Source organism: Burkholderia ambifaria AMMD, assembly GCF_000203915.1.
Lineage (GTDB): Bacteria > Pseudomonadota > Gammaproteobacteria > Burkholderiales > Burkholderiaceae > Burkholderia > Burkholderia ambifaria.
The window spans coordinates 2,835,435-2,890,817 of sequence record NC_008390.1 but is presented as its reverse complement, the minus strand read 5'-3'; the positions used below and the strand labels follow the sequence as shown (position 1 = coordinate 2,890,817).

General features: G+C 68.7%; 55 protein-coding genes (1 of these 55 cut by a window edge). 22 read left to right on the top strand and 33 right to left on the bottom strand.

The features are described 5' to 3' along the window. Nucleotides 1-119, top strand: partial view of an MFS transporter gene (locus BAMB_RS13275; RefSeq protein WP_011657772.1) — the end only. Its footprint begins 1,279 nt before the window's first position; 119 of the gene's 1,398 nt are visible here — the last part of the coding sequence; the start codon falls outside the window, past its left edge; it ends in the stop codon at nt 117-119. 21 nt (nt 120-140) lie between these two features. On the opposite strand, the gene kynA is transcribed toward BAMB_RS13275, so the two are convergent. The 3 genes from kynA to kynB form a co-directional block, all read right to left on the bottom strand. Further along, the gene (kynA, locus tag BAMB_RS13270; RefSeq protein WP_041491259.1) at nt 141-1,067 is read right to left on the bottom strand and encodes a tryptophan 2,3-dioxygenase; all 927 of its coding nucleotides are present in this window, start codon (nt 1,065-1,067) and stop codon (nt 141-143) included. A gap of 80 nt (nt 1,068-1,147) precedes the next feature. After that, on the bottom strand, nt 1,148-2,401 hold the full coding sequence (gene kynU, locus BAMB_RS13265; protein WP_011657770.1) for a kynureninase: 1,254 nt from the start codon (nt 2,399-2,401) through the stop codon (nt 1,148-1,150). A gap of 25 nt (nt 2,402-2,426) precedes the next feature. Then, nucleotides 2,427-3,068 (bottom strand): arylformamidase, encoded by a 642-nt coding sequence (gene kynB, locus BAMB_RS13260; protein ID WP_011657769.1) that lies wholly within the window; start codon nt 3,066-3,068, stop codon nt 2,427-2,429. A gap of 130 nt (nt 3,069-3,198) precedes the next feature. On the opposite strand from kynB, the gene BAMB_RS13255 reads away from it, so the two are divergent. After that, complete coding sequence (locus BAMB_RS13255; protein ID WP_006477992.1) at nt 3,199-3,699, top strand: Lrp/AsnC family transcriptional regulator; 501 nt, start codon at nt 3,199-3,201, stop codon at nt 3,697-3,699. Here BAMB_RS13255 and BAMB_RS13250 read toward each other — a convergent pair. The 3 genes from BAMB_RS13250 to BAMB_RS13240 all read right to left on the bottom strand — a co-directional run bounded on the left by BAMB_RS13250 (nt 3,686) and on the right by BAMB_RS13240 (nt 6,548). After that, on the bottom strand, nt 3,686-4,195 hold the full coding sequence (locus BAMB_RS13250) for a flavin reductase family protein (RefSeq protein ID WP_011657768.1): 510 nt from the start codon (nt 4,193-4,195) through the stop codon (nt 3,686-3,688). The two genes, BAMB_RS13255 and BAMB_RS13250, sit on opposite strands and share 14 nt — an antisense overlap. Nucleotides 4,196-4,479: 284 nt before the next feature. Then, on the bottom strand, nt 4,480-5,145 hold the full coding sequence (locus BAMB_RS13245) for a hypothetical protein (RefSeq protein WP_011657767.1): 666 nt from the start codon (nt 5,143-5,145) through the stop codon (nt 4,480-4,482). After that, nucleotides 5,142-6,548: a selenium-binding protein SBP56-related protein gene (locus BAMB_RS13240; RefSeq protein WP_011657766.1), complete on the bottom strand. Its 1,407-nt coding sequence runs from the start codon at nt 6,546-6,548 to the stop codon at nt 5,142-5,144. Before BAMB_RS13240 ends, BAMB_RS13245 begins: the two co-directional genes overlap by 4 nt. 571 nt (nt 6,549-7,119) lie before the next feature. Here BAMB_RS13240 and msrA point away from each other — a divergent pair. Then, nucleotides 7,120-7,680, top strand: coding sequence for a peptide-methionine (S)-S-oxide reductase MsrA (gene msrA, locus BAMB_RS13235; RefSeq protein ID WP_011657764.1), 561 nt, complete (start codon nt 7,120-7,122; stop codon nt 7,678-7,680). Nucleotides 7,681-7,728: 48 nt separating this feature from the next. On the opposite strand, the gene BAMB_RS13230 is transcribed toward msrA, so the two are convergent. The 3 genes from BAMB_RS13230 to pdxH form a co-directional block, all read right to left on the bottom strand. Next, nucleotides 7,729-9,051, bottom strand: coding sequence for a DUF72 domain-containing protein (locus tag BAMB_RS13230; RefSeq protein ID WP_011657763.1), 1,323 nt, complete (start codon nt 9,049-9,051; stop codon nt 7,729-7,731). 23 nt (nt 9,052-9,074) lie between these two features. Continuing rightward, a complete protein-coding gene (locus BAMB_RS13225) occupies nt 9,075-10,295 on the bottom strand; it encodes an SAM-dependent methyltransferase (RefSeq protein ID WP_011657762.1) in 1,221 nt (406 codons plus the stop codon). 127 nt (nt 10,296-10,422) lie between these two features. Then, the gene (pdxH, locus tag BAMB_RS13220) at nt 10,423-11,067 is read right to left on the bottom strand and encodes a pyridoxamine 5'-phosphate oxidase (RefSeq protein ID WP_011657761.1); all 645 of its coding nucleotides are present in this window, start codon (nt 11,065-11,067) and stop codon (nt 10,423-10,425) included. 127 nt (nt 11,068-11,194) lie between these two features. Between pdxH and tcdA the strand changes: the two genes are divergently transcribed. Then, nucleotides 11,195-12,052, top strand: a complete 858-nt coding sequence (tcdA, locus tag BAMB_RS13215) for a tRNA cyclic N6-threonylcarbamoyladenosine(37) synthase TcdA (protein WP_011657760.1) — start codon at nt 11,195-11,197, stop codon at nt 12,050-12,052. A gap of 108 nt (nt 12,053-12,160) precedes the next feature. On the opposite strand, the gene trxA is transcribed toward tcdA, so the two are convergent. After that, the gene (trxA, locus tag BAMB_RS13210) at nt 12,161-13,009 is read right to left on the bottom strand and encodes a thioredoxin (protein ID WP_006750955.1); all 849 of its coding nucleotides are present in this window, start codon (nt 13,007-13,009) and stop codon (nt 12,161-12,163) included. 52 nt (nt 13,010-13,061) lie between these two features. Further along, on the bottom strand, nt 13,062-13,943 hold the full coding sequence (locus BAMB_RS13205) for a pirin family protein (RefSeq protein WP_011657759.1): 882 nt from the start codon (nt 13,941-13,943) through the stop codon (nt 13,062-13,064). Between the two features lie 253 nt (nt 13,944-14,196). On the opposite strand from BAMB_RS13205, the gene BAMB_RS13200 reads away from it, so the two are divergent. After that, the gene (locus BAMB_RS13200) at nt 14,197-15,075 is read left to right on the top strand and encodes an EamA family transporter (RefSeq protein WP_175675264.1); all 879 of its coding nucleotides are present in this window, start codon (nt 14,197-14,199) and stop codon (nt 15,073-15,075) included. 51 nt (nt 15,076-15,126) lie between these two features. Here the strand turns inward: BAMB_RS13200 and BAMB_RS13195 are convergent, their stop codons facing one another. Both BAMB_RS13195 and tsaE read right to left on the bottom strand, forming a co-directional pair. Continuing rightward, nucleotides 15,127-16,656: an N-acetylmuramoyl-L-alanine amidase gene (locus tag BAMB_RS13195; protein ID WP_041491257.1), complete on the bottom strand. Its 1,530-nt coding sequence runs from the start codon at nt 16,654-16,656 to the stop codon at nt 15,127-15,129. Next, nucleotides 16,638-17,189: a tRNA (adenosine(37)-N6)-threonylcarbamoyltransferase complex ATPase subunit type 1 TsaE gene (tsaE, locus tag BAMB_RS13190; RefSeq protein WP_041491256.1), complete on the bottom strand. Its 552-nt coding sequence runs from the start codon at nt 17,187-17,189 to the stop codon at nt 16,638-16,640. Before tsaE ends, BAMB_RS13195 begins: the two co-directional genes overlap by 19 nt. A 17-nt stretch (nt 17,190-17,206) precedes the next feature. On the opposite strand from tsaE, the gene queG reads away from it, so the two are divergent. The 3 genes from queG (at nt 17,207) to xerD (ending at nt 19,941) form a co-directional block, all read left to right on the top strand. Beyond that, nucleotides 17,207-18,442 (top strand): tRNA epoxyqueuosine(34) reductase QueG, encoded by a 1,236-nt coding sequence (queG, locus tag BAMB_RS13185; RefSeq protein ID WP_041491255.1) that lies wholly within the window; start codon nt 17,207-17,209, stop codon nt 18,440-18,442. Between the two features lie 63 nt (nt 18,443-18,505). Further along, nucleotides 18,506-18,976, top strand: a complete 471-nt coding sequence (locus tag BAMB_RS13180; protein WP_011657754.1) for a methylated-DNA--[protein]-cysteine S-methyltransferase — start codon at nt 18,506-18,508, stop codon at nt 18,974-18,976. Further along, the gene (gene xerD, locus BAMB_RS13175; RefSeq protein ID WP_011657753.1) at nt 18,973-19,941 is read left to right on the top strand and encodes a site-specific tyrosine recombinase XerD; all 969 of its coding nucleotides are present in this window, start codon (nt 18,973-18,975) and stop codon (nt 19,939-19,941) included. The genes BAMB_RS13180 and xerD overlap by 4 nt, the downstream gene beginning before the upstream one ends. 55 nt (nt 19,942-19,996) lie before the next feature. Here xerD and BAMB_RS13170 read toward each other — a convergent pair whose 3' ends face one another. Further along, complete coding sequence (locus BAMB_RS13170; RefSeq protein ID WP_011657752.1) at nt 19,997-21,559, bottom strand: class I adenylate-forming enzyme family protein; 1,563 nt, start codon at nt 21,557-21,559, stop codon at nt 19,997-19,999. A gap of 264 nt (nt 21,560-21,823) precedes the next feature. On the opposite strand from BAMB_RS13170, the gene ybaK reads away from it, so the two are divergent. Then, nucleotides 21,824-22,315, top strand: coding sequence for a Cys-tRNA(Pro) deacylase (gene ybaK / locus BAMB_RS13165; RefSeq protein ID WP_011657751.1), 492 nt, complete (start codon nt 21,824-21,826; stop codon nt 22,313-22,315). Nucleotides 22,316-22,479: 164 nt separating this feature from the next. Then, nucleotides 22,480-23,118 (top strand): glycerol-3-phosphate 1-O-acyltransferase PlsY, encoded by a 639-nt coding sequence (gene plsY, locus BAMB_RS13160; protein ID WP_011657750.1) that lies wholly within the window; start codon nt 22,480-22,482, stop codon nt 23,116-23,118. An 84-nt stretch (nt 23,119-23,202) separates the two neighbouring features. Here the strand turns inward: plsY and BAMB_RS13155 are convergent, their stop codons facing one another. Then, the gene (locus tag BAMB_RS13155) at nt 23,203-23,688 is read right to left on the bottom strand and encodes a YajQ family cyclic di-GMP-binding protein (protein WP_011657749.1); all 486 of its coding nucleotides are present in this window, start codon (nt 23,686-23,688) and stop codon (nt 23,203-23,205) included. A gap of 136 nt (nt 23,689-23,824) precedes the next feature. Between BAMB_RS13155 and murB the strand changes: the two genes are divergently transcribed. Next, nucleotides 23,825-24,874: a UDP-N-acetylmuramate dehydrogenase gene (gene murB, locus BAMB_RS13150; protein WP_011657748.1), complete on the top strand. Its 1,050-nt coding sequence runs from the start codon at nt 23,825-23,827 to the stop codon at nt 24,872-24,874. Nucleotides 24,875-24,993: 119 nt separating this feature from the next. Here the strand turns inward: murB and argF are convergent, their stop codons facing one another. After that, nucleotides 24,994-25,923, bottom strand: coding sequence for an ornithine carbamoyltransferase (gene argF, locus BAMB_RS13145; RefSeq protein WP_041491254.1), 930 nt, complete (start codon nt 25,921-25,923; stop codon nt 24,994-24,996). Nucleotides 25,924-26,334: 411 nt separating this feature from the next. On the opposite strand from argF, the gene BAMB_RS13140 reads away from it, so the two are divergent. Then, a complete protein-coding gene (locus BAMB_RS13140; RefSeq protein ID WP_041491253.1) occupies nt 26,335-26,655 on the top strand; it encodes a DUF3579 domain-containing protein in 321 nt (106 codons plus the stop codon). Between the two features lie 144 nt (nt 26,656-26,799). On the opposite strand, the gene rpsT is transcribed toward BAMB_RS13140, so the two are convergent. Next, nucleotides 26,800-27,072, bottom strand: coding sequence for a 30S ribosomal protein S20 (gene rpsT / locus BAMB_RS13135; RefSeq protein ID WP_006482211.1), 273 nt, complete (start codon nt 27,070-27,072; stop codon nt 26,800-26,802). Nucleotides 27,073-27,331: 259 nt separating this feature from the next. On the opposite strand from rpsT, the gene murJ reads away from it, so the two are divergent. Beyond that, on the top strand, nt 27,332-28,927 hold the full coding sequence (murJ, locus tag BAMB_RS13130) for a murein biosynthesis integral membrane protein MurJ (protein ID WP_408580316.1): 1,596 nt from the start codon (nt 27,332-27,334) through the stop codon (nt 28,925-28,927). Between the two features lie 8 nt (nt 28,928-28,935). Beyond that, a complete protein-coding gene (locus BAMB_RS13125) occupies nt 28,936-29,778 on the top strand; it encodes a SirB1 family protein (protein WP_011657745.1) in 843 nt (280 codons plus the stop codon). A gap of 82 nt (nt 29,779-29,860) precedes the next feature. Here the strand turns inward: BAMB_RS13125 and BAMB_RS13120 are convergent, their stop codons facing one another. The 5 genes from BAMB_RS13120 to lpxK all read right to left on the bottom strand — a co-directional run bounded on the left by BAMB_RS13120 (nt 29,861) and on the right by lpxK (nt 33,792). After that, complete coding sequence (locus tag BAMB_RS13120) at nt 29,861-30,619, bottom strand: SDR family NAD(P)-dependent oxidoreductase (RefSeq protein WP_011657744.1); 759 nt, start codon at nt 30,617-30,619, stop codon at nt 29,861-29,863. A 177-nt stretch (nt 30,620-30,796) separates the two neighbouring features. After that, nucleotides 30,797-31,459, bottom strand: a complete 663-nt coding sequence (gene adk / locus BAMB_RS13115) for an adenylate kinase (protein ID WP_006750937.1) — start codon at nt 31,457-31,459, stop codon at nt 30,797-30,799. 207 nt (nt 31,460-31,666) lie between these two features. Next, nucleotides 31,667-32,458 carry a 3-deoxy-manno-octulosonate cytidylyltransferase gene (gene kdsB / locus BAMB_RS13110; protein WP_011657743.1) on the bottom strand — a complete coding sequence of 264 codons (792 nt, stop codon included), beginning with the start codon at nt 32,456-32,458 and terminating at the stop codon, nt 31,667-31,669. A gap of 121 nt (nt 32,459-32,579) precedes the next feature. Further along, nucleotides 32,580-32,783, bottom strand: coding sequence for a Trm112 family protein (locus BAMB_RS13105; protein ID WP_006750935.1), 204 nt, complete (start codon nt 32,781-32,783; stop codon nt 32,580-32,582). After that, complete coding sequence (gene lpxK, locus BAMB_RS13100) at nt 32,764-33,792, bottom strand: tetraacyldisaccharide 4'-kinase (RefSeq protein WP_011657742.1); 1,029 nt, start codon at nt 33,790-33,792, stop codon at nt 32,764-32,766. Before lpxK ends, BAMB_RS13105 begins: the two co-directional genes overlap by 20 nt. A 450-nt stretch (nt 33,793-34,242) precedes the next feature. Between lpxK and xseA the strand changes: the two genes are divergently transcribed. Together xseA and sodB are read left to right on the top strand one after the other, a co-directional pair. Beyond that, nucleotides 34,243-35,625 (top strand): exodeoxyribonuclease VII large subunit, encoded by a 1,383-nt coding sequence (xseA, locus tag BAMB_RS13095; protein ID WP_011657741.1) that lies wholly within the window; start codon nt 34,243-34,245, stop codon nt 35,623-35,625. 242 nt (nt 35,626-35,867) lie between these two features. Then, nucleotides 35,868-36,446 (top strand): superoxide dismutase [Fe], encoded by a 579-nt coding sequence (sodB, locus tag BAMB_RS13090; protein WP_011657740.1) that lies wholly within the window; start codon nt 35,868-35,870, stop codon nt 36,444-36,446. A gap of 110 nt (nt 36,447-36,556) precedes the next feature. On the opposite strand, the gene chrA is transcribed toward sodB, so the two are convergent. Both chrA and BAMB_RS13080 read right to left on the bottom strand, forming a co-directional pair. Further along, nucleotides 36,557-37,768, bottom strand: coding sequence for a chromate efflux transporter (gene chrA, locus BAMB_RS13085; protein ID WP_041491252.1), 1,212 nt, complete (start codon nt 37,766-37,768; stop codon nt 36,557-36,559). 117 nt (nt 37,769-37,885) lie between these two features. After that, nucleotides 37,886-38,593, bottom strand: a complete 708-nt coding sequence (locus BAMB_RS13080) for a Crp/Fnr family transcriptional regulator (protein ID WP_011657738.1) — start codon at nt 38,591-38,593, stop codon at nt 37,886-37,888. A gap of 81 nt (nt 38,594-38,674) precedes the next feature. Between BAMB_RS13080 and BAMB_RS13075 the strand changes: the two genes are divergently transcribed. From BAMB_RS13075 to BAMB_RS13065, 3 genes are all read left to right on the top strand, one after another. Further along, the gene (locus BAMB_RS13075) at nt 38,675-39,199 is read left to right on the top strand and encodes an Mpo1 family 2-hydroxy fatty acid dioxygenase (RefSeq protein ID WP_011657737.1); all 525 of its coding nucleotides are present in this window, start codon (nt 38,675-38,677) and stop codon (nt 39,197-39,199) included. Further along, a complete protein-coding gene (locus BAMB_RS13070) occupies nt 39,192-40,247 on the top strand; it encodes a 2-dehydropantoate 2-reductase (RefSeq protein WP_011657736.1) in 1,056 nt (351 codons plus the stop codon). Before BAMB_RS13075 ends, BAMB_RS13070 begins: the two co-directional genes overlap by 8 nt. Nucleotides 40,248-40,339: 92 nt before the next feature. Then, entirely contained in the window at nt 40,340-40,954 is a 615-nt protein-coding gene (locus BAMB_RS13065) for a class I SAM-dependent methyltransferase (protein ID WP_011657735.1), read from the top strand. 15 nt (nt 40,955-40,969) lie between these two features. Here the strand turns inward: BAMB_RS13065 and BAMB_RS13060 are convergent, their stop codons facing one another. After that, the gene (locus BAMB_RS13060) at nt 40,970-42,244 is read right to left on the bottom strand and encodes an EAL domain-containing protein (RefSeq protein ID WP_011657734.1); all 1,275 of its coding nucleotides are present in this window, start codon (nt 42,242-42,244) and stop codon (nt 40,970-40,972) included. A 189-nt stretch (nt 42,245-42,433) separates the two neighbouring features. Beyond that, nucleotides 42,434-43,870: a multidrug transporter subunit MdtD gene (mdtD, locus tag BAMB_RS13055; RefSeq protein WP_041491251.1), complete on the bottom strand. Its 1,437-nt coding sequence runs from the start codon at nt 43,868-43,870 to the stop codon at nt 42,434-42,436. A gap of 297 nt (nt 43,871-44,167) precedes the next feature. Between mdtD and BAMB_RS13050 the strand changes: the two genes are divergently transcribed. Then, complete coding sequence (locus BAMB_RS13050; protein ID WP_011657732.1) at nt 44,168-44,491, top strand: DUF2917 domain-containing protein; 324 nt, start codon at nt 44,168-44,170, stop codon at nt 44,489-44,491. Here BAMB_RS13050 and BAMB_RS13045 read toward each other — a convergent pair. Next, nucleotides 44,464-45,696, bottom strand: a complete 1,233-nt coding sequence (locus tag BAMB_RS13045; protein WP_011657731.1) for a citrate/2-methylcitrate synthase — start codon at nt 45,694-45,696, stop codon at nt 44,464-44,466. The genes BAMB_RS13050 and BAMB_RS13045 overlap by 28 nt on opposite strands. Before the next feature lie 139 nt (nt 45,697-45,835). Between BAMB_RS13045 and BAMB_RS13040 the strand changes: the two genes are divergently transcribed. Beyond that, nucleotides 45,836-47,227, top strand: a complete 1,392-nt coding sequence (locus BAMB_RS13040) for a CoA transferase (protein ID WP_011657730.1) — start codon at nt 45,836-45,838, stop codon at nt 47,225-47,227. A gap of 21 nt (nt 47,228-47,248) precedes the next feature. Here the strand turns inward: BAMB_RS13040 and BAMB_RS13035 are convergent, their stop codons facing one another. Continuing rightward, nucleotides 47,249-47,995, bottom strand: coding sequence for a GntR family transcriptional regulator (locus BAMB_RS13035; RefSeq protein ID WP_034177022.1), 747 nt, complete (start codon nt 47,993-47,995; stop codon nt 47,249-47,251). 166 nt (nt 47,996-48,161) lie between these two features. Here BAMB_RS13035 and BAMB_RS13030 point away from each other — a divergent pair, with 166 nt between their 5' ends. Further along, entirely contained in the window at nt 48,162-49,007 is an 846-nt protein-coding gene (locus BAMB_RS13030; protein WP_011657729.1) for an aldo/keto reductase, read from the top strand. A gap of 25 nt (nt 49,008-49,032) precedes the next feature. Here BAMB_RS13030 and BAMB_RS36310 read toward each other — a convergent pair whose 3' ends face one another. The 5 genes from BAMB_RS36310 to BAMB_RS33775 all read right to left on the bottom strand — a co-directional run bounded on the left by BAMB_RS36310 (nt 49,033) and on the right by BAMB_RS33775 (nt 55,291). Beyond that, the gene (locus BAMB_RS36310; protein WP_041491390.1) at nt 49,033-50,619 is read right to left on the bottom strand and encodes a hypothetical protein; all 1,587 of its coding nucleotides are present in this window, start codon (nt 50,617-50,619) and stop codon (nt 49,033-49,035) included. Nucleotides 50,620-50,908: 289 nt separating this feature from the next. Further along, on the bottom strand, nt 50,909-51,919 hold the full coding sequence (locus BAMB_RS13020) for a HoxN/HupN/NixA family nickel/cobalt transporter (RefSeq protein ID WP_041491250.1): 1,011 nt from the start codon (nt 51,917-51,919) through the stop codon (nt 50,909-50,911). A gap of 172 nt (nt 51,920-52,091) precedes the next feature. Next, a complete protein-coding gene (gene fusA, locus BAMB_RS13015) occupies nt 52,092-54,203 on the bottom strand; it encodes an elongation factor G (protein WP_011657726.1) in 2,112 nt (703 codons plus the stop codon). Nucleotides 54,204-54,418: 215 nt separating this feature from the next. Further along, nucleotides 54,419-54,919 (bottom strand): DUF192 domain-containing protein, encoded by a 501-nt coding sequence (locus BAMB_RS13010; RefSeq protein ID WP_011657725.1) that lies wholly within the window; start codon nt 54,917-54,919, stop codon nt 54,419-54,421. 159 nt (nt 54,920-55,078) lie between these two features. Beyond that, nucleotides 55,079-55,291 carry a hypothetical protein gene (locus tag BAMB_RS33775; protein ID WP_082089614.1) on the bottom strand — a complete coding sequence of 71 codons (213 nt, stop codon included), beginning with the start codon at nt 55,289-55,291 and terminating at the stop codon, nt 55,079-55,081. Between the last annotated feature and the right edge of the window lie 92 nt (nt 55,292-55,383).

Sequence of the window (55,383 nt, the reverse complement as noted above, 5' to 3'; positions counted from 1 at the left end):
CCGCCGCGATGGGCGTGGTGTGCGTCGCACTGCTCGCGATGCGGCGCCACATTCCGCGGTTCGCGCGCGAACGGGCGTTGCCGCGCGAAGGAGAGGAGCTGGCCCGCACGTCGTCGTGACGCGCGGGCGCATGCCGTGCGTTACAGCGTGGTGCGCACGTGCCAGAGCTCGGGGAACAGCACGACGTCGAGCATCTTGCGCAGATACGGCGCGCCGCTCGTGCCGCCCGTGCCCTGCTTGAAGCCGATGATGCGCTCGACGGTCGTCACGTGGCGGAAGCGCCACTGGCGGAACGCATCCTCGAGATCGACGAGTTCCTCGGCCATCTCGTACAGCTCCCAGTGCTGCTGCGGGTGACGGTAGACCTCGAGCCACGCGGCCTCGACCGTTTCGTCGTGACGCATCGGCTGCGTCCAGTCGCGCTCGAGCCGCTCGGGCGCGATCGGGAAACCGCGCCGCGCGAGCAGGCGCACGACCTCGTCGTAGAACGACGGCGCCTCGAGCGTCGCGCGCACCTGCTCGAGGATGTCGGGCCGGTGCGCATGCGGCTGCAGCATCTGCACGTTCTTGTTGCCGAGCAGGAATTCGAGCTGCCGGTACTGGTACGACTGGAAGCCCGACGACTGGCCGAGATACGGGCGCATCGCCGAATACTCGGACGGCGTCATCGTCGACAGCACGTTCCACGCCTGCACGAGCTGCTCGAGGATCCGTGACACCCGCGCGAGCATCTTGAACGCGGGCGGCAGCGCGTCGCCGCGCACCGCGTCGAGCGCGCCGCGCAGCTCGAACAGCGCGAGCTTCATCCACAGCTCGCTCGTCTGATGCTGGATGATGAACAGCATCTCGTTGTGATCGGGCGACAGCGGATGTTGCGCGTCGAGGATCGAATTCAGCGACAGATAGTCGCCGTAGCTCATCGACTTCGAGAAATCGAGCTGCGCGTCGTGCCAGCCGGCTTCGCCTGCCGCGTCGCCCGGCACGTGCGGCGCTTCATGCGCGGGTTGGGCCGCGTGTGCGCCCGAGAACGGGCAGCCCGCCGGCGCATTGTCGCCGGGTGGCTGCATATGACCAGAATTCACGACTCTCTCCAGATTTGAATGACGGGGGGCGCGGCGCGCGGCCTGCGCGCGCCGGTCGACGCCGATCAGGTCACCGCGCCGCGCTCGGCGAATTCGGGTGCCTTCCACGCATCGGTGGCCAGGATGTCGCGCAGCGTCTCGACGGCATCCCACACGTCGACGAAGCGCGTATAGAGCGGCGTGAAGCCGAAGCGCAGCACGTACGGCTCGCGGTAGTCGCCGATCACGCCACGCGCGATCAGCGCCTGCATCACCTCGTAGCCGTGCGGATGCTCGAAGCTCGCCTGCGAGCCGCGCTGGTGATGCGCGCGCGGCGTGACGAGCTTCAGCGACAGGCCCGCGCAGCGCGCTTCGACGAGTGCGATGAACGCATCGGTGAGCGCGAGCGACTTGCGGCGGATCGCGTGCATGTCGGTCTGCAGGAACACGTCGAGCCCGCATTCGACCATCGACATCGACACGATCGGCTGCGTGCCGCACAGGAAGCGCGCGATGCCCGGATCGGGCGCGAAGCCCGGCTGCATCGCGAACGGTGCGCGGTGGCCCCACCAGCCCGACAGCGGCTGCGAGAAATGCGCGTGATGGCGCTGCGGCACCCACACGAACGCCGGCGAACCGGGGCCGCCGTTCAGATACTTGTACGTGCAACCGACCGCGCCGTCCGCATGCGCGCCGTTCAGGTCGACCGGCACCGCGCCGGCCGAGTGCGCGAGATCCCACAGCATCAGCGCGCCCGCGTCGTGCACGAGTTGCGTGACGGCCGGCATGTCGTGCATGTAGCCGGTGCGGTAGTTCACGTGCGTGATCATCGCGACGGCCGTGTCCGCGCCGAGCGCGTCGGGCAGGTCGGCCGGATCGTCGATCAGGCGCAGCTCGTAGCCGCCGCCGAGCTGCTCGATCAGCCCTTGCGCGATGTACAGGTCGGTCGGGAAGTTCGAGCGCTCCGACACGATCACGCGGCGCTCCGGCGCGCGCGCGGCCTGGTGACGCAGCATCGCCGACAGCAGCTTGAACAGGTTGATCGAGATGGTGTCGGTCACGACGGTCTCCCCCGGTGCGCCGCCTATCAGCGTCGCGAGCTTGTCGCCGAGGCGGCGCGGCAGCGCGAACCAGCCGGCGGTGTTCCAGCTGCGGATCAGGCCTTCGCCCCATTCGGCGCCGATCACCTGTTGCGCGCGGGCGGCCGACGCGCGCGGCTGGGCGCCGAGCGAGTTGCCGTCGAGATAGATCACGCCGTCGGGCAGCGCGAACTGGTCGCGCAGCGCGGCGAGCGGGTCGTCGCGGTCGAGGGCGAGCGCGTCTTCACGGGTCTTGATCATGATGTCGGGTCAGTGGGTCGGGTAATCAGGAGGAGTGGCCGGGCAGCGCGCGCAGCACCGCACGCACGGGGCTTGCGTCGAGCGTCGCGAACTTCAGCGGCAGCGCGATCAGCTCGTAGTCGCCGGGCGGCACGTCGTCGAGCACGATCCCTTCGAGGATCGCCATCCGGTGTGCGCGCACGCGATGATGCGCATCCATGGTCTTCGATTCCTGCGGGTCGAGCGACGGCGTGTCGATGCCGATCAGCTTCACGCCGTGCGCGGCGAGCAGGTCGACGGTCTCGGGCGCGACCGCGCAGAAGCCGCTGTCCCATTGCTCGACGCTGGCGCGTGCATAGGTGCGCAGCAGCACGCGCGGCGGCACGCCGTCGAGCGCGGCCTCGATGTCGGCCGGGCGCACGACCGGCGCTGCGCCGATGCAGTGGATCACGCGGCACGGGCCGAGATAGGTATCGAGCGGCACCGCGCCGATCGGCGCGCCGTCGGCGTCATAGTGGAGCGGCGCGTCGCAGTGCGCGCCCGTATGCGGCGACAGCGTCAGCCGCGCGACGTTGACCGGCGAGCCGGCCTCCATCCGCCACACGCGTTCGACGGAAACGGGCGTATCGCCCGGCCACACGGGGGTGGCGGGGCTGACGGGCGGCGAGATGTCCCAGAGTGTGTCCATGGCATGACGAATCGGTGAATCGATCCTTCGAATGATAGGTGGACGCTCGCAGAAAGTGCTTGCGAAATAAACATGGACAATCCGCCGAATTGGCAGATAATTCGAATGAGAGGGAAAAGGGGGACCAAAAATGCATGCGATCACGCTCGATGCCACCGACTGCAGGATTCTGGCGGTACTGCAGGAGGAGGGCAGAATCAGCAATCTCGACCTGGCCGAACGCATCTCGCTTTCGCCGTCGGCCTGCTTACGCCGGATGCGCCTGCTCGAGGAGCAGGGCGTCATCGAACACTATCGCGCGTGCCTGAGCCGCGAGAAGCTCGGCTTCGAGCTCGAGGCGTTCGTGCAGGTGTCGATGCGCAACGAAGAGAATCAATGGCACGAGCGCTTCGCGGAAGCGCTGCGCGAATGGCCGGAGGTGGTCGGCGCGTTCGTCGTGACGGGCGAGAGCCACTATCTGCTGCGCGTGCTCGCGCACAACCTCAAGCACTATTCGGATTTCGTGCTGAACCGGCTCTACAAGGCGCCGGGCGTGATGGACATCCGTTCGAACATCGTGCTGCAGACGCTGAAGGACGAAGCGGGCGCGCCGGTCGGATTGGCGCGCACCGGGGCGATCAAAGCGGTGTGAGCCCGTGGAAGCCGCCGCCGTGGAACACGAGCGGCGGCGCGGCATCCGATACCGCGCGCACGCCGCAGCGTTCCACTTCGCCGACGAAGATCACGTGATCGCCTTCGTCGTAGCGGCTGCGGTTGTGGCATTCGAACCACGCGAGCGCACCGTCGAGCACCGGCATGCCCGAGTTGCCGGCCACGTGCGCGATCCCTTCGAAGCGGTCGCCCTTGTAGGTCGAGAAGCGCTTGCACAGGTCGATCTGCGAGGCCGCGAGCACGTTCACCACGTAATGGCTGTTGCTGCGGAACACCGGCGTCGACGCCGATTTGTGCGCGAGGCTCCACAGCACGAGCGGCGGATCGAGCGACACCGAGTTGAACGAGCTTGCGGTGATGCCGATCAACTGCCCGGACGGCGCCTGCGTCGTGATGACGGTGACGCCCGTCGCGAACTGGCCGAGCGCCTGGCGGAATGCGGCCGAATCGAAGTCCGGCGGGTTGGCATGGTTCATCGGGCGGCCATCCGGAACGAAACGGACGGGCGCGGCGCGCGGCGGATGCAACGGGCGCGGCGGACGAAAGGCGACAAGGCCGGGGCGATCGGTTGGGAAGGGGTGCGCATGGTCGGATTTTAGCGGAATCGCGACCGCCGGGCCCGTGCGCGCGGCGCATTGCGGCGTGAGCGTGAGGTGAACGTGAGGTAGCGAACACTGTCGCGTGGCGCCGCGATCGACGCGCAACGGCCGTTCTGTCGCGTTTTACCGCGCGTGATCTGCGGCCGCGCCGTGCGGCGGTGCTAGCGCGCCGCCGCCAGCCCGAGCGACAGCGCGCCCGTCAGGATCAGGCTCGACGCCCACACCGCGTCGAGGTTGAACCAGCTCCGCGCGACGAACTTCAGCCCGAGATAGCGGTACACGAGCCACGCGAGCACGCCGCCCGCGCCGATCATCGCGGCCGCGTGCACGGCTGCGACCACGAGGGCCATCCCGAGATGCGCGTCGACGAGCGTGGCCGCCGCGCGATGGCCGGCGTCCCGGTCGAGCCCGCAGAGCCCGAGATAGATCGGCACCAGCATCAGTCCCGCGCCATGTGCCAACGCGATCGCGAACGACCATAGCCCGAGCCGCGCGGGCGCGATCCGCGCAAGCACGCGCGGGTGGCGACGCCGGATCAGCAGCACCGCGCCGAAGCCGATCACGAGCGCGCTCGCGCCGATCCGGATCGCCGACTGCCACGCGAGCAACGCGGCGAGCAGCCCGAACGGCAGCATCACCATGAAGACAGCGAGCGCATGGCCGAGCGCGAGATAGCCGAGCGCCGCGAGCAGCGCGCCGCCGCGGCGCGTCATCAGTGCGTTCGACACCGCGAGCGGCCAGCCCATCGCCGGATTGAGTCCGTGATAGACACCGCTCGCGAGCACGGCCGCCCACAGCGCGAGCGGCGCGGAGAGACCGATGCTCAACGCTTGACCGACGGATAGCAGAACGAGTCCGTCGAGCAGTCGCCGCCCTCGAGCCGGATCTGGTGCGCGCGATAGCCGTCGGGGAACTCGACCCAGTAGTCGTCGGCGAGCGTCAGTCCGCCCTCCGGCCCCACATGCGCGAGCACTTGCGCGGCCGGCACGCCGTCCGGATAGAACTGATCGTCCCACGTCGAGTAGAGCGAGTTGGTCCAGTACACGCGCCGGCCGTCACGGCTGATTTCGACCATCTGCGGGCCGCCCGCGAACGCGCGGCCGTTCGTATGCGGCGCGCGGCGCACGATGCCGCCGATGCGCACCGACCCCGCGAGCACCGGGTGATGCGGATCCGACACGTCGTACTGGCGCATTTCGCCCGTGCCCCAGCACGACACGTACAGGAAGCGGTCGTCGAGCGACAGGTCGATGTCGGTCACGAGCGGCGGCACCGCGCCGAACCCTTGCAGCAGCGGCGGCAGCTCGTCCGCCGCGGCCGGCTCGGGCGGGATGGTCGCGGTCTTCTTCACATGGAACTGGCCGTCCTCGCGCCACCAGGTCCAGATCGACCCTTCCAGGTTGGTCGTATCGACCACGACGCCGACGAACCCGTATTCGCGCACCGGATCGTGCGCGGGCCGCACCTCGAGCGCCATCTGGTGCTGCGCGCCGAGATCGATCGTCTGCACGTTGCGCCGCGCGCGCAGGTCCCAGAAATGCAGCCGGTGGCCGTAGCGGTTCGCGAGCAGGTCTTCCGGCACGATGCCGTTCTCGAACTGCGGCGGCAGCGCCCATTCGCTCGACACCATGTAGTCGCGCGGCAGGTTCCACCAGAAGTCGTAATGCTTGTCCTGCGGGCCGCGGTCGATTTCCCAGCGGCCGAGCACGTCGAAGGTCTCGCAGTCCATGATGAAGATGCCGGGCGCGCCGTCGGTGCCGTCCTTGCCCGCGCCGCCGAGCGTGCTCACGTAGATGCCCTCGGGGCCGCAGTGGACCGTATGCGGCCGCGAATAGCCGGTCTTCGCGAAGATCTCGTCGGGTTCGATGATCTTGTGGATGCGCGCCTGCGTCGGGTGCGGCTTCGTGTCGATCACGTAGATCCGCGACGAGCGCAGGCCGGGGATGATCAGGAAGCGGCGCTCGAGAAATGTGTGGCCGGTCAGCGGCGACAGCGACGACGAACACGCATTCCAGCCGAAGTGGTGAAACTCGTCGCCGGTGTTCGGCATCGTCACCGTGTGCACGATCTTGCCGTAGGTCGAGGAACCGGGCTTCACGTCGATCACGGCGAGCGCGTCGGGTCTGGAAAAATCGGGGCTCAGCAACAATGTATAGGCGAACTCTTCTGCCGGCGCCTGCATCGCGAGTTCCGGCGAAGCGTGAAATGTCGGGTCAGGCCGCATGCTCATCGTAATGCCTCTCTCGGTTGTATCGGATCACGGGCGCACGGCCGTTCGTTGCGGACGTGCGGGTCGAACGGTTGCGTGATGCGCATGCACCGGCGGCCGCCCGCATGGCAGGACGCGCGGTGTGGTGCATCAGATCGGGACAGCGGGGAAACGCGATGCACCGGCTCGCCGCGCAGGCGGCGCAACGGACGCGACGGATGCATGGCGGCGCAATGGTGCGATGGAAGTGCCGGCGCGCGGGGCGCCGGTGGTCGGAGCTGCAATCCGGACGACTTCTGTCGGGGCGTGCATAGCGATGTTCCGGCGGATGATGTTGGCATCGGGGCGGGCATGCATCGGACGCTGCGTGCAGCCGGGACGGTGTGCCGTCGCGGGCAAGCGTGCCTAAGTGTAGTCGAGAAACGCACCGCCGGTGGTGCGTGATACGCGCGCGTTTCTGCCTGATTCGCGCACGAGTGAGATACTTGAACGCGTGCCGCTTCGCGCCGGGCAACCGGGCAGCGGCGATACGGACCGGCGGCGCCGGCGCGCGCATGCGTGCGGTCGCCGTCATCAACGAGGTGATGATTTCATGGTGAACGAGATGCTTGAAACCGCGACCGTGGGTGGTGGGTGCTTCTGGTGCACGGAGGCCGTGTTTCTCGATGTCGACGGCGTGACGGCCGTCCAGTCGGGCTATGCGGGCGGCCATATGCGCAATCCCGGCTATCGCGACGTGTGCGAAGGCGACACCGGTCACGCGGAGGTCGTGAACGTGACGTTCGATCCGGCGCGCATCGGTTATCGCGAGATCCTCGAGATCTTCTTCGCGACGCACGATCCGACCCAGCTGAACCGGCAGGGCAACGACGTCGGCACGCAGTACCGTTCGGTCGTGTTCACGCATTCGGACGAGCAGCGCGACATCGCGCTGGACGTGATCCGCGAACTGGAGCGCGAGCAGGTGTTCGGGCAGCCGATCGTCACGCAGGTCGTGCCGCTCGACGACAACTACTGGCCGGCCGAGGACTATCACCAGAACTATTACGCGCGCAATCCGGGGCAGGGCTACTGCTCGGTCGTGATCGGGCCGAAGCTCGCGAAATTCCGCCAGAAGTTCTCGCACCGGCTGAAGTCGCTGCGCGGCGCGTAATCGGCCGGCAAGCGCTAGGCGGCGCCGCGAGACGCCCGCCGCCGAACCCTACGCCGCCTCGCTGCGCCACTGCGCGCACGCGGCGGCGATCTCGCGCGCGAGCGCGACGCACGACAGCGGCGCGGAGCCTTCCGCCTTGTTGTTGATCGTGATGATCACCGGCTGTCCGGCCAGCGCGTAGCGCGCGGCCAGCTCGGCGAGCGCCGAGCGCGTGGCCGGATCTTCGTCGACGAGCTTGTCGAACGGCTCGTACTTCGCCTTCGCCTGTTCGTACTTGAATCCGCCGTGCAGGCTCCACCGCACGATCAGCGGGCCCGGCGCGTCGCCGTCGAGCAGCGCGAGCGCGGCCGCCTGGCGCAGCGGGTCGGGCATCCGCGCATGCAGGCCGACGCAGTAGCGCACGCCCAGCGCCGCGAGCGCGCGGATGAAGCGCGGCGTGAGCAGGCACGCGTCGCGGATCTCGATCGCGTAGCGCGTGCCGTCGGCGTCTAGCGGCAGCGGCGGCAGCGCCGCGAAGAACGCCGACAGCCGGTCGATCAGCGCGGCCGGTTCGACGAGCAGTTGATCGGGCATCGGCGAAAACTGGAACACCAGCACGCCGGCCTTCTTGCCGAGCCCTTCGATGCACGGCTGCACGAATTCCCGGATGGCGAGCTGCGCGTCGAGAAAGGTCGGGTTCGGGCCCGACGGCTCGCCGCGCCGGCCGCGCACGACCGCGTCGGTGACGGACGCCGGCGCCTTCACGACGAAGCGGAAGTCGTCCGGCACCTGTTGTGCGTAGCGCAGGTAGTCGGCCACCGACAGCGGGCCGTAGAACGAGCGGTCGAGGCTTACGCTCTTCAGCAGCGGATGCGCGCCGTACGCTTCGAGCCCCTCGCGCGACAGTTTCGTCTGCGCGAAATCGCCGTCGTAGACGATGCCGTCCCAGCCGGGGAAATACCACGACGACGTGCCGAGCCGCACATTCGGCGGCAGGGCGGCCGCCACGTCGGCGACTTCCGCGGAAACCGGTGCGGGCGGCACGCCGCGCTGGCGCCTGCTCTTCTTCGGCGGCGTGGCAGGCGGCAACGGGTCGTCCCACAGCAGCCCTGAGGCGGCGGGCGGTTCCGGTTCCTGATCGGAGGAAGGGCGGGGCGACGCACGGCCCGCGCGCGCAGGCGACTTTGCCAGTTGCGCGGCATCGTGCTTGCCAGGCGTCACGCGTTCGCCGGCACCGGCTGGGTGGTCATCGTCGAAGGGCGCAGCCGCCGCGCGTGCGTCGTCGGGCGGCGCGCCGAACAGGTCGAACTGCCCGTCGGCGTGCGACCCGTCCGCTTCGTCGCGCTGCTGTCGTTGCGTCGGCGTGTTGCGCCGCGTCCTGCCGTCACCCATGCGTGCCCAGCGTGAAGTGCCGCCTAGCGCGGCAGCGTGTGTTCGTACATATAGCGCCGCGACCACGGCAGCGTTTTCGCGCTGCGTCCGGCCTTGCGGCACACGATCTGGAAGATCGACACGTCGTCGTGCTCGAATGCATACGCACAACCGGCGAGGTACACGCGCCAGATACGGAATTTTTCGTCGTCGACGAGCGCGCGCGCCTGTTCCGCCTTCGTCTCGAAATTCTCGGTCCAGATCTCGAGCGTGCGCGCATAGTGCCGCCGCAGGCTTTCGACGTCAACCGCCTCGAGCCCGCCGCGCTGCGCCGCTTCGAGCGCGAGGCTGATGTGCGGCAGCTCGCCGTCCGGGAACACGTAGCGGTCGATGAATTCGCCGCCGCCGAGCGCCGTCTCGCCGCTTTCGGCGTCGGTCGACGTGATCCCGTGGTTCATCGCGATGCCGTCGTCGGTCAGCAGGTCATGCACGCGCGAGAAATAGAGCGGCAGATTCTTGCGGCCGACGTGCTCGAACATCCCGACGCTCGTGATGCGGTCGAACTGCCCGTCGATCTCGCGGTAGTCCTGCAGGCGGATCTCGATCTTGTCCTCGAGCCCGGCGGCCTTCACGCGCGCGGTCGCGAGATCGAACTGGTTCTGCGACAGCGTCACGCCCAGACAGGTCGCGCCGAACTTCTGCGCGGCACGCAGCACGAGCGCGCCCCAGCCGCAGCCGATGTCGAGCAGGCGCTGGCCGGGCTCGAGCTGGATCTTGGTCAGGATATGGTCGATCTTCTTGATCTGCGCGGTGGCGAGATCCTCGTCACCGTTCTCGAAGTACGCGCACGAGTACACCATGTTCTCGTCGAGCCACAGCTGGTAGAACTCGTTCGAGACGTCGTAGTGATACTGGATCGCCTTCCTGTCGCTGTTCTTCGTATGATTGAAGTAGCGCTTCACGCGCGCGAGCTTGCTCGCGCTGGTGACTGTGCTGCGCGCGAGCGAGTAGCTGATGTTGATGATGTCCGACAGCCTGCCCTCGATGTCGATCTTGCCCTTCACGTACGCCTCGCCGAGATTGTCGAGGCTTGGTTCGAGCAGTAGCGGCAACGCGGACGCGCTGTTGACCTTCAGCGTGACCTGCGGTGCGCTGAAGGTGCCGAAATCGAGTTGATCGCCGTTCCACAGCACGAGGCGCGCCGGTATGTTCGCCTTCGCCCGTACTTCGTCCGCCCACTGTGCCAGCTTCTTTTCCCAGAACATTTGGATTCTCCGTTTGTTCGTTGAATCGAATACAGCCAAGTATCTTGACCGGCGCCCGCTCCCCGCGAGGCGGGCGCCCTCATGCAACACGAGATACGACCGGCAGGCACCGGCGCCGCTGCCTTGCTTACGGCGACAGGCGCGAGATGGTCCAGTCCGGCGCCGCCGCGGCGTCGCGCGTGTAGAGCAGGCGATCGTGCAGCCGCGACGGGCGGCCCTGCCAGAATTCGATCGCGTCGGGCACGACGCGATAGCCGCCCCACTGCGGCGGGCGCGGCGGATTCTCGCCGTAGCGTTCGGCCACGGCCTTCTCGCGCGCTTCGAGCGTCGCACGGCTGTCGATCACGGCGCTCTGCTCGGACGCCCACGCACCGATGCGCGAGCCGAGCGGGCGCGACGCGAAATAGCGGTCGCTTTCGTCGGTGCTGGTTTTCTCGATCCGGCCTTCGATGCGCACCTGGCGCTCGAGCTCGATCCAGTAGAACAGCAGCGCCGCGTACGGATGGGCGGCGAGATCGCGCCCCTTGCGGCTTTCGTAATTGGTAAAGAAGACAAACCCGCGTTCGTCGACACCCTTGATGAGCACGATTCGGGCCGACGGCCGGCCGTTCTCGCCGACGGTGGCGAGCGTCATCGTGTTCGGCTCGGGAAGCTTGGCGGCGAGCGCCTCCTTGAACCAGCGATCGAACTGGGCGAAAGGGTCGGGGGCGACATCGGCTTCATCGAGCGAAGCACGCGAATAGTTGATGCGAAGATCGGCGAGAGTTGTCATGTTATGCAAACGCTTCAATCCGGGGCCAGTATAGCGAACGCGCGAGAATCGTGCGTGCACAGTGGCGCGTGTAGGCGGTGAGTTCAGGCAAAATAGAGGGCTGTACGCTTACGTTTTCCTTGCTGCCATGTCCGCCCCCGACGCTGCCCCGCCTAGTTCTTCTGATCTTACCCCGAGCCCGACAATCCAGCTTGACGTGGATCGCGAACGCCGTTTCGGCGGCATCGCGCGGTTGTACGGCGCCCCCGCGCTCGCCGCGTTCGAGCGCGCGCACGTCGCCGTGATCGGCATCGGCGGCGTCGGTTCGTGGACGGCCGAGGCGCTCGCGCGCAGCGCGATCGGCACGCTGACGCTGATCGATCTCGACAACGTTGCGGAAAGCAACACGAACCGGCAGATCCACGCACTCGACGGCAATTACGGCAAGCCGAAGGTCGATGCGATGGCCGAGCGGATCGCGCTGATCGATCCCGCGTGCCGCGTGAACCGGATCGAGGATTTCGTGGAACCCGACAACTTCGACGCGCTGCTCGGCGGCGGCTTCGACTACGTGATCGATGCGATCGACAGCGTGCGGACGAAGGTCGCGCTGATCGCGTGGTGCGTCGCGAAAGGGCAGCCGCTCGTCACGGTCGGCGGCGCGGGCGGGCAGCTCGACCCGACGCGCATCCGGATCGACGATCTCGCGTTGACGATCCAGGATCCGCTGCTGTCGAAGGTGCGCGCGCAGTTGCGCAAGCAGCACGGCTTTCCGCGCGGGCCGAAGGCGCGCTTCAAGGTCAGCGCCGTGTATTCGGACGAGCCGCTGATCTATCCGGAAGCGGCCGCTTGCGACATCGAGGATGGCGCGGAGCCGTCCACGGCCGCGCACGTCGCGGGGCTCAACTGTGCGGGATTCGGTTCCAGCGTGTGCGTGACCGCGAGCTTCGGTTTCGCGGCCGCAGCGCATGCGCTGCGCGCGCTCGCGGCGCGGGCCGCGGGCTGATCGGGAAAGCGATCGACGCGCAGCAGCGCGCTGCGATGCCGCGGCGCGGCAGATCCGGCGCGCGCGATGGCGCGGCAGCCGGGCCATTGCGGCCCGACCGCCCGTTCGTCAGTTGAGCGCCATGCTCAGCTTGCGCCGCCACGCGGCGACGAGCTCGGGGCTGTCGCCCGCCATCTCGAACACCGACAGCATCGTGCGGCGGCCGAGGTCGTCGCCATACGCGCGGTCGCGCAACACGATTTCCAGCAGCTGCTCGAGCGCGCCTTCGTACGCGCGTCGCGCGATCAGGCTCTGCGCGAGGTCGAACCGTGCGTCGAGATCGGCGGGGTTCGCCGCGATACGCGCTTCGAGCGCGTCGGTCGGCGGCAGGTCGGCGGTGGCGTCGAGCGCATCGAAACGGGTCTTGATCGCCTGGTAGCGCGGGTCGGCGCCCTGCACGGTCTGCGGCGACAGGCGCTCGGCCTCGGTGCGCGCGGCATCGACCTGGTTGTTTGCGAGCAGCAGTTCGATCAGGTCGAGCCGTGCATCGTCGAAACCGGGGTTCAGTGCGAGCGCCGCCTCGAGGTGGGTGAGCGCATCGTCGTAGCGTGACTCGGCGATCGCGTATTGCGCGGCGCGGCGTTCGGCTTCCTCGGGCGCCGGCAGCAGCCGGTCGAGGAACGCGCGCAACTGGCCTTCCGGCAGCACGCCGATGAACTGGTCGACCGGGCGCCCGTCGGCGAACGCGATCACGTGCGGGATGCTGCGCGTCTGGAAGTGCGCGGCGAGCTCCTGGTTCTCGTCGACGTTCACCTTCACGAGCTTCCAGCGGCCCTGATAGTCGGCTTCGAGCTTTTCGAGCAGCGGACCGAGCGTCTTGCAGGGGCCGCACCACGGCGCCCAGAAGTCGACCAGCACGGGGGCGTCCAGCGACGCCTCGATGACGTCTTTCTCGAAAGTGGCAAGCGTGGTGTCCATGTCGTTCGCTTCCAGTCGAATGTCGTGAGGATGGGGGCGGTGCGCGCCTTTTTCAACGCGGCTTCGCTGCGGGCAGCGGAATCCATTCGGTTTCGCCGGGCACCTTGCCCATTTCCTGGTTCGTCCACGCTGCTTTCGCGCGCTCGATCGCGTCGCGGCTGCTGGCGACGAAATTCCATTCGATGAAGCGCTCGCCGTCGATCTTGTCGCCGCCCAGCAACATCGCGCGCGCGCCGTTGCCGCTCGCGAGCGTGACGGTCGCGCCCGGCGTGAGCACGGCCATCTGCTCGGCCGGCACCGGCGTGCCGTCGATCGTCAGGTCGCCGTCGACCACGTAGACCGCGCGCTCCTCGTGCGACGCGTCGAGCTCGAGGCGGCTGCCGGCCGCGAATTCGGCGGCGACGTACAGCGTGCGCGAGAACGTCGTGACGGGCGAGCGCAAGCCGAACGCGTCGCCGGCGATCACCGTCAGCGTCACGCCGTTTTCGGTGCGCCTGGGCAGCGTGTCGGCCGCATGGTGCTCGAACGACGGCTCGGTGGTTTCGTGGGCGACGGGCAGCGCGACCCAGGTCTGGATCCCGTGCACCGTATGGCCGCTCGCGCGCTGCGCGTCGGGCGTGCGCTCCGAGTGGACGATGCCGCGGCCGGCCGTCATCCAGTTCACGTCGCCCGGCACGATCTCCTGCCGCGAGCCGAGGCTGTCGCGGTGCAGGATCGCGCCGTCGAACAGGTAGGTGACGGTGGCGAGCCCGATATGCGGGTGCGGGCGCACGTCGAGCCCGGTGCCGGCCGGCAGCGCCGCGGGCCCCATGTGATCGAAGAAGATGAACGGGCCGACGAGGCGTGCGGCGAGCGCGGGCAGTGTGCGGCGCACCTGCAGGTTGCCGATGTCGCGAATGTGCGGCTTCAGCAAGGCTTTGATCGGTTCGGTCATGACAGGCCTCGTGGCGAACGGCGGGGATGCCGGTCATTGTACTGGCGGCGTGGCCCCGACGCGCGCACCGGGCGTGGCGCTGCGCCGGCCGGCGGTGCGGGCGGCAGCGGGCACGCGCGATGCGGTTGTCTGTGGATGCGCGGCTGCGCCCACGGGCGATTCCATGCGCGCTGCGCGGGTATCGGGCCGTGCGGCGAAACCCGGTAGACTGAGCCGCTTCGGAACCACCATTCAAAACGAGGAGACGCCGATGATGGCCCCGAAGGACTTGCTGCTCGCGCTGGTCGTGATCCTGGCGTGGGGCGTGAACTTCGTCGTGATCAAGGTCGGGCTGCACGGCATGCCGCCGATGCTGCTCGGCGCGCTGCGCTTCACGCTCGCGGCCGTGCCCGCGGTGTTCTTCGTCCGCCGGCCGCAGATTCCGTGGCGCATGCTGATCCTGTACGGCGCGACGATCCAGCTCGGCCAGTTCGTGTTCCTGTTCACCGGCATGTACGTCGGCATGCCGGCCGGTCTCGCGTCGCTCGTGCTCCAGTCGCAGGCGTTCTTCACGCTCGTGTTCGCGATGCTGTTCCTCGGCGAGCGGCTGCGCATGGAGAACCTGATCGGGCTCGCGATCGCCGCGGCCGGGCTCGCCGTGATCGCCGCGCAGGGCGGCCGCGCGATGACGCTCGCCGGCTTCCTGCTGACCATCTGCTCGGCCGCGATGTGGGCGATCGGCAATATCGTCACGAAGAAGGTCGGCCGTGCGAACCTCGTGTCGCTGGTCGTGTGGGCGAGCCTCGTGCCGCCCGTGCCGTTCTTCCTGCTGTCGCTGTGGTTCGAGGGGCCGCAGCGGATCGGGGCCGCGCTGGCCGGGCTGGACGGCGCGTCGATCTTCGCGGTCGTCTATCTCGCGTTCGTCGCGACGCTGCTCGGCTACGGCTTGTGGAGCCGCCTGATGTCGCGCTATCCGGCCGCGCAAGTCGCGCAGTTCTCGCTGCTGGTGCCGATCGTCGGGCTCGCGTCGTCGGCGCTGCTGCTCGACGAACACCTGACGCGCGCGCAGCTGGCTGGCGCCGCGCTCGTGATGGGCGGGCTCGCGGTGAACGTATTCGGCGGGAAGCTGGTGCGCCGCTTCGCGGCGTCGTGACGCGCCGGCACGCAGCGCGTGCCGGCGGCGGGGAAGACGAGGGGCCGTGCGTCAGGCCATCCGGTTCTTCGCGAGCGGTGGGTTCGCGGCGAAGTAACGCTTGATGCCGCGGAAGATCGCGTCGGCCATCTGGTCGCGATAGCTTTCGTCGTTCAGCCGGCTCTCTTCTTCCGGGTTGCTGATGAACGCGGTCTCGACGAGGATCGACGGAATGTCGGGTGCCTTCAGCACCGCGAATCCGGCCTGCTCGACCGAACCCTTGTGCAGCTTGTTGATGCCGCCGACTTCCTTCAGCACGTAGCCGCCGTAGCGCAGCGAATCGCGGATCTGCGCGGTCGTCGACATGTCGAACAGCGCGCGGCTCACGGCCGCGTCCTGCGTCTTGATGTTGATGCCGCCGATCAGGTCCGACGAGTTTTCCTTGTTCGCCATCCAGCGTGCCGCGGCGCTCGTCGCGCCGTGGTCGGACAGCGCGAACACCGACGAGCCGCGCGCGGAAGGCGTCGTGAACGCATCCGCGTGGATCGACACGAACAGGTCGGCGCCGACGCGGCGCGCCTTCTGCACGCGCACGTTCAGCGGCACGAAGAAGTCGGCGTCGCGCGTCATCATCGCGCGCATGTTCGGCGCGCCGTCGATCTTCGCGCGCAGCTTCTTCGCGATGTCGAGCGCGATGTGCTTCTCGTACGTGCCGCCGCCGCCGATCGCGCCCGGATCCTCGCCGCCGTGGCCCGGATCGATCGCGACCGTCAGCAGGCGCATGGTGCCGCCCTTGCCGGATTTCGGTGCGGTGAACTTGTAGGTGTCGCCGTCGTCGTCGCTGTCGTCGCGGCGCGCGATGACGGGCGGCGGCTTGACGGCCGGCTTCGCGGGCGTGGAAGGCGTCGCGGCGGCCGGCGGCGTGCGCGGCGTGGCCGGCGTGTTCTGCGCGAAGCGCTGGAAGAACGCGTCGGTGTTGTCGCCCGCGGCGGGTGCCGACGGCGCGGCCGGCCCCGCGAGCGAGGTCGGCGGCTGCATTTGCTGCGCGCGCGCGGTGTCGTTGAGCGCCTGTTCCTTGCGTTCCGTCTGCGCGATCAGGTCGGACAGCGGATCGGGCGCGACGGCCGGATACAGGTCGAACACGAGCCGGTACTTGTAGGTGCCCACCGGCGGCAGCGTGAACACCTGCGGCTTCACCGAGCCTTTCAGGTCGAACACCATCCGCACGACGTGCGGCTGGTACTGGCCGACGCGCACCGACTGGATCTGCGGATCGTTCGGCGCGATCTTCGACACGAGGTCGCGCAGGGCCTGATCGAGATCGAGCCCGCTCAGGTCGACGACGAGCCGGTCGGGGCCCTGCAACAGCTGTTGGCTATTCTGCAGCGGCTGGTCCGATTCGATCGTGACGCGCGTGTAATCGCGCGCGGGCCACACGCGCACGCCGAGCACCGACGACGCGTGCGCGAGCCGCGGTGCGGCGAGACCGAGCACCAGCGTCGACGCGCCCGCGCGCAGGATCTGGCGGCGCCGCCAGTTGTGCGTCGCGGTGGCCGCCGATTCGATCGAGCGGAACGGTTTGATCAACATCTTTCGAGACATGCCTTTCCTGAAGCGCTGAACGCCCTGACGGTGAGGGCGCGACCGTCGCCGTCCACGTCGAGCGAGAAAACCAGATCGGGCACGCCGAGCAGGGTGCCCGCCTGTTGGGGCCATTCGACGAGGCAGATCGCGCTGGAATTGAAATATTCGCGAAACCCCGCGTCGGACCATTCGGCCGGATCGTTGAATCGATACAGATCGAAGTGATAGACCTCAAGTTCCCCATCGTCGCGTGCGAATGCATACGGCTCGACGAGCGTATAGGTCGGGCTGCGCACGCGTCCCGGGTGGCCGAGGCCGCGCAGGATCGCGCGCACGAGGGTCGTCTTGCCCGCGCCGAGGTCGCCGATCAGCTGGATCTGCAGCCCGTCGAACGCGTGCGCGCGGGCGAGTTCGCCGCGCGCCGCGTCGAGCGCGTGCGCGAAGCGGGTGCCGAAAGCCTCGGTCGCCGCTTCGTCGGCGAGTGCGATCACGCGCTCCGCGAGCGGGGCGGGCAGCGTGTCTGCATGAGGCGTATGGGACGTGGCTGGCATTCTCGTAAAATAGTGCGATGAACCGCTTACCGGAACTCGCCGCATCCGACAAGCCTTCGACTCGTACCGAAGGCGCGGCGCCGTGCGCGCTCGATGATGCGACGTTGACTGCGCTCGCCACTCGCATCAAGGCGTGGGGGCGCGAATTGGGTTTCGGGGCGATTGGCATCAGCGATACCGATCTCTCGGATGCCGAAGCAGGCCTCGCCGCCTGGCTGGAAGCCGGGTACCACGGCGAAATGGATTATATGGCGAAACACGGGACGAAACGCGCGCGGCCGGCCGAACTTGTGGCCGGTACGCGACGCGTGATCTCCGCGCGGCTCGCCTATCTGCCGGCTCAGACGCTCGCGCCCGACGCGCCCGATGCCTCCTCCGGCGCACTCGTGCCGCACGACTGGCGCGCCCGCGAGCGCGCGCGCCTGGACGATCCGCAGGCGGCCGTCGTGTCGATCTACGCACGCGGGCGCGACTATCACAAGGTGCTGCGCAACCGGCTGCAGACGCTCGCGGAGCGCATCGAGCACGAGATCGGCGCGTTCGGCTACCGCGTGTTCACCGATTCTGCGCCGGTGCTCGAGGTCGAGCTCGCGCAGAAGGCCGGGGTCGGCTGGCGCGGCAAGCACACGCTGTTGCTGCAGCGCGACGCGGGTTCGCTGTTCTTCCTCGGCGAAATCTACGTCGACATTCCGCTGCCGACCGACGCGCAAACGGCGCCCGACGTCGCGCCCGAGACGCCCGGCGCGCACTGCGGCAGCTGCACGCGCTGCATCGATGCATGCCCGACCGGCGCGATCGTCGAGCCGTATCGCGTCGACGCGCGCCGCTGCATCTCGTACCTGACGATCGAACTGAAAGGCAGCATCCCGGAGCCGCTGAGGCCGATGATCGGCAACCGCGTGTACGGCTGCGACGACTGCCAGCTCGTGTGTCCGTGGAACAAGTTCGCGCAGGCCGCGCCCGTCGCCGATTTCGACGTGCGGCACGGGCTCGACCGCGCGACGCTCGTCGAGCTGTTCGGCTGGGATGCCGACACGTTCGATACGCGGATGCAGGGCAGCGCGATCCGGCGTATCGGCCATGAAAGCTGGCTGCGCAATCTCGCGGTCGGGCTCGGCAACGCATTGCGCGCGCCGGCCGACCGGCTCGCGCCCGAAGCGCGCGAAGCGATCGTCGCCGCGTTGCGCGCGCGCGCCGACGATCCGTCGCCGATCGTGCGCGAGCATGTCGAATGGGCGCTGCGTGCCGCATGAACGCGGCGTAAAGTAGCGTCGGCGCGCGGCGGCGGCGCGCGTTTCACCGGTGAGGAGAAGCTCATGTTCAACGCAGTCATCGACGCACCGTTCGGCAAGGTCGGCATCCGCACCGACGCCGCGGTGGTGCGCGAGATCGTCTATCTGCCCGAGTCGGTCAAGTCGGTCGAGCCGGACTCGCCGCTCGCGCGGCGCGCGGTCGAGCAGATCGAACGCTATTTCGAGCGTGCATCGGCGCGCTTCGACCTGCCGCTCGCCGACGTCGGCAGCGCATTCCAGCATCGCGTGTGGGACGTGATCAGCGACATCGCGCCCGGCACGGTGCTGACCTACGGCCAGGTCGCGAAGCGGATCGGCAGCGCGCCGCGCGCGGTCGGCCAGGCCTGCGGCGCGAACTATTTCCCGCTCGTGATTCCGTGCCATCGCGTCGTCGCGGCGGGCGGCCTCGGCGGCTTCGCGAACCACGACGACAATGGCTATTACCAGAAAGTAAAGCGCTGGCTGCTGGCGCACGAGGGCGTGCCGTACCGATGAGTGAACCGTTGCTTTCCCCCGACTCCGCGTCCGACACCGATACCGCTAGCGACGCGGCCGCCGCATCGCCGGCGCTGCTCGCGAGCCGCGCGTCGATCGACGTGTTCTGCGATGCGCTGTGGCTCGAGCACGGGCTCGCGCGCAATACGCTCGATGCGTACCGGCGCGATCTGGTGCTGTTTTCGCAATGGCTGGCCGCGACGCACGACGTGCCGCTCGACTCGGCCGACGAAGCGATGTTGATCGGCTACATCGCCGCGCGCAGCGACGGCAAGGCGACATCGTCGAACCGGCGCTTGTCGGTGTTCCGTCGCTATTACGGCTGGGCCGTGCGCGAGCACCACGCGAGCGCGGACCCGACGCTGCGGATCACGTCGGCGAAGCAGGCCGCGCGGTTTCCGTCGACGCTGTCCGAGGCACAGGTCGAGGCACTGCTCGGTGCGCCCGACATCGGCACGCCGCTTGGCCTGCGCGATCGCACGATGCTCGAGCTGATGTATGCGAGCGGGCTGCGCGTGAGCGAGCTCGTCACGCTGAAGACCGTCGAGGTCGGGCTCAACGAGGGCGTCGTGCGCGTGATGGGCAAGGGCTCGAAGGAACGGCTCGTGCCGTTCGGCGAAGTCGCGCACGGCTGGATCGAGCGCTACCTGCGCGACGCGCGGCCGGCGCTGCTCGGCGCACGCGCGGCCGACGCGCTGTTCGTGACCGCGCGCGGCGACGGGATGACGCGCCAGCAGTTCTGGAACATCATCAAGCGCCACGCGCAGCAGGCTGACGTGCGCGCGCACCTGTCGCCGCATACGCTGCGGCACGCGTTCGCGACGCACCTGCTGAACCACGGCGCCGACCTGCGCGTCGTGCAGCTGCTGCTCGGTCACAGCGATATCTCCACCACGCAGATCTACACGCACGTCGCACGCGAGCGGCTCAAGACGCTGCACGCGACGCACCATCCGCGCGGCTAGCGCGGTGCGCGCGCCGGCCCACGCGCGGCATGCGGCCGGCGCCGCGCGTCATGCGTCACGCGAGTTCGCGCAGCTTGTGCTTCAGCACCTTGCCCGTCGACGCGGCCGGCAGCGCATCGAGCACGCGAATCCGCGCAGGGCGCTTGTAAGGCGCGAGCCGTTGCGCGCACCACGCCTGCAGCGCGGCCTCGGTCGCGCTCGCGCCGGGCACCAGCTCGACGAACGCGAGCACTTCCTCGTTGCCTTCGACCGCGCGGCCCACGACGGCCGCCTGCACGACGTCCGGGTGCGCGTTCAGCACCTGTTCGACCTCGACCGGATACACGTTGAAGCCCGAGCGGATGATCAATTCCTTGCTGCGGCCCGCGATCGTCACCGAGCCGTCCGCTTCCTGGCGCGCGAGATCGCCGGTGCCGAGCCAGCCGTCGGGCGACACGGCCGCGCGCGTTGCATCCGCGTCGCGGTAGTAGCCGAGCATCACGTTCGGCCCGCGCACGCGGATTTCGCCCACTTCGCCCTGCGGCACGTCGGTGCCGTCCGGTGCGACGATCCGCATTTCCACCCCCGGGATCGGCACGCCGACCGAGCAGTCGGTACGCGGTGCGTCGAGCGGCGTCTGCGTGATCGTCGGGCTGCTCTCGGTCATTCCGTAGCCGTTGTGCAGCGGCACGCCGTACACGCGCTCGACGCGCGCTTTCAGGTCGGCGTCGAGCGGCGAGCCGCCGGAATACGCGAAGCGCAGCCGCGGCGCGCGCCACGCGTGCGCGTGCGTGTGCAGATGTTCGAGCAGCTTCGCGTGCATCGCGGGCACGCCCTGGAAGATCGTCACGCCTTCGTCGGCGAGCGCGACGCGCACGGCCTCCGGCGAGAAGCGCGGCGCGAGCCGCAGCGTCGCGCCCGCGTACAGGCTGCCGAGGCAGACCGACGCGAGCCCGTACACGTGCGACACGGGCAGCACCGTATAGACGACGTCGTCGGGCGACACGCGGCGCAGCGTGCTCGACATCGCGGCGATGAACAGCAGGTTGCGATGCGACAGCATCACGCCTTTCGGCGTGCCCGTCGTGCCGGTCGTGTAGATCAGCGCCGCGCATTGGGCGGCGCCGTCGGCCGCCACCGGTTCGTCGGGCGCACTCGGGTCGACGCGGTACGACCACGCGCCGATGTCGACCGGCAGCGCGTCGGCGGGCGTCGCGTCGTGGCGCGCCGCGTGTGCGCGCGCGTCGGGGGACGCTTCCGTGGCGAACGCGATCAGCTTCGGGCGCGCGTGCGCGGCGATCGCATCGAGTTCGCTGGCCGACAGCCGCGCGTTCGACACGAGCGCCCATGCGTCGACGCGCGCGACCGCGAACAGCAGCACGATCTGCGCGACGCTGTTTTCCGCGACGATCATCACGCGATCGCCGCCGCGCACGCCCAGGCGTGCGAGCCGCTCGGCGGCAGCCTCGACGGCTTGCGCCAGCTCGCCGTACGACAGGCGGCGCGCGTCCTCGATCAGCGCCGGATGCGCGGGCGCCTGCGCGGCCCAGCGGGCAGGCACGTCGGCGATGCGGGCCGGCAACGCGGCGAGCAGTGCCGCGACGTCGGGCGGCGCGGATGAGCGGGCAGGCGAGGACATGGCGTCTCCAGAAGAAGGGCCGGGCGGTGGCGCGGCGAGTTTTGCGAACGATCGTGCCATGACGGCGGGCGCGCCACAATCGGCCATTCGGGCAATGGCGCTTCGCGAAGTCCGCAATGATGATGGAGGGGCGCGCCCGTCCGGGACTGCCCGTCCGGGACAAAAGGGGCCGCGAGTATACCGCCGGCGCGCGGCAACCCGCCGCGAACCGGCCAAGGGGGCGATGGCGCGCGCGCGCTGGTCGTTCGCCATTAAAATGCCGCGATGAGCAAATCCAGACACGTGTCCGAGACACCCGCGACCCAGCTGCTGCGCCGCCACGGCGTCGCATTCGGCGAGCATCCGTACGATTACGTCGAGCACGGCGGCACCGGCGAGTCGGCGCGCCAGCTCGGCGTCGACGAACACAGCGTCGTGAAGACGCTCGTGATGGAGGACGAGCATGCAAAGCCGCTGATCGTGCTGATGCACGGCGACCGCACGGTATCGACCAAGAACCTCGCGCGGCAGATCGGCGCGAAGCGCGTCGAGCCGTGCAAGCCCGACGTCGCGAACCGCCATTCGGGCTACCTGGTCGGCGGCACGTCGCCGTTCGGCACGCGCAAGCCGATGCCCGTGTACGTCGAGTCGACCATCCTCGAATTGCCGACGATCTACCTGAACGGCGGCCGCCGCGGTTATCTCGTCAGCCTCGCACCCACGGTGCTCACGACGCTGCTCGGCGCGACGCCCGTGCAGTGCGCAAGCGTCGACTGAGGGTTTCACCTTCGTGGCAGGCCGTGCGCGTTCGGTAGAATGGGCGCCGTTTCGGCCGGTCGGCCCGCACGGCCGGCCGCCATGGCCTGCCGGCGGTTCGCCGCGACGGCGCCTGCCGCGCCCGGCCGCCCCTTCACCGATACGTTGAAAGAAGAGTTCTCCGCATGCAGATCCTGCTCGCCGCACTTGTTGCCTACCTGATCGGTTCGGTGTCGTTCGCCGTCGTCGTCAGCGCCGCGATGGGCCTGGCCGATCCCCGTTCGTACGGGTCGAAGAATCCCGGCGCGACCAACGTGCTGCGCAGCGGCAACAAGAAGGCCGCGATCCTGACGCTCGTCGGCGACGCGTTCAAGGGCTGGCTCGCCGTCTGGCTCGCGCGCCACTTCGGGCTGCCCGACGTCGCCGTGGCGTGCGTCGCGATCGCCGTGTTCCTTGGCCACCTGTATCCGGTGTTCTTCCGCTTCCAGGGCGGCAAGGGTGTGGCGACCGCGGCCGGCGTGCTGCTCGCGGTGCACCCGGTGCTCGGGCTCGCAACCGCGCTGACCTGGCTGATCGTCGCGTTCTTCTTCCGCTATTCGTCGCTCGCCGCGCTGGTGGCGGCCGTGTTCGCGCCGCTGTTCGACGTGTTCCTGTTCGGCACGAGCCACAACCCGGTCGCGTGGGCCGTGCTCGCGATGAGCGTGCTGCTCGTGTGGCGTCACCGCGGCAACATCTCGAAGCTGCTGGCAGGGCAGGAAAGCCGGATCGGCGACAAGAAGAAGGCGGCGGCCGACGGCGGCGCGCAGGACGGCGGGAAGCTCTGAGGAAGGGGTTGCTGCTGTCGCCGCCCGCCGGGGCGTCCCGCATGCGGGGCCCGGCGGCGCGGAGTGACCGGTCGACGGCGTCGATCAGTCGCGGAAGTTGTTGAAGTCGAGCGGGGTGTCGGTCACCTCCTTGCGCAGCATCGCGATCACGCTCTGCAGATCGTCGCGCTTCGTGCCGGTCACGCGCACCGCGTCGCCCTGGATGCTCGCCTGCACCTTGATCTTGCTGTCTTTCACGAGCCTGACGATCTTCTTCGCGAGGTCGCCCGTCACGCCCTTCTTCACGGTGACGATCTGCTTGACCTTGTCGCCGCCGATCTTCTCGACCTTGCCGTAGTCGAGGAAGCGCACGTCGACGTTGCGCTTCGCGAGCTTGTTGATCAGCACGTCCTTGACCTGGCCGAGCTTGAAATCGTCGTCGGCGAATAGCGTCAGCTCGCGCTCCTTCTGCTCGACGCGCGCGTCGGAGCCCTTGAAGTCGAAGCGCGTCGAAATTTCCTTGTTCGACTGCTCGATGGCGTTCTTCACTTCGATCATGTTCGCTTCGGAAACGACGTCGAACGATGGCATGGCATTCTCCCTTGAGATGCAAGCGCCCGGCTTGCGCGCGGGCACTCGCTATAATTGCGGACTGTTTGCCATTTTACCGATGCCCCTGCGTTTGCCCAAGGTCGGCCTTATGCCGCCCCGGCGGACGTGACCGCGAATGCCGATGCCACCTGACGATTCCGCCCTGTCGCTGCTCCCCGACCATCCGCTCGCCGCGCACAACACGTTCGGCATCGACGCGACCGCGCGCTTTGCCGCCCGCATCACGCATGCGGCGCAGTTCGCGGCGCTGCATCGCGATCCGCGCGTCGCGCACCTGCCGCAACTCGTGCTCGGCGGCGGCAGCAACGTCGTGTTCACGCGCGATTTCGACGGCATCGTGCTGCTCGACGAGATCGCCGGGCGCCGCGTCGTGCGCGAGGACGACGACGCATGGTACGTCGAGGCCGGCGGCGGCGAGACCTGGCACGCGTTCGTCGCGTGGACGCTCGAGCACGGTATGCCGGGCCTCGAGAATCTGGCGCTGATTCCTGGCACCGTCGGCGCCGCGCCGATCCAGAACATCGGCGCGTACGGCCTCGAGATGAAGACGTATTTCGACTCGCTCGTGGCCGTCGAACTCGCGACGGGGCGCAGCGAGCGCTTCGATGCCGCGCGCTGCGCGTTCGGCTATCGCGACAGCTTCTTCAAGCGGGAAGGGCGCGGCCGCTTCGCGATCGTCGCGGTGACGTTCAGGCTGCCCAAGCGCTGGACGCCGAGGCTCGGCTACGCGGATGTCACGCGCGAGCTCGATGCGCGCGGCATCGCGCCCGAAGCGGCGACGCCGCGCGACGTGTTCGACGCGGTCGTCGCGATCCGCCGCGCAAAGCTGCCCGATCCGCTCGAACTCGGCAACGCGGGAAGTTTCTTCAAGAATCCGGTGATCGACGCCGCGCGGTTCGATGCGCTGCGCGCGCGCGTGCCGGACGTCGTGTCGTATCCGCAGCCGGGCGGCCAGGTGAAACTCGCGGCCGGCTGGCTGATCGACCGCTGCGGCTGGAAAGGGCGCGCGCTCGGCGCGGCGGCCGTGCACGACCGTCAGGCGCTCGTGCTGGTCAATCGCGGCGGTGCGACGGGCGCCGACGTGCTCGCACTGGCGCGCGCGATCCAGGACGACGTGCGCAAGCAGTTCGGCGTCGAGCTCGAACCCGAGCCGGTGTGCGTGTAACGCGGGCGTTCGACCCGCACCTTTCATGCGCTTTCGCCCGCGCAAACAAAAAGCGCCGATCATCGATCGGCGCTTTTCTTTGCATGCCGCCGGATTCAGGCGGCGCGCGAGTGCTGCGTTCAGTGCTTCAGGCGGCCGAGCAGCAGGAACTCCATCAGCGCCTTCTGCACGTGCAGGCGGTTTTCCGCCTCGTCCCACACGACGCTCTGCGGGCCGTCGATCACGCCGGCCGTCACTTCCTCGCCGCGGTGCGCGGGCAGGCAGTGCATGAAGAGCGCGTCCGCGTTCGCGTGGCCCATCATTTCCTCGTCGACGCACCAGTCGGCAAACGCCTGCATGCGCGCTTCGTTCTCGGCCTCGAAGCCCATGCTCGTCCACACGTCGGTCGTCACGAGATCGGCGCCCTTGCACGCTTCGTTCGGATCGTCGAACACTTCGTAGAACGGCGCGCTGTCCGGCGACACGAGCTTCATGTCGAGCGCATAGCCCGGCGGCGTCGACAGGCGCAACTTGAAGCCGAGGATCTGCGCGGCTTCGATCCACGTGTACAGCATGTTGTTCGCATCACCGACCCATGCGACGGTCTTGCCGGCGATCGGGCCGCGGTGCTCGTAGTACGTGAAGATGTCGGCGAGCACCTGGCACGGGTGGTAATCGTTGGTCAGGCCGTTGATCACCGGCACGCGGGAGTTCTGCGCGAAGCGCGTGATCACGTCCTGCTCGAACGTGCGGATCATGATGATGTCGACCATTCGCGAGATGACCTGCGCGGAATCCTCGACGGGCTCGCCGCGGCCGAGCTGCGTGTCGCGCGTGCTCATGAACACCGCGTGGCCGCCCAGCTGGAAGATGCCGGCTTCGAACGACAGCCGCGTGCGCGTCGAGCTCTTCTCGAAGATCATCGCGAGCGTGCGGTCGTGCAGCGGGTGATAGGTCTCGTAGTTCTTGAACTTGCGCTTCAGGATACCCGTGCGTTCGAGCACGTACTCGTAGTCTTCCAGCGAGAAATCCTTGAACTGCAGGTAGTGACGAATGGTTTTGGCGGTCATGAAACGAAATACGGCGGGTTGGAGCCGGCTGCGGAGCCGGACGCGGCAGCCGTCGGGTGTGGATAACTGCAAAGCAGCATAAAGGATTTTCTGTGCTTTGACGAGCCGCGCCACAAACCGGGGCGGCATCGTCGCGCACGCTGGAGCACGCCGGGAGAGGGGTGGCGAGACGACGCGCGATGGCGCGCTGCGGTATAATCCAAAAGTTTTCTCCAGCCCGGCAGGCAAGGCTTTTCGCGCTCTGCCGGACACAAGCCATGCGCTGCACACATCCGGTGCGGCGCGCCGGCGGCACGCATCGACGGCCTGTTTTCGGGATATCGAAGCGCGTGTGTCGTCCACTCCAGCTTTGTGTTCGCGTATCCAGGCGCCGTCGCCTGGACATCGCCGGGCCGTCACTTGGGTAACCACATGGCTGAAACCCCTCCGACCGAATTCTTCATCCAGGGCATCACGAAAGACGGGAAAAAGTTTCGCCCGAGCGACTGGTCGGAGCGTCTGGCCGGCGTGATGGCCTGCTTCGGGCCCGGCGCGAGCGGCCCGAACGCGCGCCTGAAATATTCGCTGTACGTGCGCCCGACGATGCTCGGCGAGCTGAAATGCGTGATCCTCGATTCCCGGCTGCGCGACATCGAGCCGATGGCATTCGATTTCGTGCTGAATTTCGCGAAGGACAACAACCTCGTCGTCACCGAGGCGTGCGAGCTGCCGGACTACAACGAGAAGAAGTGAGATCGACGGACGAGCGCGCATGCCGCGCTCGCGTCTGGTGGTCGTCCGGTGCGATGCGCGGACGACACGCAAAAAAGCCCGCCTAGGCGGGCTTTTTTGCGATCGCAGGAAACAGGAACGCCCGCCGAAGCGGGCGCACCAGATTTACGCTGCTGCCTGCAGGCCCTTGACGGCCGCGGCGAGGCGGCTCTTGCTGCGAGCGGCCTTGTTCTTGTGAACGATCTTCTTGTCGGCGATCGTGTCGATCGTCTTCACGGCAGCCTTGAACAGCTCGGCAGCCTTTGCCTGGTCGCCGGCTTCAACAGCCTTGCGAACCGACTTGATCGCGGTACGGAATTTCGAGCGCAGCGCCGAGTTGTGCGAATTTGCCTTCGCGGCTTGGCGGGCGCGCTTGCGTGCTTGTGCGGAGTTAGCCATGACGGTTCCTTATCCTGTCCTGTTTCCAGAGCTTGGAGCCTGACGGCCAAGCGCTGCTTTTCGATCCGTCCCCTGAGAACGATTGCCCAGGGGCGCATAAAAAACGGTGAGTTTAACCGAGGCCGAGACATGAAAACGACAGCTGCCGTGCATGTAACAGGCTCAGAAACCGGCAATTATAGCAACAAAATCAAGCGCGTGGCAAGTTCAACGTGACGCCCGCCGGGCGGGGCCGCCGGCGACGCAGGTCCTTTTCGGCATCCGTCCGTGCCGGGACACGCAACGTCCGTATAATAAGCGCCCCATGAATCTATTCCGAGCCCTGCTGACGGTCAGCGGCTTCACGCTGCTGTCGCGCGTGACCGGACTGGCCCGCGAGACGCTGATCGCCCGTGCGTTCGGCGCCAGTCAATACACCGACGCGTTCTACGTCGCCTTCCGTATTCCGAACCTGCTGCGCCGCCTGTCCGCCGAAGGCGCGTTCTCGCAGGCGTTCGTGCCGATCCTGGCCGAGTTCAAGAACCAGCAGGGGCACGATGCGACCAAGGCGCTCGTCGACGCGATGTCGACCGTCCTCGCGTGGGCGCTCGCCGTGCTGTCGGTCGTCGGGATCGCCGGCGCGTCGTGGGTCGTGTTCGCGGTTGCGTCCGGCCTGCGTACCGACGGGCAGGCCTTCCCGCTCGCGGTCACGATGACGCGGATCATGTTCCCGTACATCGTGTTCATCTCGCTGACGACGCTCGCGTCCGGCGTGCTCAACACCTACAAGAGCTTCTCGCTGCCCGCGTTCGCGCCGGTGCTGCTCAACGTCGCGTTCATCGCCGCGGCCGTGTTCGTCGCGCCCCATCTGAAGGTGCCGGTGTACGCGCTCGCGTGGGCCGTCATCGTGGGCGGCGTGCTGCAGTTCCTCGTGCAACTGCCGGGGCTGAAGAAGATCGACATGGTGCCGCTGATCGGCATCAACCCGCTGCGCGCGCTGCGCCACCCGGGCGTGAAGCGCGTGCTCGCGAAGATGGTGCCCGCGACGTTCGCGGTGTCGGTCGCGCAGCTGTCGCTGATCATCAACACCAACATCGCGTCGCGGCTCGGGCAGGGCGCGGTGTCGTGGATCAACTACGCCGACCGTCTGATGGAGTTCCCGACGGCGCTGCTCGGCGTCGCGCTCGGCACGATCCTGCTGCCGAGTCTGTCGAAGGCGCACGTCGACGCCGATACGCACGAGTATTCGTCGCTGCTCGACTGGGGGCTGCGCGTCACGTTCCTGCTCGCGGCGCCGAGCGCGCTCGCGCTGTTCTTCTTCGCGACGCCGCTCACCGCGACGCTGTTCAACTACGGCAAGTTCGACGCGCATACCGTCACGATGGTCGCCCGCGCGCTCGCGACCTACGGGATCGGCCTCGTCGGCATCATCCTGATCAAGATCCTCGCGCCGGGCTTCTATGCGAAGCAGGACATCAAGACGCCGGTGAAGATCGCGGTCGGCGTGCTGATCGTCACGCAGCTGTCGAACTACGTGTTCGTGCCGCTGATCGGTCATGCGGGCCTCACGCTGAGCATCGGCGTCGGCGCGTGCCTGAACTCGCTGCTGCTGTTCCTCGGGCTGCGCAAGCGCGGCATCTACCAGCCGTCGCCGGGCTGGCCGCGCTTCTTCGTGCAGCTCGTCGGCGCGGCGCTCGTGCTCGCGGGCCTGATGCATTGGTGCGCGATCAGCTTCGACTGGACCGGCATGCGCGCGCAGCCGCTCGATCGCATCGCGCTGATGGCCGCGTGCCTCGTGCTGTTCGCTGCACTATATTTCGGTATGTTGTGGGTAATGGGCTTCAAATACGCTTACTTCAGAAGGCGCGCCAAGTGACGACCGCAATGACCCGCGTCCTCGACTACTTCAGCACGCTCGTGGCGGACGACGACAGCCTGCCCGTCACGGAGACCGCGCTGTCGCTCGCACAGGACGCCTATCCCGACCTCGACCTGCAGGGCACGCTGGCCGAACTCGACATGCTGGCCGCGCGGCTGCGCCGCCGGCTCGCCGACGATGCGAACCTGAAGGAGCGCGTCGCCGCGCTCAACGAATTCTTCTTTCGCGAACTCGGCTTCGCGTGCAATCACAACGATTACTACGACCCCGATAACAGCCACCTGAACGCGGTGCTCAAGCGTCGGCGCGGGATTCCGATTTCGCTGTCGGTGCTGTACCTCGAGCTCGCCGAGCAGATTGGCGTGCCGGCGCGCGGCGTGTCGTTCCCCGGCCATTTCCTGCTGCGCGTGACGCTGCCGGACGGCGACCTGATCATTGATCCGACCAACGGCCATTCGCTGTCCGAAGCCGAGATGGTCGAAATGCTCGAACCTTACGTCGCGCGGGCGGCGGGCGCGGTCGACAGCGCGTTGCGCGCGTTGCTGCAGCCGGCCACGAGCCGCGAGATCATCGCGCGGATGCTGCGCAACCTGAAGACGATCTATCTGCAGACGGAACGCTGGCAGCGGCTGCTCGCGGTGCAGCAGCGGCTCGTGATCCTGCTGCCGGAGCACCTCGACGAGGTGCGCGACCGCGGCTTCGCGTATGCACGGCTCGACTACCTGCGCCCCGCGCTCGAGGATCTCGAGCAGTATCTCGGCGAGCGGCCCGATGCGGACGACGCAACCGTCGTCGAATCGCAGGTGACGGAATTGCGGCAGCGGATGCAGCGCGACGACGAGGACTGAGCCGCTGGCGCGGCCCGGCGTCGAGAGCCTTGAACAACAAAACGCCCGCATTGCGGGCGTTTTTGTTTGCAGTTGTTTGCATTTATTTCGGCTGCATCCGGATCGCGCCGTCGAGGCGGATCACTTCGCCGTTGAGCATCGGGTTCTCGACGATCTGGCGCACCAGCATCGCGTATTCGTCCGGTTTGCCGAGCCGCGGCGGGAACGGCACCATCGCGCCGAGCGCGTCCTGCACGTCCTTCGGCATGCCGAGCAGCATCGGCGTCTCGAACAGCCCCGGCGCGATCGTCATCACGCGGATGCCCTGGCGCGCGAGGTCGCGCGCGATCGGCAGCGTCATGCCCGCGACGCCGGACTTTGACGCCGCGTACGCGGCCTGGCCGATCTGGCCGTCGTAGGCGGCGACCGATGCGGTGCTGACGATCACGCCGCGCTCGCCGCCGTCGTTCGGCGTAGTCGCGGCCATCGCGGCGGCCGCGAGCCGGATCATGTTGAAGGTGCCGACCAGGTTCACGTTGATCGTCTTCGCGAACACGTCGAGCGGATGCGCGCCGTCCTTGCCGACGGTTTTCGCGGCAGGCGCGATGCCCGCGCAGTTCACGAGGCCGCGCAGCGTGCCCGCGCGCGTCGCGGCGTCCACAGCTGCCTGCGCATCGGCCTCGCTCGACACGTCGCAGCGCACGAATATGCCACCCAGTTCGCTCGCGAGCGCCGTGCCGGCCGCCTCGTTCAGGTCGGCGAGCACGACCTTGCCGCCGGCCTGCGCGAGCATGCGCGCCGTGCCGGCGCCGAGGCCCGATGCGCCGCCCGTGATCAGAAAGACGTTGCCGCGAATCTCCATCACTGCCTCCTTGTTGGTCCGATGCCGGTCGGCACCTGCGTCCGATCGATTGTACGAGGCGCCGCGGGGGCGCAGGAGCGACCGGCACGCTCGTGCGCATCCCCGTTAGCCGAAGCGGATCGAGCAGACGAAAAAAACCGCCCGGAAAGGGCGGCTTGCGGGTGCACGACGCGGTGCTTACTTCAGTGCGTCAAACGCACGTTCGCGGATTTCGTCGACGGTGCCGAGACCCGAGATCTTGCGATACTGCGGGGCCTTCAGGCCGTTTTCCTCGCCGCGCTGCGCCCAGTCGCCGTAGTACGTGATCAGCGGCTTGGTCTGCGCTTCGTACACTTCGAGACGCTTCTTGACGGTTTCTTCCTTGTCGTCGTCGCGCTGGATCAGCGGTTCGCCCGTCACGTCGTCCTTGCCCTCGACCTTCGGCGGGTTGAACTTCACGTGGTACGTGCGGCCCGATGCCGGGTGCGTGCGGCGGCCGCTCATGCGCTCGACGATTTCCGAGAACGGAACGTCGATTTCGAGCACGTAGTCGATCGCGACGCCGGCGTCCTTCATCGCGTCAGCCTGCGCGATCGTGCGCGGGAAGCCGTCGAACAGGTAGCCGTTCGCGCAGTCGGCGTCCTTCAGGCGCTCCTTCACGAGGCCGATGATCAGCGCGTCCGGCACGAGCTTGCCGGCGTCCATGTAGCCCTTCGCCTCGACGCCGAGCGGCGAGCCGGCCTTGACGGCCGCGCGCAGCATGTCGCCCGTCGAGATTTGCGGGATGCCGAACTTTTCCTTGATGAAGTTTGCCTGGGTGCCCTTTCCCGCGCCGGGCGCGCCCAACAGGATCAAACGCATGGTGATATCTCCAGAATGTAGATTCGTATGGCGAGACGCGAAAGTGTCGGCGACAGCGTGCGCGGCGCTTGCCTGGCGCGCGGCGGACCGGTCTGACGCGGCGCGTCGGCTAAAAGCGACGCGCGGCTGCCGGGACAGGCCGTGGCGGGTCAAGCGAGAACGCGCGGGTCGCGGACGGCTCGCACAATCGCCCGATTATGCCACGGGTTATTTTGAACCCGGACGAAAAAGGGCCTGCACGCGTGCGAGATCGGCCGGCGTGTCGATGCCGGCCTCGGGCGCGTGCTCGGTAATCAGCACGGCAATGCGCTCGCCGTGCCACATCGCGCGCAGCTGTTCGAGCTGCTCAGCCTGCTCGACGGGCGCCTGCGCGAGCGACGGATAAGTGCGCAGGAAACGCGCGCGATACGCATAGAGGCCGATGTGGCGATGGACCGGAAAGGCCGGCGCAGGCATGGCTGAGACGTCGGGCCAGTGCGGCAGATAGGCGTCGCGGCTCCACGGAATCGGCGCACGCGAGAAGTACATCGCGACGTTGCGCGCGTCGAGCGCGACCTTCACGACGTTCGGGTTGAACACGTCGGCCGCGTCGTGGATCGGGTGCGCGGCGGTCGCGATCGCGCAGTCCGGATGCGCGGCGAGGTGCGACGCTACGTCGCGCACGAGCACCGGGTCGATCAGCGGTTCGTCGCCCTGTACGTTGACGACGACGGTGTCGTCGCTCCATCCGAACGTCGCGGCGACTTCCGCGAGCCGGTCGGTGCCGGACGGATGGTCGGCGCGCGTCAGCACCGCTTCGAAACCGTGATCGCGTGCCGCGTCGAGCACGCTCTGCGCGTCGGACGCGATGAGCACCTGCTGCGCACCCGCTTCGCGCGCGCGCTCGGCGACGCGCACGACCATCGGCTTGCCGCCGAGATCGGCGAGCGGCTTGTTCGGCAGGCGCGTCGATGCGAGCCGGGCAGGAATGACGGCGATGAAGGGCTGCGGATGAGTCATCGGGGCTGGGCGGTGAGAAGGGCTGGGGCGGGCGACGCGTCGAAAGCAGGCCGCCCGGCAGGGTTCGGCATGCGGCCGCGGCGAACCGCGGCGGCCGCGTGCCGGTGCAGCGGTGCGGCGTTCAGCTGCCGGCCGGGCCGGCGGGGTCGACCGGCGTGCCTTCGACGGTCTGGCGTGCTTCGTCGACGAGCATCACGGGGATGCCGTCGCGGATCGGGTAGGCGAGCTTGTCCGCGTTGCAGATCAGCTCCTGCGCGGCGCGGTCATAGTGGAGCGGGCCTTTGCAGATAGGGCACACAAGGATTTCAAGCAGGCGAGCGTCCACGGAGTTTCTCCACAACGAGGGCAATGAGGCGAGGATCGAGCGCGGCTTCGACGGGGACGACCCACAGCCGAGCGTCGCGCCAGGAAGCGCCCAATTTTACTGCATCCTTCTCGGTGATCAGGATGGCGTCGACTGCGTCGTCGACGAACGGATTGTCGGCGAACGCGTAATGGTCGGGCAGCGCGCGCGTCGTCGGCGCGAGGCCGGCCGCGCGCAGCGTCGCGAAGAAGCGTTCCGGCGCGCCGATGCCGGCCGCGGCGAGCACGCGCTCGTGCGCGAACTGCGACAGCGGGCGGCGCAGCGCCGGCTGGTCGAGGTGCCACGCGGCGCCCGGCGTCAGCGCGAGCGCGTAGGTGTCGGGCCACGGCGGCAGCGCGCCGCTGTACGGATCGTTGACGAGCGTCGCGTCGCGGTGGCGCGACAGCGGTTCGCGCAGCGGGCCGGCCGGCAGCAGGAAACCGTTGCCGCCGAGCCGGTGGTCGAACACGACGAGCTCGACCGTGCGCGCGAGGCGGTAGTGCTGCAGGCCGTCGTCGCTGACGATCACGTCGACGTCCGGGTGCGCGGCGCGCAGCGCCTGGGCGGCCGCGACGCGGTCGGGACACACCCACACCGGCGCATCGGTGCGGCGCGCGATCAGCAGCGGTTCGTCGCCGGCCGCGCTCGCGCGCGACGCGGGCGTGACCGCGGTGGGTGTCTTCACGTTCGCGCCGTAGCCGCGCGACACGACGCCCGGCGTGAACCCGGCCGCGCGCAGCGCATCGACGAGCGCGATCACGGTCGGCGTCTTGCCGGTGCCGCCGACGGTCACGTTGCCGACCACGACGACGGGCACGCCGACGTCGACCGGTTGCTTCCAGCCCTGTGCGTAGGCGGTACGGCGCAGCGCCGCGCACAGGCCGAACACGCACGCGAACGGCGTGAGCGCCCACGCGAGTGCGCCGCGTCGCTGCCATTCGCGCGTGACGCGCGCTTCGAGCCGCGCGAGCGGGCCGCCGGGCGCGCTCATCGGGCCGGGCGCGGCGTGTCGTGCGCCGCGGCGTGGGACGGATTCGTCAAGACGGATTCTCCGTTGCGCGGCGCATGCCGCAAGGTCTTCGGAAGGCGGCACTCTAGCGCGCCGCACGCGGGCGCGGCAAGCGCGGCCGGGCGACGCACCCGACGGGGTCGGATCGTCGCGCGCTGTGGATAACTCTGTGAAGAACTCCCCGCCTGTTCGCGCCAAACGCCCGCCGGGCGGACATCGAATCGGTCGAGAATGGATTCGTAAGGTTTAAAAATATATAAAAATCAACGTGTTGCGGGCAATTGTCTGGATTTTTGTGCGGTTTTCAAGTGTTTTTGGCGGACGATTGCCAGCATGTGGACACATTTCACGCATCGCGGCGCGCACGGTCGGCGCTGGACGTCGGGCGCGTGTCGGACTATCGTGTCGCCGCCAGCATTCATTCGATCGCCCATGCTTTCCGACTCTCCTTTTTCCGTTCCCGGCGCCACCCGCGGCGGCGACGAAGTGATTCCCGTTTCGGCGCTCAATCGCGCGATTTCGACGATGCTCGAGCGCTCGTTTCCGCTGCTGTGGATTTCGGGCGAAGTGTCGAATTTCACGCGCGCCGCGAGCGGTCACTGGTATTTCTCGATCAAGGACGGGCAGGCGCAGATGCGCTGCGTGATGTTCCGCGGTCGCGCGCAGTATGCGGAATTCACGCCGCGCGAAGGCGACCGGATCGAGGTGCGCGCGGTCGTCACGATGTACGAGCCGCGCGGCGAAGTGCAGCTCAATGTCGAGGCCGTGCGGCGCACCGGGCAAGGGCGGCTGTACGAGGCGTTCCTGCGGCTCAAGGCGCAGCTCGAGGCCGAAGGCCTGTTCGCGCCCGAGCGCAAGCGGCCGCTGCCGGCGCACCCGCGCGGGATCGGCATCGTCACGTCGCTGCAGGCCGCCGCGCTGCGCGACGTGCTGACCACGCTCGCGCGCCGCGCGCCGCACATCCCGGTGATCGTCTATCCGGCACCCGTGCAGGGCGCGGGCTCGGCCGAGAAGCTCGTCGCGGCCGTGCAGGCCGCGAACGCGCGGCGCGAGGTCGACGTGCTGCTGGTCTGTCGCGGCGGCGGGTCGATCGAGGATCTGTGGTCGTTCAACGATGAAGCGCTCGCGCGCGCGATCGCCGCGAGCGAACTGCCGGTCGTCAGCGGCGTCGGCCACGAAACCGATTTCACGATCGCGGACTTCGCGGCCGACCTGCGCGCGCCGACGCCGACCGGCGCGGCCGAGCTCGCGAGTCCGCAGCGCGCGTTGCTGTTGCGCGAGGTCGCCGACCGGCAGCGCGCGCTCGCGCGCTGCCTGGAACGCGGGCTCGAGCAGCGGGCGCAGCAGCTCGACTGGCTCGCCCGCCGGCTCGTCAGCCCGGCCGAACGGCTGCGGCGGCAGCGTATCCACGTCGAACAACTGGCGGTGCGGCTCGCGTCGGCGGCGTCGCGGCCGGTGCGCGACGCGCGTGCGCGTTTCGCGCTCGCGCAGCTGCGCTGGCAGCGTGCGCGGCCCGATCCGACGCAGGCGCGCCATGCGCTCGCAGGGCTGTCGCAGCGGCTCACCGTGGCGTTGCAGCGCCGTCACGAGCGCGACACCGCGCGGGTCTCGGCCTGCGCGGCGCGGCTCGAGGTGCTGAGCCCGCAGCGCACGCTCGAGCGCGGCTACGCGGCGCTGATCGACGCGCAGACCGGCCGCGCGGTGCGTGCGCCGAGCTCACTGAAGCCGCAGCGCCGCCTGACCGTGCATCTCGCCGAAGGCTCGGCCGACGTGTCGCTTGCCGACGTGCAGCCGCGGCTGACCGATACGATCTGACGAAGGCGACGCACGCGAAGCGAAGCTCGCGCGCCCGGCGTACCGGATTGACCGGTGGCGCCCCGCGCGGGAACGGATGCTGCGCGTCGTCGTCTCGTCCTGCCGGATGAAGCGCCAACGCCGATTTTCTGCATACCGCGGATAAATGCCCGTGAGTTTGCGGGGATATTCGGACTCGCCTACAATCGGACGCTCGGCAGCATCCAATACAGCCCCCCTACATACTCAACGAAGGAATCGCCATGGCTCATACGCTCCCGCCGCTCCCGTACGCTGAAGACGCACTCGCGCCGACCATCTCGAAAGAGACGATCGAGTACCACTACGGCAAGCATCACCAGGCTTATGTGACGAACCTGAACAACCTGATCCCCGGCACGGAATTCGAAAACCTGCCGCTGGAAGAGATCGTGAAGAAGTCGTCGGGCGGCATCTTCAACAACGCCGCGCAAATCTGGAATCACACGTTCTTCTGGAACAGCCTGTCGCCGAACGGCGGCGGCGCACCGTCGGGTGCACTGGGCGACGCGATCAACGCGAAGTGGGGTTCGTACGACGCGTTCAAGGAAGCGTTCACGAAGGCTGCGGTCGGCACGTTCGGTTCGGGCTGGGCATGGCTCGTGAAGAAGGCCGACGGTTCGCTCGACATCGTGTCGACGAGCAACGCCGCAACGCCGCTGACGACGGCCGACAAGGCGCTGCTGACGATCGACGTGTGGGAACACGCGTACTACATCGACTACCGCAACGCACGTCCGAAGTTCGTCGAAGCGTTCTGGAACATCGTGAACTGGGACTTCGCAGCGAAGAACTTCGCGTAAGTCCACGTGTCCTGCGCGCCTAAGCGGCGCGCGGCACCGTAAAAAAAGCCCTCGTCACGAGGGCTTTTTTGTTTTCGTCGGACGTGAATCGACACCCGACATTCGCCGGATCAGGCAATCACCCCCGCCAACCATCCGAGCGCCGCGCTTGCGATCACGACCGCCCACGGCGGCACGCGCCAGAACACCAGCGCGACGAACGCGACAAGTGCGGCCGCGAAATCGCCAGGCGACACGATCGTGTCGGTCCATACCGGGTGATAGAGCGCGGCGAGCAGCAGGCCGACGACGGCCGCGTTCACGCCCGCGAGCGCGGCCTGCATGCGCGTGCTGCGGCGCAGGCGTTCCCAGAACGGCGCGGTGCCGGCCACGAGCAGGAACGACGGCGCGAAGATCGACACGAGCGCGATCGTCCCGCCGAGCCAGCCGTTCGGCGCATCGCGCAGCGAAGCACCGAGGAAGGCCGCAAAGGTGAAGAGTGGCCCCGGCACGGCCTGCGCGACACCGTAGCCGGCCAGAAATGCCGAATCGCCGACCCAGCCCGGCGCGACGACGGCGGCCTGCAGCAGCGGCAGCACCACGTGGCCGCCGCCGAACACCAGCGCACCGGTGCGGAAGAACGCGTCGACGACGGCGAGCGTGTTCGAATGGAACGCGCGGGCCGCGAACGGCAACACGACGATCAGCGCGGCGAACAGCGCGAGCCACAGCACGCCCGCGCGGTGCGACAAATGCAGCGGCAACGGCTCGTGCGCGCCGCGCTCGGGCTGCGGCAACAGCACGAGACCGGCTGCACCCGCCGCGACGATCACGGCAACCTGCAGCCACGCGGCCGGCACGAGCAGCGCGATGGAGGCCGCGATCGCCATCAGCGTGACGCGGCGCGCATCCGGGCACAGCGTGCGCGCCATGCCCCATACCGCCTGCGCGATCACCGCGACCGACACGATGCGCAGCCCGTGCAGCGCGCCGGCGGCGACCGGCATGCCCGTCGCATGCACGCCGAGCGCGAACAGCATCATCAGCAGCGCCGACGGCAACGTGAAGCCGAGCCACGCGGCGAACATCCCCGCATAGCCCGCGCGCGACAGTCCGATCGCCATCCCGACCTGGCTGCTCGCCGGCCCCGGCAGGAACTGGCACAGCCCGACGAGGTCGGCATACGCGCGCTCGGTCAGCCAGCTGCGCCGCGTGACGAACGTATCGCGGAAGTAGCCGAGATGCGCGACGGGGCCGCCGAACGACGTGAGGCCGAGCCGCAGGAACGCGACGAACACGGGCCAGGCGTGGCGGGACGGGGCGGTGACGGTCGACGTGTTCAAGTGCGGGTCGGGGGAGGGGGAAACGAGCCGCCACGATAGCGCAATGCCATGACGGCGGGAACGCAATGTTGCGGCGCTTGCTGCTATTGTTGCGGTTGTTGCGCTTGCGCGGTGGTGTCAGTCCGTGCTGGCGGGTAATCCGCTCGCGCGGCGCAGCGCGTCGACGTCGACGAGTTCGATCTCGCCGACGTGCAGCCGCACGACGCCGTCGGCCTGCAGCGCCTTCAGCAGCTGGTTGGTGGTCTGCCGCGTCAGCGACAGCATCGCCGCAAGCTTTTCCTGCGACAGCCGGATGTGCGTGCGGCCGGCGCTGATCCCGCCGTAGCCTTCGGCGATCATCAGCAGCCGCGCGGCGAGCCGCTGCGCGGCCGGCATCACGCTCATCGATTCGACGTTCAGGAGGCTCAGCCGAAGCTTTTGCGCCATCAGCAGCGCGAACTGCCGCCAGTACTGGGGCGTCGTGTCGAGAATCGCGAGCAGCCCGGCCTGCGGGACGTGCAGCAGCAGCGTGTCGTCGAGCGCGATCGCATCGTGGGTGCGCGGCTGGCCGTCGAACAGCGCGATCTCGCCGAACCACGTGACGGGCTCGGCGACCATCAGCAGCGCTTCCTTGCCCTGCGGATCCACCGCGCCTATGGTGAGGGAGCCGGCCAGCACCGCATACAGCCCGCATGGCGGGTCGCCGCGGCGGAACAGCGCGCGGCCGGCCGGCAGGCGCCGCACCGCGGCGCGGGCGAGCAGGTCTTCGCGCAACGCCGGCGGCAGCGCGGCGAACCACGGGTGCGCTTCGATCTGCGGCAGGTAGGGGGCGAGCGACGAGGGCATGGGCACGCGATGTCGGGTAGCTGACAGAGGTTCTCGGGCGTGACGCGCATCATAGCGCTCAATGATCGTTCAGGAGACACCATGAAGACCCTCGAGGACCACCTTTCCCAGTATGCGGCCTACCATCGCGACGCGCGCAACATCGCGACGCACCTGGTCGGTATTCCGATGATCGTGTTCGCGGTCGAGGTGCTGCTGTCGCGGCCGGCGCTCGGCACGCTGGCAGGCGTCGCGCTGTCTCCCGCGCTGTTGCTCGCCGTGGCGTCCGTGGTGTTCTACCTGCGCCTCGACCTGCGCTTCGGCGTGGTGATGGCCGCGCTGTTCGCGCTCGGCCTGTGGGCCGCGCAGACGCTCGCGCTGCTGCCCACCGCGCAGTGGCTCGCGATCGGCATCGGCGCGTTCGTGGTCGGCTGGATCGTGCAGTTCATCGGGCACTGGTTCGAGGGGCGCAAGCCCGCGTTCGTCGACGATCTGGTCGGCTTGATCGTCGGGCCGCTGTTCGTCGTCGCCGAAGTCGCGTTCTTCGCGGGCCTGCGCGGCGACTTGCGCCGCGAAGTCGAGCGGCGCTCGGGGCCCGTCCACGGCGGCGCGCATTCGCATGTCTGACACGTCGGCCGCGCCCGTCTGCGTGTTCGGCGCGGGCGCGGTCGGCTGCTATCTCGGCGGCCGGCTCGCGGCGGCCGGTACGCCGGTGGCGCTCGTCGGCCGCGCCCGCATCGGCGACGCGATTCGGGCGAACGGACTGACCTTGACCGACTCGCGCGGCTATCGCGCGACGCTCGAGCCGGCTCAGGTCGCGTTCTCGACCGATCCGGCCGCCGCGGCCGCCGCGCGGCTGGTGCTCGTCACGGTGAAGTCGGCCGCGACGCATGACGCCGCGGCGCAGCTCGCCGGCGTGCTGCGGCCCGGCACGGTCGTCGTCAGTTTCCAGAATGGCCTTTCCAACGCCGACGTATTGCGCGAGGCGCTGCCGCAAGCGACCGTGCTGGCCGGCATGGTTCCGTTCAACGTGATTGAGCGCGCGCCCGGCGCGTTTCACCAGGGTTCGACCGGCGCGTTCGCGGCCGATGCGTCGCCCGCGCTGCGGCCGTTCACCGGCGCGTTCGCGCGTGCCGGGCTGCCGCTCGCGCTGCACCGCGACATGCGCGCCGTGCAATGGGCGAAGCTGCTGCTGAACCTGAACAACGCGGTCAATGCGCTCGCGAACCTGCCGCTGCGCGACGAACTCTCGCAACGCGCATACCGGCGCTGCGTCGCGCTGGCGCAGCGCGAAGCGCTGCACGTGTTGTCCCGCGCCGCGATCCGGCCCGCGCGGCTCACGCCGTTGCCGGCCGCATGGATTCCCGCGGTGCTGGAGTTGCCCGATCCCGCGTTTCGCGCGCTGGGCGGTCGAATGCTCGCGATCGATCCGCTCGCGCGTTCGTCGATGTCCGACGATCTCGCCGCGCGCCGTGCGACCGAAGTCGAATGGATCAACGGCGAGATCGTCCGGCTGGCCGCGCGCTTCGGCGCGCCGGCGCCGGTCAACGCGCGGCTCTGCGCCCTCGTTCACGACGCGGAAACGGCGGCATCGCGGCCGGCCTGGCGTGGCGACGCGCTGTGGGCCGAACTGACGGCCGCGGTGACCCGCGCGGGCGGCATGCGAGCGGCGTAGCGCCACGCGCGGCGCGCCATACCACGCGCGATGCGCAGCGGCTAAGATGCGTGATGCGTCGCCCGATCAGACGCGTACGCGGAGCAATCGCCATGGTGGATCGCCCGACTGTCGATGCCTACGAAGCCCATGCCGCGCAATACGCGCAGGACTGGCTCGACGAGGCCGCCCCCGACGACATGTACGCGCTGCTCGAGCAGGTTTTCTCGCCGGGGCCCACGGCCCATGTCGGCTGCGGCGCGGGGCGCGACACCGCGTGGCTCGCTTCGCAAGGATTCGACGTGCGCGGCTACGACGCGAGCGCCGCGTTGCTCGCCGAGGCGCGCTTGCGTTACCCGTCGCTGACGTTCGAATTGGCCGCGCTGCCGGCGCTCGCCGGCGTGCCGTCCGGCGCGTTCCGGAACGTACTGTGCGAAACGGTCGTGATGCACCTCGAACAGACCGATGCGGCCGCGGCGGCCGCACGGCTCGCCACATTGCTGATGCCCGGCGGCACGGTGTATCTGAGCTGGCGGGTGGCCGGCCACGGTGCGTTGCGCGACGAGCGCGGCCGCTTGTACACGCCGCTCGATTCGGCGCGCATGCGTGCGGCGCTCGGCGCCGGCATGCAGGTGATCGACGAGCATGAAGTCGTCAGCGCGTCGTCCGGCAAGCGCGTGCACCGGCTGATCGCGCGCCGGGCTGGCGATGTCAACGGCGCCGCATGAGCGCGGCGCGCATCTTCATTCGCGGTTGAGCGCCGCTTCCCAGTTGATGTCCACGCACAGCACCTGCATGCCGGTCGCGACCGGCGCGGCGATCGATGCGGTCACGCACAGGTGCGCCTCGTTGATCGACAGGTACGGCGGCGTCAGATGCACGCGGCCCGGCGCGCGCATCGCGTGGCTGAAGTACGGGCGGCGCTCCCAGCTCGCGCCTTCCGAATGCAGCAGCGGCCGGAAGCGTTTCGCCCGCTGCGAGACGCTGCCGCGCGCGAGCACGTTGTCGCCGATCTGGCGGCCCGATGCATCGAGCAGGAAGCAGCGCGCGGTTTCCGGCAAGCCGAGCACGGCGCCGGCGGCGTCGATCAGCGGCTCGCCGGCGGCGAGCTTCTTGCTCGCTTCCTCCAGCGCGGCGACATACGGCGCGAGGCGTTCGGCCTGCGTGCGCTCGCGTTGCGCGACGCGCAGCCGCAACGCGGCCGACAGCGTGTCCATGCAGCCGGCGGCGGCCTGCGGCTGGACGGGGTCGACGCTCGGCCCCGCGAAGTACTGCCCTTGCACGAAATCGACGTCGCATTCGAGCGCGATCAGCGCGTCGCGCTCGGTCGCGAGCCCGCCCATCAGCACGAGCTGGCCGGATTCGTGCAGCAGCGACACGAGCCCCGGCAGCACGCGTTCGAGATGCGAATGCTCGCTCGCCTGCGCGAGGATGCCGCGATCGAGCGTGACGATGTCGGGGTGCAGGTGCCACACGCGGTCGATGTTCGAATGCTTCGCGCCGAAGCCGCCGAGCGCGATCAGGAAGCCGGCCTTGCGCAACCCGTCGACGATCGCCGCGTAGCGCGGCGTCTCGCCGCCCGCCTGTTCGGGCACCTCGAGCACCACGCGATGCGGCGGCAGCCCGAGCGCCTTCAGGTTCGCGAGCAGCGCGTCGCCGTAGACGGTGTCCATCAGCGCGGCCGGATGCAGGCTCAGGAAGAGCCATTCGTCGTGACTGTCGAACGCGTGGAAGTTGCCGAGATGCAGCGATTCGGCGAGCCGGCCGAGTTCGAGCAGGTCGCCGCGCCGCGCCGCCTGCGTGAATACCTCGTGCGACGCGACCTGGCGGCTTTCCTCGTCGTGCGCGCGCAGCGACGCGTGATAGCCGATCGCGCGGCGGTGCGACACCGAGAAAACCGGCTGGAACACGCTGAACACGGTGTACGCGCCGTACAGCACGGTGCGCCGCTTTCCGTCGTCACCGGCGACGGGGCGGGGCGGCTGGAAGCCGGGGGGATCGATGTCGATCATGCTCATGATGTCGGCCGAAGGGAGACTGCCAGTTTACCTACAGAATAGGCGAGCAAGAAGCATGCACGGCATCGTGCCCCGTGCGGCGGGCCGCCGCGGGCGCCGGCTGCCGCGCCGTGCAGCATGGCCGCACCGACATGGTGCGCGCCGCGCCCTCGTGGCGATCGCGGCGATCTGGACGGCGTGCGCCGGGCGTCACGCGCGTTCGGACGGGTCGGTCTTCTGCGCGCGGCCGCGGATTTCGGGGGCGAGTTGCGCGAAGATCCACGCCGACGCGGCCGTGATGATCCCCACGCAGATGAAGGTCGCATGGAACGCGGGCAGCGTATTGCTCGGCGTCACCGTGCGCAGCATCCCGGTGAAGGTCGCGAGCAGCGCACCGGCGACGGTGACGCCAAGGCTCATCGACAGCATCTGCACGAGCGAGAACAGGCTGTTGCCGCTGCTCGCGCCGCCGGTGCCGAGATCCTTCAGCGTCAGCGTGTTCATCGCGGTGAACTGCATCGAGTTGAAGCCGCCGAACAGCGCGAGGTGCACGACCTTCACCCAGACGGGCACCGTGTCGCGCATCAGCGCGAAGCTCGCCATCATCACGCCCACCATGATCGTGTTCACGAGCAGCACCTTGCGGTAGCCGTGCCGCGTGATCAGCTGCGTGATGATCCGCTTCGAGAACATCCCCGCCGCCGCGACCGGCAGCATCATCAGCCCGGCCTCGAACGCCGAATAGCCGAGGCTCACCTGCAGCAGCAGCGGGATCAGGTACGGCATCGCGCCGCTGCCGATCCGCGCGAACAGGTTGCCGAGCAGGCCGACGCTGAACGTATGGATCTTGAACAGCTCGAGCGAGAAGATCGGCAGCGGCGCGCGCACCGCGTACAGTCCGTACGCGACGAAGCATGCGAGGCTCAGGATCAGCAGTACCAGCACGGCCGCGTGCTGCATGCCGAGATCGGCGAGCCCGTCGAGCGACAGCGAGATCGCGACCATCCCGATCGTCAGCAGCAGATAGCCCTTCAGGTCGAAGCGGCCGACGGCCGGGTTGCGCGAGTCGGGCATCGAGTAGAAGGTCGCGATGCAGCCGGCGACGCCGACCGGCACGTTGATCAGGAAGATCCAGTGCCACGACGCGATCTTCACGAGCCAGCCGCCGAGCGTCGGCCCGATCAGCGGCCCGATCAGCCCGGGAATCGCGACGAACGACAGCGCGCTCAGGTAGCGTTCGGCCGGGAACGTGCGCAGCACGGCGAGCCGCCCGACCGGCAGCAGCATCGCGCCGCCCACCCCCTGCACGACGCGGAACACGACGAGCTGCTGCAGCGTATGCGCGTTCGCGCACAGCAGCGAGCCGAGCGAGAACACCAGGATCGCGCTGAAGAACACGCGCCGCGTGCCGAACGTGTCCGCGAGCCAGCCGGAAACGGGAATCATCACCGCCATCGTCAGCGAGTACGCGATCACGACCGACTGCATCCGGAGCGGCGATTCGCCGAGACTCACGGCCATCGACGGCAGCGCCGTGTTGACGATCGTCGCATCGAGCGTCTGCATGAAGAAGCCCGTCGCGACGAGCCACAGCATCACGGTGAGGTTCTTTTCGCCGGGAGCGGCGGCGGGCGGGGGTTGGAACATGGGGGCGGACCGGGGGCGCGGGACAGCCGCCATTGTAGGCAAAGCCGCCGGAACACGCAGAATGGGGGGCCCCGCCAGCCGTCAGGACATGAAACCGGGCGTACCGGCAGCGGGCGTACCGGCACTGGGCGTACCGGCACCGGGCGTACCGGCACCGGGCATACCGGCACCGGGTGGACGCCCGTCCGCCGGCGAACCGGTACAGTTCAGCCGAAAGTGTCTGCAGGCGTATCTGTCCGCGCGTCGCCGCCGTCCGGAATACTGGTGTCATCGAACCCGCGCGACCCGGAGGCCGCCATGCGCGAACTGCGACTCTACGAGATGGACGGCAACGAGCCGGCCGCGCGGTGGCGGATCGTCGATCGCACCGCGCTGCAGGTCGCGGACGGCGACCTGTGGGTGACGGTCGAGGGCCGGCCCGACGATCATTGGCTGCGCGCCGGCGAGTCGCTCTCGCTGCTGCCCGGCATGCGCGTGTGGATCAGCGCGGCGGCGGGCGGTGCGGTGTTCGCGTTCGGCCCGCAGGCGGCGCCGGCCGTGCACGCGACGCCGATCGCGTGGCGACGGTTTGCCGCATGGCGCGCCGGCCGCGCTCAGGCCGTCGCATCGCTGCCGACGTAGCGCGCGCGAGGCCGGATCAGCTTGCCGTCCGCATACTGTTCGAGCGCATGCGCGATCCAGCCCGCGGTGCGGCCGGCCGCGAACAGCGTGAACGCGGCGCCGTCGGGCAGCGCAAGCGTGCGCTCCAGCACCGCGAGCGCGAAATCGATCGACGGGCGCAGGCCGGTCGCCGCTTCCACGCGCGTGGCGAGCGCGCGAGCGACCTGGAGCGGCGCCCGGTCGGGCAGCGTCGCGTGCAGTGCGTCGAGCAACGCGCGGGCACGCGGATCGCCGTCGGGATAGAGCGGGTGCGCGAAGCCGGACAGCACCGTGCGGGCGCCGTCCGCGCGTTCGTCGTGCGCGACGCGCAGCGCGAGATAGCGGTCGAGGTCGGCGGCACGCGCCGCTTCATCGAGCAGGGCGCCCGCACGGAACGTCTCGCCGCCGTGACGCGGGCCCGACAGCGCGGCGAGCCCGCCCGCGATCGCGCCGAACAGGTGGGTGCCGGTCGATGCGATGCAGCGCACCGCAAACGTCGACGGGTTCAGCTCGTGGTCGGCGCACAGCACGAGCGCGCGGCGCAGCAGGTCGACTTCGTCGCGCCGCCGGATGCGCCACGCGGCGGCGAGCTGCCGGTGCACGGGCGCGTCGTTCGGCGTGCTGCCGGCCAGCGCGGCCGCCGTCACGCGCAGCAGCAGCGTGGCCGCGTCGAACTGCGCGTCGCGCCCCTGCGCCCACAGGCGCGGCAGCGACGCGGCCGCGGCGGGGAGCAGCACCAGCGTGCGCTCGAGCGGCGCCAGATGCGCCCAGCGGCGCGCCCAGTCGTCCCACTGCGCGGTGTCGAAACCGGTCGACGCCGGCGATGCGGCGGCCAGCCGCGCGGGCGGACAATCCCACAACCGTGCGGCCACTTCCTCGAGCGTCGCGTCGTTCGCGAGCGCGATCGCATCGGCGCCGCGGTAGTGCAGGCGGCCGTCGGCGATCTGCGTGATCCGCGATTCGAGCACGGGCACGCCCCAGTCGAGCGAGCGTTCGGCGACGCCGCCCGCGCGTTTGGCATCGGCGCGACGGCGCGCGAGCAGACGCACCTCGTCCGCGTCGTAGCGGCGGCGCTTGCTCGCGCCGTCGGGCAGCGAGCGCAGCAGCCCGCGGCTCACATACGCATAAAGGGTGCTCACGCTGACACCGAGGATGCCGGCGGCTTCCGGCGCGCTGAGGGACGTCATGCGGATCGCTCCTGTCGGGGCGCATGAAACGCGGCCCGGCTACAACTATTCGTTATGCATTGATTCGGGCAATCAAGATTGATCGCACCCGTCGCGAATTCTAGACTCGATTGAGTCTCCTCAACGGCGCGCTTACACCATGACACCCGAACTCGCATTGACCCGTTTGTGGCAACTCGCGCACGGCGCGCCTGACGCGCTGGCCCGCGCGGCCGTGACGGGGCAGGACCCGACGCTGCCGTCGACGTTCCACGTCGGCACGCTGGCCGCGGCGACGATCGCGGCAGCCGGCCTCGCGGCGGCCGAATGTCACCGGCTGCGCACGGGTGTCGCGCAGCGCGTCGACGTGTCGATGCGCGACGCGCTCGTCGCGTTCCGCAGCGAACGCTACCTGCGCGTCGACGATGGCCCGCCGCCGGAGCTGCGTCATCCGGTGACGGGCTTCTACGACACGCGCGACGGACGCTGGATCCAGCTGCATGCGAACTTTCCGCATCACCTGCACGGAATTCTCGACGTGCTCGGCTGCGGCCCGCGGCGCGACGACGTTGCCGCGGCGATCCGCACGTGGGACGGCGCGGCGCTCGATACCGCGCTGGCCGAGGCGGGCCTCTGCGCGGCATTGATCAGAACCCCTGACGAATGGGCTGCGCACGATCAGGCGCGCGCGCTCGCGTCGCTGCCGCTGTTCGAGATCGAGCGGATCGGCGATGCACCTGTCGAGGCGATCGGACACGGCGAGCCCGACCAGCCGCTCGCGGGCGTGCGCGTGCTCGATCTCACGCGCATCATCGCAGGGCCGGTCGCGGGCCGCACGCTCGCGTCGCACGGCGCGCAAACGCTGCTCGTCAACGGCCCGCACCTGCCGAACATCGCGTCGCTCGTGATCGACAACGGGCGCGGCAAGCGCTCGACGTGGATCGACCTGCGCGAGGCGGCGGGCGTCGCCGCGCTGCGCGATCTCGCACGCCACGCCGACGTATTCCTGCAAGCCTATCGCCCGGGCGCGCTCGCGGCGCGCGGGTTCTCGCCGCAGGCGCTCGCGGAACTGCGGCCCGGCATCGTCTGCGTGTCGGTATCCGCTTACGGACACGCGGGGCCGTGGTCGATGCGGCGCGGCTTCGACAGCCTCGTGCAGTCGGCGAGCGGCATCGCATGGAGTGAGCAGCGCGCGGCGCACGCGGACGGCCCGCGCCATCTGCCGTGCCAGGCGCTCGATCATGCGACGGGGTATCTGGCGGCGTTCGGCGCGATGATCGCGCTCGCGCGGCGGGCGACGGAAGGGGGGAGCTGGCACGTGCGGTTGTCGCTCGCGCAGACGGGTCGCTGGCTGCAATCGTTCGGCGTGGTGCCGGACGGTCTGCACGCACCGGAATTTACGCCCGACGACGTGCGCGACCAGATCGACCGGAGCGCGTCGCCGTTCGGCACGATCGATGCGGTGCGCCCGGCCGAACGCCTGTCGGCGACGCCGCCGTGCTTCGCCCGGCCGCCCGTTCCGCTCGGCACGGACGACGCGCGCTGGCTGTGAGCGCCGGGGGCACCGTGCCCGTTACTTGCGCAGCTCGACGACGAAGTCGTAGTAATCGTTGCGGCAGTAGGTATCGGTGAGCTCGATCGCGCGCTGGTCGGCCGTGTAGCCGATCCGCGTGATCAGCAGCAGCGCGTCGTGCGGCGCGATGCCCATCTGTTGCGCGATCTCGTCGGTCGCGTTGACTGCGCGGAAATGCTGCAGCGCGCGCACGATCGGCGTGCCGCGCGCTTCGAGATAGCTGTACAGCGAACCGCCGATCGCCTGCGGATCGGGAATCAGCGTAGCGGGGAACGTCGAGTTCTCGACGGCCATCACGATGCCGTCGGCGAGGCGCAGGCGCTTCAGCCGTGTAACGGATGCGGCCGGCGACAGCCCGAGCTGAATCACTTCGTCGCGGTTCGCCGGCTGGATTTCGCGCTCGAGCCATTGCGAGCTCGGCTTGAAGCCGCGGCGCTCGAGCATCTCGCTGAAGCTCGACAGCCGCGACAGCGGATCCTCGTAACGCGGCTGGATGAAGTTGCCGGCGCCTTGCGTGCGGCGGATCAGGCCCTGCTCGACGAGCAGCGCGATCGCCTTGCGCGCGGTGATGCGCGACACGCCGAGCGCTTCGGACAGCACACGCTCGGACGGTAGCGCCTCGCCAGCCGCCCAGCGATTGTCGTGGATCGCGTCGCCGAGCTTGCGGGCGAGCTGCAGATAGAGCGGCGTGTCGTTGTCGGGGTCGGGGCGCAGGTCCTGCCAGCGGTCGTCCGTGGGTGACTTCATGGAATGGGTATCGATCAGGTTGCCGGCCATTCTAAGTCATCATGCGGCGCCGTTATAGCCGGTTTTTGCCGTGTAATACGTGAAGGCCGCACGGATTGACTACACTGATGCGTCGTATTCGATGCTTCGGCCGCGGTGCGCGGCCACGAACCGCAGCGAGGAACGCATGACAGACACGATCGCCACGGTCGTCCTGCCGGACGGCGAGACGATTCCGAAGCTCGGCCTCGGTACCTGGGAAATGGGCGAGCGCCCCGCGCGTCCCGCCGACGAGATCGCCGCATTGCGCGAGGGTATCGCGCTCGGGATGACGCTGGTCGACACCGCCGAGATGTATGGCGACGGCGCGACCGAGGAACTCGTCGGCGAGGCGCTGGCCGGCCTGCGCGACGACGTGTTCCTCGTCAGCAAGGTGTACCCGCATCATGCGAGCCGGCGCGGCGTCGTCGCCGCGTGCGAGGCGAGCCTCGAACGTTTGCGTACCGATCATCTCGACCTGTACCTGCTGCACTGGCGCGGTTCGGTGCCGCTCGAGGAGACGGTGGAGGGGTTCGAGGCGTTGCGGCGCGCGGGCAAGATCCGGCACTGGGGCGTCAGCAACTTCGATACGGCCGACATGGCCGAGCTCATCGACGAGGCGGGTGGCGGCGCGTGCGCGACCAACCAGATACTCTACAACATCGCGCGGCGTGGTCCGGAATTTGACCTGCTGCCGTGGCTCGCCGAGCATCGGATGCCCGCGATGGCTTACAGCCCGGTCGATCACGGGCGGCTGCCGAAGCGCTCGCCGCTCGACGAGATCGCGCGGCAGCGCGGCGTGTCGGTGACGCGTGTCGCGCTTGCGTGGGTGCTCGCGCAACCGGGTGTGTTCGCGATTCCGAAGGCGTCGCGGATCGAGCACGTGCGCGACAATCGTGCGGCGCTCGACCTCGTGTTGAGCGATGACGAGCGCGCGCAGATCGACGGTTATTTCCGTCCGCCGCGCAGCAAGCGCGCGCTCGAAATGCTCTGACGGCACTGCTCAGGCGATGCGTCGGTCAGTGGCCATGGCCACCGGCCGATCCACCGCTGCCGCCTCCGCCGCCTCCGCCGCTGCCGTTGCCGACACCGTTGGCGCCGCCGCTGCCGGCGCCACCATTGCCGTTGCCATTACCGTTGCCACCGCCATTGCCGTGGCCACCGATTCCGTGACCGCCGGTGCTGCCGCCGCCGTTACCTTGGCCACCGCTGCCGCCGGCGCCGCCGCTGCCGCCGCTACCGCCGCTGCCGCCGCCGCCGCCGCTGCCGCCGCTGCCGCCGCCACCGCCACCGCCACCGCCACCGCCGCCGCCGCCGCCGCCGCCGCCGCCACCGCCACCGCCACCGCCACCGCCACCGCCACCGCCGCCGCCGCCGCCACCGCCACCGCCACCGCCACCGCCACCGTTGCCGTTGCCGTTGCCGTTGCCGTGACCGCCGTTGCCGTTGCCGTGACCGCCGCTGCCGCCGCCGTGACCGCCGCCGTTGCCGCCACCGTTGCCGCCACCGTTGCCGCCACCGTTGCCGCCGCCGTTGCCGCCACCGTTGCCGCCGCCGTTGCCGCCACCGTTGCCGCCGCCGTGACCGCCGCCGTTGCCGCCACCGTTGCCGCCGCCGTGACCGCCGCCGCTGCCGCCACCGCTGCCGCCGCCGTTGCCGCCACCGTTGCCGCCACCGTGACCGCCGCCATTGCCGCCGCCGTGACCACCGCCGCCACCGCCGCCGCCGTGACCGCCGCCGTGACCGCCACCGTTACCTACGCCATTTCCACCACCATTGCCGCCACCGTCGCCATGACCACCACCGCCGTGACCACCATGACCACCCGAAGTGCCGCCACCCGAGGTACCGCCACCCGAAGTACCGCCACCCGAGGTACCGCCACCCGAGGTACCGCCACCCGAGGTACCGCCACCCGAGGTACCGCCACCCGAGGTACCGCCGCCCGAGGTACCGCCACCCGAAGTGCCGCCACCCGAAGTGCCGCCACCCGAAGTGCCGCCACCCGAAGTACCGCCACCCGAAGTACCGCCACCCGAAGTACCGCCACCCGAAGTGCCGCCGCCGGAAGTGCCACCGCCCGAAGTACCGCCACCCGAAGTACCGCCACCAGAAGTGCCGCCGCCAGAAGTGCCACTACCAGAAGTACCACCACCCGAAGCGCCGTTACCCGAAGTGCCGCCACCAGAAGACCCATCACCCTTACCTCCGTTGCCGGACGCAGTCCCGCCACTGCCTGTGCCATTCATACCGCCGGATGTTGATCCCGTGGAACCACTGACCCCTGCGGGCCCGACCGCGCCGCTCCCGCCGCTTCCGCCATTACCCGGACTGCCACCGCCCGTGGTATTGCCGGCACCGCTGCCTGCCGCGCCGCGGCCGGCATAGACGTGTACCGCGCATGCAGCCGGATTGGCGGCGCAGGACGCCGCATCCTCGACCAGCATCATCACGGGGTCCGCGCCCGCAATCGCGTCGGGCGCGGCGCCGGGCGTCGCGTCCTGCGCACTGGCGTACGAACAGCAGCAAGCAAACGCGGCTGCGGCCAGCAGGGTGGTGTGAAAGCGCCGACCCGCCGTGCGGGACAATTGTTTCGTTCTGCTCATCATTGATCTCCCCGATGGGCGCGATGCCTCGTTACGCGCGACCGTCAACGTGTGATGCAGGGGACCAGCAACGATGCAATGTCGTATCGGCGGCCGATGCGTGTCGCGCTTGCGCCCGAGGGCAGTCGCGAACACGGATCGGCACGCGGGCCCGCCGTGCGAATCCCTATCTGCGAGATTCGTGCCACCGGCCGGCTACGCCCGTGGCGCAAGGCGTGCACTCGTTGCCCGACAGCGCGTGAAACGCTGTCGGGCGCATTTTGTTTCTGGAATGAAACGTCTGACCAGATCAGCGCGCCGTTGGATCGGCAGCGCGCGGCCAGCGATGGCAGAGGATCGACGCGATCCAGCCGACGAGGAACAGCGCGACGATGCCATAGCCGATCGCGCCGAAGTGTTCGCCGAGCGTATCGAGCGCATCGCGTACGGGGCCCGTCAGCGACAGTTTGTCGGCGAGCAGGCCGGCGGCCTCGATCCCGCCGACGGCCAGCGCGACGACCGCCGACAGCAGCGTGATGCTCGCGTTATAGAGCAGCTTGCGCTGCGGGTCGTCCATCGCCCAACCGTACGCGTGAATCATCAGCACGTTGTCGGTCGAGTCGATCAGCGTCATGCCGGCCGCGAACAGCGCGGGAAACAGCATGACCGTATAGAGCGGCAGCGCGTGGCTTGCCTGCGCGGCCGCGATCGCGAGCAGCGCGATTTCGGTTGCAGTATCGAAACCGAGGCCGAACAGCACGCCGACCGGATACATGTGCCAGCTTTTCGACACGAACCGGAACAGCGGGCGCAGCAGCCGCGACACGAGGCCGCCCGCCCGATGCGTGTGCGCGCCGCCATGGGCATGGTCGGGCGCGCCGCGATAGCGCCGCCACACGCCGCGCAGGATCACCAGGTTCATGCATGCGAGCACGAGCAGGAACGTCGCGGACACCGCCGTGCCGATCGTGCCGCCAATCTCGCGGAATGCGTCGAAACGGTCGCGCAGCGCGAACGCGGTCAGCGCGATGCCGAGTGTCGCGGCAATCACGATCGTCGAGTGGCCGAGCGAGAAGAACAGGCCGACGGTCACCGGACGCTGGCCGTCCTGCATCAGCTTGCGCGTCGCGACGTCGATCGCGGCGATGTGATCGGCGTCGACCGCATGACGCAGCCCGAGCCCGTACGCGATCGCGGCGGTGCCGAGCAGCAGCGGATGGTCGCGCAGCACCGCGAGCGCCCACAGCCAGACGGCGATGTTGGCGACGATCAGGCCCGCATACAGCGTCAGCAGGCGGCGCAGGGCAGGGGTGGGCGGCATGGGGAAGGTTCCATCGGACGAATCGCGATCCATTGTGGCATGTGCAAAAAATGCCTGGCGTGCCGATCGAAAACGTCGGCGGCGCGCGCATCGGCGCGCTCGACGGACGAAAAAAAGCCCGTCCGGAACCGGACGGGCCTTCGGCTTGCCGTCGGGCGCACGCGCCCGGCGCTTACTTCACTTTCGCGTTGATCACGCCTTCCGATACGTTGGCCGGCGTTTCAGCGTACTGCTTGAACTCCATCGTGTAAGTCGCACGGCCTTGCGTGGCCGAGCGCAGCGACGTCGAGTAGCCGAACATCTCGGCAAGCGGCACTTCGGCGCGTACGAGCTTGCCGCCGCCGCCCGCGATGTCCTCCATCCCCTGCACGATCCCGCGCCGGCTCGACAGGTCGCCCATCACGTTGCCCATGAAATCCTCGGGCGTCTCGACCTCGACGGCCATCATCGGCTCGAGCAGCACCGGCTTCGCGCGGCGCATCGCTTCCTTGAACGCCATCGAGCCGGCCATCCGGAACGCGTTTTCGTTCGAGTCGACGTCGTGGTACGAGCCGAACGTCAGGTGCACCTTCACGTCGACGACCGGATAGCCGGCGAGCACGCCGCTCTTCAGCGTTTCGGTGATGCCCTTGTCGACGGCCGGGATGAATTCGCGCGGAATCACGCCGCCCTTGATCTCATCGAGGAACTCGTAGCCCTTGCCGGGGTTCGGCTCGAGCGTGATCACCGCATGCCCGTACTGGCCGCGCCCGCCCGACTGCTTGACGAACTTGCCTTCGACGTCGGACGCCGTCGTGCGCACCGTTTCGCGGTACGCGACCTGCGGCTTGCCGACCGTGGCCTCGACGCCGAACTCGCGCTTCATCCGGTCGACCAGGATTTCGAGGTGCAGCTCGCCCATCCCCGAGATGATCGTCTGGCCGGATTCCTCGTCGGTCTGCACGCGGAACGACGGATCCTCCTGCGCGAGACGGTTCAGCGCCAGGCCCATCTTCTCCTGGTCGGCCTTCGTCTTCGGCTCGACGGCCTGCGAGATGACCGGCTCCGGGAATTCCATCTTCTCGAGGATGATCGGCTTGGTCGGATCGCACAGCGTGTCGCCCGTCGTCGCTTCCTTCAGGCCGACCGCCGCCGCGATGTCGCCCGCGCGCACTTCCTTGATTTCCTTGCGCTCGTTCGCGTGCATCTGCAGGATCCGGCCGAGCCGCTCCTTCTTGTCCTTCGTCGCGTTCAGCACCGTGTCGCCCGAATTGACGACGCCCGAATACACGCGGAAGAAGATCAGCTGGCCGACGAACGGGTCGGTCATGATCTTGAACGCGAGCGACGAGAACGGCTCGTCGTCGCTCGGGTGGCGTTCCGCCGGTTTTTCCGGATCGGCGAAGTCGTGGCCGAGGATGGCCGGCACGTCGACCGGCGACGGCAGGTAGTCGATCACCGCGTCGAGCATCGCCTGCACACCCTTGTTCTTGAACGCGCTGCCGCACAGCATCGGCACGATCTCGTTCGCGATCGTGCGCTGGCGCAGCGCGGCCTTGATCTCGTCCTCGGTCAGCGACTCATGGTCGTGCAGGTACTTCTCGAGCAGTTCCTCGCTGGCTTCCGCGGCGGCCTCGACCATCTTCCCGCGCCATTCGTGCGCGAGCTCGACGAGGTTCGCCGGGATCTCCTCGTAGGAAAACTTCACGCCCTGGCTTTCGTCGTCCCAGACGATCGCCTTCATCTTGACGAGATCGACGACGCCCTGGAAATGTTCTTCCGCGCCGATCGGAATCTGGATCGGCACCGCGACGCCCTTCAGGCGCTCGCCGATCTGGCGCTGCACGCGGAAGAAGTCCGCGCCGACGCGGTCCATCTTGTTGACGAACGCGATGCGCGGCACCTTGTACTTGTTCGCTTGGCGCCACACGGTTTCGGACTGCGGCTGCACGCCACCGACCGAGTCGTAGACCATGCACGCGCCGTCGAGCACGCGCATCGAGCGTTCGACCTCGATCGTGAAGTCGACGTGCCCGGGGGTGTCGATGATGTTGATCCGGTGTTCCGGATAATTGCCGGCCATGCCCTTCCAGAAGGCCGTGGTCGCGGCCGACGTGATCGTGATGCCGCGTTCCTGCTCCTGCTCCATCCAGTCCATCGTGGCCGCGCCATCGTGCACTTCGCCGATCTTGTGGCTCACGCCGGTGTAAAACAGGATGCGCTCGGTCGTCGTGGTCTTGCCGGCATCGATGTGAGCGCTGATCCCGATGTTGCGATAGCGCTCGATGGGGGTTTTGCGGGGCACGTGAACCTCCTGGTGGTTCGGATCGTAAGCGGGCCGGCTGGGCCGGTCCGGATTGGAACAAGCGAGATTTAAAGGATAGCGCTTGTCCGTGGCTTTTGCAGATGCGGCCAGCGTCGACCGAATCAAGGCGGGCGCCGCCGGCGCGCGAAAAAAAAGCCGGCGCGCAACGGGCGGCCGGCTTCGGTCGATGCGCGGCGCCGCCGCGGCACTCGCCGTTACTGGGGCTTGGGCAGCCCGTCGAGCTTCATGCCCGGCTTGATGCCCTTCGCGGCGAACCAGCCCTTGCTCATTTCTAGCGCATAGACGCCGTTGTTGCGCGGGCAGTGATTGTCGGTCGTCTCGGCCCGCATCTCGTCGATGTCGGTGATCGTGCCGTCCGCGCGGATGAACGCGATCGACAGCGGAATCAGCGTGTTCTTCATCCAGAAGCAGTGCACGGCGTTCTCGTTGAACACGAACAGCATGCCTTCGTTCGGCCCGAGCTGCGACCGGTACATCAGCCCCTGTTCGCGGTCGGCGTCGTTCGCGGCGACGGCCGCGTCGATCACGTACATGCCGGCGCGCAGCTTCACGTGCGGGAACTCGCTCGGCTGCTTGGCGCCGGGCGGCATCTGCGCGTGGGCGGTGTGCACGCCGAGTGCGAGGACGGCGAGCGCGACGGGGAACACGGCGGCGCGCGCAAGGCGGCCGAGCGACGAGCGCAGGGAGAATCGCACAGCAAGGCTCCTATCGGGAAAACGAGACCCGCATGGTACGCGAAGCGCGCCGGCGGGCACAAAAAGAAAAAGGCAGATCGCCTCGCGGTGATCTGCCTTTCAACGCCGTAAGAACGGCAAGACTGCGTGTTCTTGACTGCGTTATTACAACCAGCTTGCTTAGTTCGAAGCAGCTGCCGGCGCTTCGGCTTCGCTAGCTGCCTTCTTCGCTGCGTGGTGCTTCTTCTTTGCGTGGTGCTTCTTGGCCGTGTGCTTTGCCGGTGCCGAAGCAGCTGCCGGAGCAGCAGCCGAAGCAGCTTCCGGAGCCGAAGCTTGTGCGAAAGCAGCCGTTGCGAAGAGACCAGCGACCAGAGCGGCGATCAGTTTGTTCATGTTGTGTTCCTCAGCTTTAGTTAATTAACCAAATGACCCGGCATAGGAGTCATGTCGTCTAACGGTGCCATCCACCTTTCGGTTGACAGACG

Coding starts and splice junctions, on each gene's coding strand:
- BAMB_RS13230 (WP_011657763.1), bottom strand. CDS start 9,051: ATGGGTGACGGCAGGACGCGGCGCAACACGCCGACGCAACGACAGCAG.
- BAMB_RS13070 (WP_011657736.1), top strand. CDS start 39,192: ATGTCTGACACGTCGGCCGCGCCCGTCTGCGTGTTCGGCGCGGGCGCG.
- BAMB_RS13050 (WP_011657732.1), top strand. CDS start 44,168: ATGCGCGAACTGCGACTCTACGAGATGGACGGCAACGAGCCGGCCGCG.
- sodB (WP_011657740.1), top strand. CDS start 35,868: ATGGCTCATACGCTCCCGCCGCTCCCGTACGCTGAAGACGCACTCGCG.
- murB (WP_011657748.1), top strand. CDS start 23,825: ATGCCGATGCCACCTGACGATTCCGCCCTGTCGCTGCTCCCCGACCAT.
- BAMB_RS13155 (WP_011657749.1), bottom strand. CDS start 23,688: ATGCCATCGTTCGACGTCGTTTCCGAAGCGAACATGATCGAAGTGAAG.
- BAMB_RS13205 (WP_011657759.1), bottom strand. CDS start 13,943: ATGACCGAACCGATCAAAGCCTTGCTGAAGCCGCACATTCGCGACATC.
- BAMB_RS13125 (WP_011657745.1), top strand. CDS start 28,936: ATGACCCGCGTCCTCGACTACTTCAGCACGCTCGTGGCGGACGACGAC.
- queG (WP_041491255.1), top strand. CDS start 17,207: ATGAACCGCTTACCGGAACTCGCCGCATCCGACAAGCCTTCGACTCGT.
- kynU (WP_011657770.1), bottom strand. CDS start 2,401: ATGATCAAGACCCGTGAAGACGCGCTCGCCCTCGACCGCGACGACCCG.
- plsY (WP_011657750.1), top strand. CDS start 22,480: ATGCAGATCCTGCTCGCCGCACTTGTTGCCTACCTGATCGGTTCGGTG.
- adk (WP_006750937.1), bottom strand. CDS start 31,459: ATGCGTTTGATCCTGTTGGGCGCGCCCGGCGCGGGAAAGGGCACCCAG.
- BAMB_RS13140 (WP_041491253.1), top strand. CDS start 26,335: ATGGCTGAAACCCCTCCGACCGAATTCTTCATCCAGGGCATCACGAAA.
- argF (WP_041491254.1), bottom strand. CDS start 25,923: ATGACCGCCAAAACCATTCGTCACTACCTGCAGTTCAAGGATTTCTCG.
- BAMB_RS13060 (WP_011657734.1), bottom strand. CDS start 42,244: ATGAGCATGATCGACATCGATCCCCCCGGCTTCCAGCCGCCCCGCCCC.
- BAMB_RS13180 (WP_011657754.1), top strand. CDS start 18,506: ATGTTCAACGCAGTCATCGACGCACCGTTCGGCAAGGTCGGCATCCGC.
- rpsT (WP_006482211.1), bottom strand. CDS start 27,072: ATGGCTAACTCCGCACAAGCACGCAAGCGCGCCCGCCAAGCCGCGAAG.
- kynA (WP_041491259.1), bottom strand. CDS start 1,067: ATGCAGCCACCCGGCGACAATGCGCCGGCGGGCTGCCCGTTCTCGGGC.
- BAMB_RS13080 (WP_011657738.1), bottom strand. CDS start 38,593: ATGCCCTCGTCGCTCGCCCCCTACCTGCCGCAGATCGAAGCGCACCCG.
- BAMB_RS13250 (WP_011657768.1), bottom strand. CDS start 4,195: ATGAACCATGCCAACCCGCCGGACTTCGATTCGGCCGCATTCCGCCAG.
- BAMB_RS13030 (WP_011657729.1), top strand. CDS start 48,162: ATGACAGACACGATCGCCACGGTCGTCCTGCCGGACGGCGAGACGATT.
- lpxK (WP_011657742.1), bottom strand. CDS start 33,792: ATGAGCGCGCCCGGCGGCCCGCTCGCGCGGCTCGAAGCGCGCGTCACG.
- BAMB_RS13200 (WP_175675264.1), top strand. CDS start 14,197: ATGGCCCCGAAGGACTTGCTGCTCGCGCTGGTCGTGATCCTGGCGTGG.
- tsaE (WP_041491256.1), bottom strand. CDS start 17,189: ATGCCAGCCACGTCCCATACGCCTCATGCAGACACGCTGCCCGCCCCG.
- BAMB_RS13065 (WP_011657735.1), top strand. CDS start 40,340: ATGGTGGATCGCCCGACTGTCGATGCCTACGAAGCCCATGCCGCGCAA.
- tcdA (WP_011657760.1), top strand. CDS start 11,195: ATGTCCGCCCCCGACGCTGCCCCGCCTAGTTCTTCTGATCTTACCCCG.
- BAMB_RS33775 (WP_082089614.1), bottom strand. CDS start 55,291: ATGAACAAACTGATCGCCGCTCTGGTCGCTGGTCTCTTCGCAACGGCT.
- BAMB_RS13040 (WP_011657730.1), top strand. CDS start 45,836: ATGACACCCGAACTCGCATTGACCCGTTTGTGGCAACTCGCGCACGGC.
- BAMB_RS36310 (WP_041491390.1), bottom strand. CDS start 50,619: ATGAGCAGAACGAAACAATTGTCCCGCACGGCGGGTCGGCGCTTTCAC.
- BAMB_RS13020 (WP_041491250.1), bottom strand. CDS start 51,919: ATGCCGCCCACCCCTGCCCTGCGCCGCCTGCTGACGCTGTATGCGGGC.
- xseA (WP_011657741.1), top strand. CDS start 34,243: ATGCTTTCCGACTCTCCTTTTTCCGTTCCCGGCGCCACCCGCGGCGGC.
- pdxH (WP_011657761.1), bottom strand. CDS start 11,067: ATGACAACTCTCGCCGATCTTCGCATCAACTATTCGCGTGCTTCGCTC.
- BAMB_RS13035 (WP_034177022.1), bottom strand. CDS start 47,995: ATGAAGTCACCCACGGACGACCGCTGGCAGGACCTGCGCCCCGACCCC.
- trxA (WP_006750955.1), bottom strand. CDS start 13,009: ATGGACACCACGCTTGCCACTTTCGAGAAAGACGTCATCGAGGCGTCG.
- BAMB_RS13225 (WP_011657762.1), bottom strand. CDS start 10,295: ATGTTCTGGGAAAAGAAGCTGGCACAGTGGGCGGACGAAGTACGGGCG.
- BAMB_RS13255 (WP_006477992.1), top strand. CDS start 3,199: ATGCATGCGATCACGCTCGATGCCACCGACTGCAGGATTCTGGCGGTA.
- BAMB_RS13195 (WP_041491257.1), bottom strand. CDS start 16,656: ATGTCTCGAAAGATGTTGATCAAACCGTTCCGCTCGATCGAATCGGCG.
- BAMB_RS13045 (WP_011657731.1), bottom strand. CDS start 45,696: ATGACGTCCCTCAGCGCGCCGGAAGCCGCCGGCATCCTCGGTGTCAGC.
- kynB (WP_011657769.1), bottom strand. CDS start 3,068: ATGGACACACTCTGGGACATCTCGCCGCCCGTCAGCCCCGCCACCCCC.
- mdtD (WP_041491251.1), bottom strand. CDS start 43,870: ATGTTCCAACCCCCGCCCGCCGCCGCTCCCGGCGAAAAGAACCTCACC.
- kdsB (WP_011657743.1), bottom strand. CDS start 32,458: ATGACTCATCCGCAGCCCTTCATCGCCGTCATTCCTGCCCGGCTCGCA.
- ybaK (WP_011657751.1), top strand. CDS start 21,824: ATGAGCAAATCCAGACACGTGTCCGAGACACCCGCGACCCAGCTGCTG.
- BAMB_RS13170 (WP_011657752.1), bottom strand. CDS start 21,559: ATGTCCTCGCCTGCCCGCTCATCCGCGCCGCCCGACGTCGCGGCACTG.
- BAMB_RS13075 (WP_011657737.1), top strand. CDS start 38,675: ATGAAGACCCTCGAGGACCACCTTTCCCAGTATGCGGCCTACCATCGC.
- BAMB_RS13240 (WP_011657766.1), bottom strand. CDS start 6,548: ATGAGCATGCGGCCTGACCCGACATTTCACGCTTCGCCGGAACTCGCG.
- msrA (WP_011657764.1), top strand. CDS start 7,120: ATGGTGAACGAGATGCTTGAAACCGCGACCGTGGGTGGTGGGTGCTTC.
- BAMB_RS13120 (WP_011657744.1), bottom strand. CDS start 30,619: ATGGAGATTCGCGGCAACGTCTTTCTGATCACGGGCGGCGCATCGGGC.
- xerD (WP_011657753.1), top strand. CDS start 18,973: ATGAGTGAACCGTTGCTTTCCCCCGACTCCGCGTCCGACACCGATACC.